Below are 41,022 nucleotides of genomic sequence, written 5' to 3'. Positions count from 1 at the left end.
GACGACGCATAGTGGGCCCCCCGCCGCACTGAGTCGTTTTCCATAAAGAATCTAAACTCATGTTCGACCACGTCCAAAGGTTTTTGCGAGTACAACGCATGAAAGCCATTATATGTCACCGAGTTCCCACAGTGGATTAGTGGTGGATTACCCTCGCCGCAGCGTGGCCGATTAGTAGGCATTTGACCAAAAAATCGAGGCAAGACAGGATTCCGCATCGATGGACATGCAATCGACCGACACCAAAAACGAAACCGACAAAGTGTGCATAATCGGCGCGGGATCGTCTGGATTGGCGGCGGCCAAGACATTCGCCGAGCGCGGTATCCCGTTTGACTGCCTCGAGCGGGAGGACGACATCGGAGGACTTTGGAACGAGACGACCGGTACCGGTGTCGTCTACGACACTACCTACCTCGTCTCATCCCGCAAATACACGGGGTTCGAGGATTACCCGATGCCGGAGGAGTATCCGACTTACCCCTCGCATCGGGAAGCGCTCGCCTACTTGCGCGACTACGCCCAAAATTTCGGCATCCTCGATCGGATCGAGTTCAACACCACCGTCGAGCGCGTCGCGCGGACCGATGAGGGTTGGCTTGTCACCATCGCCGGCAAGTCGAGGCCCCGCCTCTACCGGGCTCTGGTGATCGCGACCGGCCATCACGACGTCCCGCGCTTTCCGAAAATCCCGGGCAACTTCACTGGCGAAGTCATGCATTCGCGCGACTATCGCAGTGTCAAGCAGCTCATCGACAAGCGAGTCGTGGTGGTTGGCGCCGGCAATTCGGCCTGCGACATCGTCGTCGATGCCACGAGCCTGGCGCGCGCAGTGTATCAAAGCATGCGCCGCGGTACCTACTTCGTGCCGAAATTCATGCTGGGGCGCCCGACCGACGGCATCGTTAATTTCTGCGAGAAGATGCCGATGCCGCGCGGGCTTCGCAACCGCATCTATACGATCTGGCACATGCTCATGGTCGGCTCCAATGCCCGCTATGGCCTGCCCGAGCCTGAGCATCGCATCATGGATACTCACCCCACGATGAACACGGTGCTGCCGCAGCTCGCCGCCCACGGCCGCATCGGCATCAAGCCCGAGATCACCGAGCTTAAGGGCCGCATGGTCCGCTTTGCCGACGGGACCGAGGTCGAGGCCGATCTCCTCGTCTATGCCACGGGCTACGAGATGGCTCTTCCGCTCATCGACAATGACTTGATCTTCGATGCCGACGGGCGCCTGCGGCTCTATTTGAACGTCTTCCATCCAGAGCTTGACGATCTCTTCGCCATCGGCCTCATCCAAGCCAATGGCAGCATCTGGCGCCTCGCCGAGGACCAGGCGAAGCTTGTGGCGAGCTTCCTCATCGCCGGGGCGGAAAGCCATGAGCGCGCGGCTTGGTTCCGTTCGCTCAAGGCGCAAGGGCACGACCACTTTGCGCAAGCACCCTACGTGCAAAGCGAGCGGCACCGGCTTGAGGCCAATTACTACGCTTACCGCCGGCAGGCGCGCCGCCTGTTGCGGCGCTTCGGCGAGATGGCCAAGGCCGAGTTGAAATCCTGGCGTAAGAGCAAAACAGCAGGCCGTACCGGGTCGGCTGGAGCACGCGAGAAGGCGCTGTCAACGACCTCGAGCTAGGCTGCCGCCATCACGACCTCATTGCGCCCTTCCACTCGAGCACGCGCTGCCGTAATTTGGGCGGGACGGTGGAAGACCATGCCGTCCATCCTTTCAGGGGACGCCGCATAGGGGCTGGCAGGGACCTTGGCCTGTCACCTTTCGCGTTCATGGAGGCCTCCATGCTCAAGCACTTCGCCGCCTGTCTCGTTGGCCTTGCGGCGCTTCTCGTCGCATTGGCGCCGGCCGCCGCCGAGAAGCGCGTGGCTCTCGTCATCGGCAACGCCGCCTATGAGAATGTTCCGCGGCTCCAAAATCCGAGCAATGACGCCTCCGACATCGCGGCCAAGCTGCGCGGCCTCGGCTTCGACGTGGTCGAGGGGGTCGACCTCGGCAAGCGCGACATGGAAAAGCGCATCCGCGCCTTCGCCGAGCAGCTGAGCGGCGCCGATGTCGGCCTCTTCTACTATGCTGGGCACGGTTTGCAGGTCGACCAGCGGAACTTCCTCGCTCCGGTCGACGCACAGCTTAAATCCGAAACAGATCTCGATTTTGAGGCGGTTCAGCTCGACCTCGTTCTGAAGCAGATGGTGCGCAACGCGAGAACCAGCATCGTGTTTCTCGATGCTTGCCGCGACAACCCGCTTGCCACCAATCTCGCTCAGGTGAGCCGGTCGCTCGATATCGGGCGCGGCCTCGCCCGCGTCGAAGCGGCTGCCAGCATGATGATCGTTTACTCGACCGAGCCCGGCAAGGTGGCGCTCGACGGCACAGGCCGCAATAGCCCGTTCACCGCCGCCCTGCTCCGCCATATCGATAGCGAAGGCGAGAGCATCAGCGACGTGATGATCGACGTGCGCAACGACGTGCTGAACGCGACTGGCGGCAAGCAGCGGCCCTTCGAGAGCGCTTCGCTCACCGGTCAGTTCTTCTTCAAGCCAGCTTTCGCCAAATCCGCCGACACCTCCCCGACGACCGCCGAGATCGGTGTGCTGCGCGATGAGATAGCCAAGCTCCAGGCCGATCAGGGCGCCTTGCTCAAATCACAACAGGAGCAGTTGGCACTTTTGCAGAAGAAGCTTGCCGAGGAGACCAAGCCGTCCGAAGCCGCCGCGCCGCAGCCGAGCGTGCCGGCCCCCGGCACCGACAGTCGCGTCATCGCGGTTGAGCCCGCCGGCGGCGGCACGAATTCCGCGCCGGCAACGACGTCCGCATCGGATCCTTCGCAGGCGGCAAACGCCGCAGCCCCTGAGGAAGCCACCAAGCTTGCCACCGCCGAAACCACAGGTGCCGAAGAGGCAACGCCCGAAGCTGCCAAGGCGACCGAAGCGCCGTTGCCGCAAGGCGCCTCGCGCCAGGAGCTCGCGCAAGACATGCTGGTCGAGCTCAAGCGGATCGGCTGCTATTTCGGCAGCATCAACGGCAATTGGGGTGCACGCTCCCAGCTCGCACTCGAACGCTTCAACCGGCAGGCCGTCCTCGAGCTTCCGCTCGATGAGCCGCAACAGGCAAGCCTCGATACCTTGAAGGCCTGGAAGGGCCCCCGCTGTGCGATCGAACAGGCCGTGCCGCCGCGGTTCAAACAGCGTCCGGTGGTCGTCGCTCCGAAGAAGAACGTGCCGCCGCCACGCAAGGCGGTGCGGGCGCCCCCGCGCACGGCTCCTCCCGTGCAAGCCCTGCGGCCACCCCCGCGGCCCCAAGATCATGGGAGCGACGAGCAGCGCGAGCTACAGCGCGCCTTCCCGTCGACCGCCTGGCCGGGCCAATAGGCCTAGCGCCCAATGCCCGTATAGCGGAACCCTGCGGCGCGCGCCTGCGCCGGCAAATAGATATTGCGGAGGTCGACAAGAACGTCGCCGCGCATGCGCTTCTTCAGCGTGTCGAGGTCGAGCGCGCGGAACTCGTTCCATTCGGTGACCACCACGGCGATGTCTGCCTTCTCGGCGGCCTCGAGCGCGCTGCCGCACCAGGTCACCCCCGGCAGAAGCTCCTCGGCATTCTCCCTGGCGTGCGGATCGTAGACCCGGACCGACGCTCCCTTTTCCTGCAACATGGGAATGAGGGTGAGGCTCGGCGCATCGCGCACGTCGTCGGTATCAGGTTTGAAGGTCACGCCAAGCACCGCAACCGATTTGCCGGCGAGCTTGCCGCCCGCCGCGCGCTCGATGCGGCTTGCCATGGCAATTTTCCGCTCGCTGTTCACAGTTTGCACTTGCTCGATCAACGACAGCGGCGACCGCGCCTCCCGCGCCGTGCGGATCAAGGCGGCCACGTCCTTGGGGAAGCATGAGCCGCCATAACCCGGGCCCGGATGCAGGAACTTGTCGCCGATGCGCCGATCGGCGCCGATGGCCGTCGCCACCTCCTGCACATTGGCGCCAGCGGCCTCGCACAGATCGGCGATCTCGTTGATGAAGCTGATCTTCATGGCGAGGAAGGCGTTGGCGGCATATTTGGCAAGCTCCGCCGACTCCCGGCTCACGAACATCACCGGCGCGTTGCGCAAGGCGAGCGGCTTGTACAGGCGCTCCATGAGGTCCTGCGCCCGGTCATTGTCGCAGCCGACAAGCACGCGGTCGGGATGCATGAAATCATAGATCGCCGAGCCTTCGCGCAGGAATTCGGGATTGGAGCAAACCGCGAAGTCGGCGTCGGGCCGGATCGCCTTGAGGCGGCGTTCGATCTCGCGGCTGGTTCCCACCGGCACGGTCGACTTGGTTGCGATCACCGTGAAATCATTGAGATGGGGAGCAAGCTCTTCGACCGCCTGAAACACGAAGCTCAAATCGGCATGGCCGTCGCCTCGCCGCATCGGCGTGCCGACCGCGAGAAACACGAGGTCGGCATCGCCGACCGAGGGTGCGAGATCCGACGAAAATGCGATACGCCCCATGCGCAAATTACGATGCAGGAGCTCGTCGAGGCGCGGCTCGTAGATCGGCACGCCGCCCTGACGGAGGTGCTCGATCTTGCTCGGATCCTTATCGATGCAAGTCACCGTCCAGCCGAATTCCGAAAAGCAAGCGGCGGAGACCAGGCCGACATAGCCTGCCCCAATCATCGAAATGTTCACGAAACGAGGCTCCCGGATTGACGTTTTGAGCTTGAGAATGTCAGGGCTTCCTAGTTCATTCTGCCGTTCCGTTCAATGCTGCCTTGCCCTGCAAGAACCGCGCTGTTTCCGCTCCTCCAATGCGCAGTTGACATTGAAGCGGGTGGACGCCATCGACTAGGCTCAGCCGCCGCGCCGGGACCGGCGCATTCCGGCGTATGCAAGTGCCGCGGGGTTTATTGGCAGAGATGGGTCCTCGTCTCCTCTACGCCCTCATCGTCGGGGCCGTGATTGCAGGCGCGCTCGCCTTGCGGATCTGGGACCCGAGCCCGGTGGCGCGATTGCGCGCGGTGGTGTTCGACACCTATCAGCAAATCAATCCGCGCCACTTCGATCCCGGGCTACCTTTGCGCATCGTCGACATCGACGAGGAGTCGCTGAAGCGGATCGGGCAATGGCCGTGGCCGCGCACGGTTCTCGCCGACCTTGTGAAGAAGCTCTCCGCCAACGGCGCCGCGGCGGTCGGCTTCGACATGGTCTTCCCCGAGCCCGACCGCATGTCGCCGGCAAATGCCTTGCGCTTCTGGCCGCAGTCCGATGCGCTTGCAGGCTTGCGTGCGGAGGTCGAGAAGCTTCCCTCCAACGATCACGTGCTGGCCGAGGCCATCGCACAAGGCCCTGTCGTGCTCGGCTTCATCGCCACGCCACAAGGCGGTTCCGCGCCGCAATCGAAGGCAGGTTTTGCCCATGGCGGCGACGATCCGAGACTGTTCGCGCCGTCTTATCCGGGCGCCGCCGCCAGCCTGCCTGAGCTCCAAGACAAGGCGTCCGGCACCGGCTCGCTCAATTGGCTGCCGGAGCACGATCAGATCATTCGCCGCGTGCCTATGGTGGTGCAGGTCGGCGACAAGCTCTACCCGTCCTTCGCCGCCGACATGCTGCGGCTTGCACAAGGCGCCTCGACCTATGTCGTCAAATCGTCGGGCGCGAGCAGCGAGAAGGCGTTCGGCGAGAACACCGGCATCGTGAAGATCCGCATCGGCGACTACGAGGTTCCAACCGAGGCCGACGGCCAGATGTGGATCCGCTTCACCCGCCAGGCCAAGGAGCGCTATTTGCCGGCGTGGAAAGTGCTGAACGGGGACATCGGCAAGGAGGATATCGAAGGCCGTCTCGCCATTATCGGCACGAGCGCCGCCGGCCTGCTCGATCTTCGCGCCACGCCGCTTGAGGCCTCGGTGCCAGGCGTCGAGCTGCACGCCCAAGCCATCGAGCAGATCCTGCAAGGCTCCTTCCTGCAGCGGCCCGACTTCGCCACGCCGGCGGAGCTGCTCTATATCCTGGTACTCGGCCTCCTCATCGCCCTGCTGATTTATCGCCTGGGCGCGGCCGGCAGCGCCGTGCTCGGCGGCATCGCCGTCGCCACGGTCATCGGCGTGTCCTGGTACACCTTCGATGCGTTTGGCTGGTTGGTTGATCCGATTTACCCGGCGATCGCGCTCACCGCGATCTACCTCGCCGGGACTCTCTTCGTATTCCTGCGCACCGAGCGCGAGCGAAACCGCGTCCGCAACGCCTTTGGCCACTACATGGCGCCGGCACTGGTCGAGCGGCTCGCCGACGATCCCTCCCGTCTCAAGCTCGGCGGGGAAACGCGCGACATGACTCTCCTGTTCAGCGACGTGCGCGGCTTTACCACGATTTCCGAGGGGCTTGATGCCGAAGAGCTCACGCATTTTCTCAACAGTCTATTCACGCCGCTAAGCAAGATTATCCTCGAAGAGCAAGGCACCATCGACAAGTTCATGGGTGACGCCGTGATGGCGTTCTGGAATGCGCCACTCGACGATTCCGAGCATGCAAGCCACGGCTGCCAGGCGGCGCTGCGCATCATGAAAGAGATGCCGGAGCTCAACGAGCATTGGCGCAGCGAGGCGGCGGTCAAGGGCCGCGCCTTCAACCAGGTGAAAATCGGCATCGGCCTGAACACCGGCGTCTGCTGCGTGGGCAATCTCGGCTCGGAAACGCGCTTCGACTATTCGGTGATCGGCGACAACGTCAACGTCGCCTCGCGGCTTGAGGGTCAGTCGAAGATGTATGACGTCGTCACCATCGTCGGCGAATCGACCACGGCGCGGGCACCTGACTTTGCCTTTCTCGAGCTTGATTTATTGAAGGTGAAGGGCAAGACGGAGGCCACGCGCATCTTCGCGCTGCTCGGTGACAATGCCCTCAAGCAGACCCGTGGCTTCATCGATCTTACGGCGTGTCACGACGAATTCCTGAGAAAATACCGAGCCAAAGACTGGGATGCTGCCGATCAGCTCCGCCGCGAATGCGACAGAATGAACGGCGCTGGCCTCCATCAGCTTTACGGGATCTACCGCGAGCGCATCGCCTTCTTTAAGCAAAATCCTCCCCCGCCCCATTGGGACGGCAGCATGGATGCCCTCAGCAAATAGCCCATGCCCCAGCTCGTACTGATTGCTCTCGCCGCCGTCGCGGTCCTCATGTGCAAGCATGCGGTCGCCGATTTCTATCTGCAGAGCGCCTATCAATATTTGAACAAGGGAACCTACGGACATCCCGGCGGCATCGAACACAGCGCCATCCACGTCGCCCTGACGCCGCTCGTCTATTTTGTGATCGCGCCTGCCTCTCTCCTGCTCGCGCTCATTATCGCCATCAGCGAGTTTCTGCTCCACTACCATATCGACTGGCTGAAGGAGCAGGTGACCCAGCGGAACGGTTGGACCGCGAAGGACCGGGGCTTCTGGTACGCGCTCGGCACCGATCAGCTCCTGCACGGCCTCACTTATCTTGCGATCGTCGGCGCGCTCATCGCTTACGCCATGTGACGTCGCCCGTACCGTCATTCCGACGAAAGTCGGAATCCAGCGCGCGAAGCGCAAAAACAAAGAACTGGATACCGGCTTGCGCCGGTATGACGCCTGTGGTTGGTGGAGACAAACCCTAGAGCAGCGCCGAGATCTCGCGATTGGCGAATTCCAGCCGGTCGGAGAGCAGGCGGATAATCAGCTTGTGAAACACCGAAGCCGCGGTCGGGTCCTGCGCCTGCATCCTGTCGAAGGACTCCCGGGTCAGCCGGTAGACGACGCTCGGCTCCTCGGCGATCACCGTCGCGGTGCGCGGAACCTGCCGGTAAAAGCCCATCTCGCCGACGACCGTATAGCCCATCATGCGGCGAAGCCTGATCGGACGGCCCTGCTGGTCCTCGATGGTGATGGCGACACAGCCGGAGGCGAGGAGCTCGACCGAGTCGGGGGGCTCGCCTTGCCGGAACAGCGCCTCCCCCACTTTCACCTCGTGGCGCTCGAGGTAGGGCGCGATGCGCGACATATCGGCGGCGCCGCCGAATTCTTTGGTGAGCCAGCTTTCGAAGCTGTGCGCCGAGGCTTCGCCGACCTCGTGATACATGAGCAGCACGTCCTCGCACCACTCGACAGCCTCGTTGCGCGTGGCAAAGACCTGATGCGGCTGACCGCTGGCGAAGAAGCCCGCCTTCTGGAAGCTCCCGCGCATCACCTCGCTAAGGCCGGAAAAGACCAGGGTGACGTCGTGCTCGTTGCAATAGTTGCGAAGCTTGATGAGGCTTAACACCGCCGAGGTGTCGAGCCCCGGCACCGCACCGAAATCGAGCACGACATAGCCAATCGGCTTCTCGACCTGAGCGTCGATCGCCCGCCTGACCCGTTCGAACAGCCCATTGGACGAGCCGAAGAAGATGAATCCAGAAAGCCAGAACACATGCAACCGCTGGCCCTCTTCCCGCAACAGCCGTGACTGCTCTGGAGCGCGCTCCACATTGCTGGAAAATTCGCCGCGGGTGAGATGACGGCGGACCACGCCGATGCGGCTGTAGCTCAGCGCGAACATGAGGCAAGCGCCGATCACGCCGAGCACCACGCCCATGAGGTAGCCGAAATTGACGATCACTAGCATGATGGCGCCGGCCAAGATCCAATCGGCCCACGAGCTTTGCGCCGGCGAGTGCAACGTCTCGGCGAGGATGGTCACGCCGAGATAAGCGAGCATCCCCATCAGGATCGCCTTCGGCACCATGCTGCCGATATCGGCCCCTGCGAACAGCACCAAGGCGCAGACAAGCGCTCCGAAGACGCCCGCGAGCCGCCCGGCAGCTCCTGACTCCTCAAGCAGAATGGCGCCGTTGAGCGAAAGGTTGCCGCCGGCGCCGCCTAACACCGCCGCGAGGATGTTGGCAAAGCCGTTGGTGCGGAATTCCTTGTCGAGATCGGCGGACTTTTGCCGCGCTACCTCCAGGCTCGACACGTCGAGCAGCATGGAGATGGCGGTGATGCCGCACACCGCGCCAATTTCCGCGCTGCTCGCGGCAAGCACGCTCCAATCCACCTCGTGCTGCATCACTGCCGAGATCGGCCACCACAGGGTGAGCTTGCCGAGACTCGGCAGGAACCAGGCGTTGCGCACCGCCTCGTCATGAACGAAGCCGAACAAGACGATGTTCACGATCACGAGGAAGCCGATAAAGGCGACCGGCAACGCAAGATAAGCTGGCACCAATCGCCGCAACAATACGATCGCCACGGCGAAGACCAGACCGACAAGGACTTGCGGCCCGTAGACCGACGAATAGAGCGGGATCCAGCTTGACGGGGCGAGCGTGAGATTTGACTGGGTGACGACCTCGACGCCTCCGGTGATCAAGAGCCAGCCCGAGGCGGCAAGAAAGCCGGCAATCACCGGATAGGGGATGAAGCGCACCCATTGGCCGAGCTTGAGCGCGCCGAGTCCGAACAGCAGGAAACCGGTGAACAGCGTGCTGACCGAAATGGCGACCAACACGTTGAGGATGATGGCTTGTGTGGCTACGCCCTTGGCCGCGAGCGCCGCGGCGATGGAGCCTGCGAGCACGCTCATGACGGCGACGGCCGGCGTATCGGGCCCGGCATCCGCCGGAGACAGCGTCGAGGTCAAGGCCACCACGAGGCCCGTCACCACGGTACCCATGATGAGCGCGGCAAGACCAAGCGAGAAGCCGGAGGCGATCGCGCCCTGGAAGATCAGCGCGCTGAAGGAGATGCAATACGCAATCTGCACGATCGCCGAGATGACGCCCGCCAAAGCGTCGCGCCCAAGGGTCGGCAAATCCATGTTGCGCGGGCGCCGCAGCGCCAGATTAGCGAGCGATTCCAAGGACAGCGTTCGGAATGTTCACAGGTTGAGGCTCCGGCCGATCATGGCCGGGGGGCGCAGCAATTAAAAGGCCAAAAATGCCGCGTGCGCGATCGGAGCTAACGGCTAGGGCTCGTTCATGTGCCGCAGCCGCCCGGCGAGCGCGCGCATCACGGCAATCGCGAAATAGGGCGTCTCGTGGACGAGGAAGAGGAAGGTCTTCTCGTTGATCGGGGCCACCTCGCAATCGGTCTTGGCGCGGACCGTGGCGCTTCGTACCGATCCATCGATCAAGGCCATCTCGCCGAAGATGCCGCCGCCGCCAAGCGTTTCCATGACGCGGCCACCGTGCTCGATGGCGACCTCGCCATTGCGGATGACGTACATGGCGTCGCCTCTATCGCCTTCGGCAAAGATCACATCGCCGGCCGCATAGCGCGCCGGAGGAAATCCTGCATTGGCCAACATTTGGAAATCGATTGATGCAATTGCCATCGTCGCCGTCCCTACTCCTGGTAAGAGCCTTTGAGAATACACTTATGACGATCATGTGACGATTCGATAAAGGCCGCGAAAAGCTAACAAGCTGCGATGCCAGCCCTGTGAATTCTGGCCTTAGCGGGAGGGGCTCAGACCTTCGATCTCACCTTGGCGATCGCATCGAGCCAGCCGGCATAGCGCGCCTCCCTCTCATCGACGCTCATGGCAGGCTCGAAGGCGCGCGACGGCACCCAGGCGCGTCGCAGTTCGTCCTGACTGCCGTAGAAGCCGCTCGCTTGGCCGGCGAGGAAGGCCGCCCCGAGCGCCGTGGTTTCCGGATGGCGCGCGACCTCGATCCGTTCACCCAGGATGTCGGCGAGGCGTTGCAGAAACCAGCCATTGGCAGTCATGCCGCCATCGACGCGCAAGCTCTCGGAAGCGGGGATGCCGCTTTGCGCCATGTCCCTGCGCGTGGCGTCGAGCAGGTCGCGGGTCTGGAAGGCGACGGCTTCGAGGCCCGCAGCCACGATGTCGGCGGCAGAGGCGGCGCGCGTCAGGCCAAGGATCGCGGCCCGTGCCTCGGCGTCCCAATGCGGCGCGCCAAGTCCCTGAAAGGCCGGAACGAGATAGACGTGGGATTTCGGATCGGCGCGCTGAGCGAGCGCTTCGCTTTCGGCAGCCTCGGCGATCAAGCCGAGGCTGTCGCGCAGCCATTGCACCGTGGCTCCGGCCATGAAAATCGATCCCTCCAACGCGAAAGTGCGCCGGCCTTCGAGCTGATGGAAGATCGTCGCGAGCATGCGCGCGGTCGAAGCCACCTTGGCATTTCCCGTATTGGCGAGCAGGAAGCAGCCGGTGCCGTATGTCGCCTTCAGCATGCCTGGCGCAAAACAGGCCTGACCATAGGCTGCGGCCTGCTGGTCGCCGGCGACGCCCCTGATCGGAATAGCCACGCCGAAATGCTCGCTGTCCGTCGCGCCGAAGTCGTCCTGGCTATCGCGCAGCTCCGGAAGAAGCTCGCGAGGAATGCCGAGACGGTCAAGCAGCCGTTCGTTCCAGCGCCCGGACCTGATGTCGTAGAGCATGGTGCGGGCGGCGTTGCTCGCTTCGATCACGTGGGTCTTGCCACCGGTCAGCTTGAACAAGAGAAAGCTGTCGACCGTGCCGAAGCAGACCTCGCCGGCGCGCGCCCGCTCGGAAAGGCCGGGGACATTGGCAAGCAGCCAGGCAAGCTTGGTCGCCGAGAAGTAAGGATCGATGACGAGGCCGGTGGTCTCCGCCACATGCGCGTCCCAGCCCTCCCTCTTAAGCTGATCGCAATGCTTGGCCGTGCGCCGGTCCTGCCAGACGATGGCGTTGGCGAGCGGCTTGCCAGTGGCGCGGTCCCACGCGAGCGTCGTTTCACGCTGATTGGTAATGCCGATCGCTAAGATCGATTGCGCGCCGACCTCCTTGAGCACGGCCCGTGCCGCCGTGAGCACCGATTGCCAGATCTCTTCCGGATCGTGCTCGACCTCACCAGGCGCGGGATAGATCTGGGTAAGTGGCACCTGTGCTGCGGCGCAAACGCGCGCCTCTTCGTCGAAGGCGATAGCGCGGGTGCTCGTCGTGCCCTGATCGATGGCGAGCACGAAGCGGCGCTCGCTCATGGGGCGCGTCCGGTCTGGCTCAGGATCCAGCCGCAATATTCCTCGCTGCCCCCTTCCGTCGGCAGCACGAGGAGCGCCGGCAGCTCGTAAGGGTGGAGGCGTTTGGTCTCGGCCAGCACAGAGTCGGAAAGCGACGCCCTCGTCTTGATGATCATGGCGACCTCATCGGCGAGTTGGCATGCGCCCTTCCACTCGAAGATCGAGATCATGCCGGGGAAGATGTTGACGCAAGCCGCAAGACGCGCGGCAACGAGGGCGTCTCCGACCCGCTTGGCTTCGTCGAGGCTTGCAAAGGTCGTGTAAACCAGAACCGGACGGTCGTCCTTGGCCATGGATTCACCCTCTTCGAAGCGTGCGAGAGACTTGCAATAGGGCAAAGCCCCAGCCTTTATAGTGCCCGCTCTCTAGGCCCGCTCCAAGTCCATCGAAGCGACCATGTCCAAGTTTCGCAACATCGCCTTTGTCGCCAGCGAGATGAAGGAAGCGCAGGCGGCGCGGCAGGAGCTTGTCGCCCGCTACGGCGATACGGCGCCCGAGCGGGCCGACGTCATTGTCGCCCTGGGCGGCGACGGGCAGATGCTGCAGACCATGCACCGCTATATGAACAATCGCATCCCGATTTATGGGATGAACCGGGGCTCCGTAGGGTTCCTGCTCAACGACTACCGGGAAGACGAGCTGCTTGAGCGCCTGGAAAAGGCGGAGATCAACGTCATCCACCCCTTACGCATGACGGCTTACGACCGCGCCAATGCCGAGCACAAGGCGCTCGCCATCAACGAGGTGTCGCTGTTCCGGCAAATTTACCAGGCGGCAAAGCTCCGCATCTCGGTCGACGGCCGGGTGCGGCTCGATGAGCTCATCTGCGACGGCGTGCTTCTTTCAACCCCTGCCGGCAGCACCGCCTACAACCTGTCTGCACACGGACCGATCCTGCCCATCAATGCGCCGCTGATGGTGTTGACCCCCATCAGCCCGTTCCGGCCGCGACGCTGGCGCGGCGCGATCCTGCCCAACGAGGCGACCGTGCGGATCGAGGTGCTCGAGCCGGACAAGCGGCCGGTCAGTGCTGTGGCCGACAACACCGAATTTCGCGATGTGATTGCCGTCGAGATCAGGGAGGCAAGCGACGTCGACATTTTCATGATGTTCGACCCTGGCCACAGCCTCGCCGAGCGCATCCTGCGGGAACAGTTCGACTACTGAGGTCAGCCGCTAGCGGCGCCAGGCTCGCGCAATGTCGGCGAGCGACGGCCGCTCTCGCTCCTCGGGCTTCTCCTTGGCGGTACCGATATAGACGAAGCCTGCCACCCGCTCGTTGTCGGCAAGCTTGAGCGCGGCCCGCACGCCATGGCTGTAGCCATACCACTCGGTGATCCACCGCGCGCCGTAACCAAGCGCGGTGGCGGCGATGAGGAGGTTCTGGCACGCGGCCCCGGCGGAGAGCACTTGTTCCCATTCCGGCGCCGCAGGATTGTTCACCACGCGCGAGATCACTGCGATCACGAGCGGAGCGCGCATGAACCGGTTGGCCTCGGTCTCCAGCCGAAATTGGCTCGGGTCCTTCTCCTCGCGCTTGCATATCTCCGCAAGGACCTCGCCGAACTCTGTACGGGCCTCCCCCTGAAAGAGAAGAAAACGCCAGGGGACGAGCTTCTTATGGTCCGGCACCCGCGTGGCCGCCGTCAGGATCTGCTCGATCTCGTCCTGGCTCGGCCCAGGCTCTCCGAGGCTGTTGGCAGAGACCGAGCGGCGGGTGAGCAAATGTTCGATGGTGGGATTGGTCATGGCTTTGGCATGGCGGAGGGCGCGTTCCCCTATCGCGAAAAGCAAGGTGAAACAACGACTCATTGGGAATTGGGAGCGGGCGCGCGACCCCAAATCGGCCTTAGTCATGGCCGAATTTCGCTTACGTTGTGGGGGTGATCGAACGGGGTATAAGGTCCGGCCGAGGCCGGGGGGCCTGACGGGAGCGAACGCCATGGGAGGGAAGCGTTGCGCAGGGCTTGGGCTTTTGCTCGCGCCCATCCTTCTCCTTTCTGCGCTCCACGCGAGCGCCGAGGAGCAGCAAGCTCCCCAGGCGCAGCAAGCGCTTGTGCCGACAATCATTTTGCTCGACGGCTCTATCAGCATGTGGGCGAGGCTCGGCGGCCAGAGCAAGGTCACCATCGTACGCTCGACCCTTACTCAGGCGTTCACAGACTACGAAAATCGCATCGCGTTCGGTCTCGTGGCGTTCGGCCACCGTGGGGGCGGAGCATGCACCGAGGCTGAGCTTTTGGCGAAGCCTGGCGAGCTCAGCGCGAAATCGCCCGGCAAGCTCTCGTTCGGTGCGGGCTTCAAGCCAAAGTCCACGAAGCCGGTCGCAGCCGCGCTGGTCGAGGCTGCGAAGCAAACGCCGGCCACGGGTCTCGATGTCGTGCTCATCACCGACGGGCCCGACACCTGCAAGGCCAATGTCTGCGCCACGGTGAAATCGCTGAAGCAAGCGGCACCGGGCTTGCGCATTCATGTCATCGGCTTCGATCCCAAGGCGAAGCAAACCGTCAAGGGTCTTGTTTGCGTGGCGAAGACCACCGGGGGCCAGTTCCTGACCGCTGCCAACGCCAACGACCTGAAGCAAGACCTTACCGCCGTGCTCGACGCCGCAAGCAAATCCGCGCCGCAACCGGTGCCGGTGGCCAGCAAGAGCCCTGCGACTCCACCTGCCTCGCCCGCAGCGGCGCCTCCGCCTCCACCCGCTGCGGCAACTCCGGGCCCCACGAGCGCCCCGTCGCAGGCCAACGCCGCGCCGAGCGGGGCTCAGGCCAACCCGCCGGCACAATCTGCGCCGCCTGCGCCTGCCACACAAAACTCCGCGTCCGCCCCGACGGCGCCAGCGGAAACCGCCCAGGCGAAAAGCGCGCAACCGAAGAGTCCGCAAGCCGCTCAATCATCCGCAGTGATTGGACCGAAGGCTCCAGCCCAAACCGACATGCCGAAGCTCGCCGCCATTCCGCCTAAGGAAAGCGCTGCTCCCGCGCGGACGCCTGCCGCCCCTGCCCCACCGGGCGCCGGGCAAACAGCACCCGTCCCTGTGACCTTCAAGGCCCTGCTCACCGAAGCCGGACCTCAGGTCAAGACCGGGCTGATCTGGCGGGTATTCACGCCGCAGCCTGGCGTCAACGGCGCCCGCAAGCTGGTCAGCACGCATCATGAAGCCATGCCGACTGCGGCGTTGGTTCCAGGAGACTATTTGGTCAACGCCGCCTACGGGCTTTCCAACCTCACCAAGAAGATCAAGGTCGAGAGCGGCCGATCTCTCGAGGAGACGTTTGTTCTCAACACCGGAGGGTTGAAGCTTGCGGCCGTTCTTGCCGGAGGTTCGGCGCTGCCGCCCTCAAGCGTTCATTTCGACCTCCTCTCCGACGAGGAGGATCAGTTCGGCAATCGGCACAAGATCCTGGACGACGCCAAGCCTGGCGTTGTCATTAGATTGAATGCCGGCGCCTATCACCTGGTCAGCACCTATGGTGACGCCAATGCGACGGTGCGAGCCGACGTGACCGTCGAGCCCGGCAAGATCACCGAAGCGACGGTCAAACTCGCCGCCGCCGCGGTCACCTTCAAATTGGTGCAGAGTCCGGGGGGCGAAGCTTTGGCCGACACGAAATGGAGCATCCTCACCACCACCGGAGATGTGGTGAAGGAAAATACCGGCGCATTGCCGACTCATATTCTCGCCGTCGGCGACTATGCCGTCGTGGCAAACCACAACGCTGCAAGCTATACGAGCAGGTTCAGCGTCACGTCCGGTCAGACCAAGCAGATCGAGGTCGTGATGGAGTCGGGGCCCGCCTCGCCGGAGGCCCTGAAGGCAATCACCGAACCGCCGCCCCCGCCTCCCGCGCCTCCTCCGGGCCAGTCCGTGGCGTCGCCGGCTTCGCCCGACGCCATGCCTGGAACGCCCAGCATGGCCGGTGCTCCGCCCTCGCCGGACGCCGGCGTGGCCTTCGGCAACAGCGATGGTGCTGCTACGCCGCGCGAGCCTGGGCTTCTGCCAAATCCGGGGGCACTGCTTCGGCCGCGATTCCCTTGATCGCGGCGTCGAGCGGCAAGACCTGCTGCTGTTGCGACCCGAGCCGCCGCACCGAGACCGTTCCCTCCTCAGTCTCGCGCTTCCCGACCACGAACATCACGGGCACCTTGGCGAGCGAGTGCTCGCGCACTTTGTAATTGATCTTCTCGTTGCGGAGGTCAGCCTCGGCCCTGAGACCAGCGCGCTTCAGCGCATCGAGCACCTTCGTGGCGTAGGCATCCGCGTCTGACACGATAGGCGCGACCATCACCTGAACCGGCGCCAGCCACAGCGGCAGGTGCCCGGCATGGTGCTCGATGAGGATGGCGGTGAAGCGCTCGAGCGACCCGAACATGGCGCGGTGGATCATCACCGGCACGGTCTTCTCGCCGTCCGGCCCGATATAGAAGGCGCCGAGCCGCATCGGCATGTTGAGATCGACCTGGATAGTGCCGCATTGCCAATCGCGGCCAATGGCGTCGCGCAACACATATTCAAGCTTGGGACCGTAAAAGGCGCCTTCGCCGGGGTTGAACTGATAGTGCAACCCGGCTGCCTCAACCGCTCGCTTCAATGCGGCCTCCGCCTTGTCCCAGACCTCGTCCGATCCGACGCGCTTCGTCGGGCGGTCGGCGAACTTGATGACCACGTCCTCGAAACCGAAGTCGCGATAGATCGACAGCATCTGCTCGTTGAGCCGCACGCATTCTTCCGTGATCTGATCCTCGGTGCAGAAGATATGCGCGTCGTCCTGGGTGAAATGGCGCACACGCAACAGGCCATGCAGCGCGCCTGACGGCTCGTAGCGATGCACCTTGCCGAACTCGGCGAGGCGCAAGGGAAGATCGCGGTAGCTTTTCAGGCCGTGCTTGAAGATCTGCACATGGCCAGGGCAGTTCATGGGCTTGCAGGCATAGACGCGTTCGTCCGGCGTCTCGGCGATGTACATGTTCTCGGCAAACTTCTCCCAATGGCCGGATTGCTCCCACAGCGCGCGGTCGAGCATGTCCGGGGAGTTGACCTCGACATAGCCGGAAGCCTGCTGACGCCGCCGCATATAGCCGATCAGCGCCTGAAACAGCGTCCAGCCCTTGGGGTGCCAGAACACCGCGCCGGGCGCCTCTTCCTGGAAATGGAACAAGTCCATCTCGCGACCCAAGCGGCGATGGTCGCGCTTCTCAGCTTCTTCGAGCTGATGCAGATAGGCGGCGAGCTCCTCTTCGCTCGCCCAGGCGGTGCCGTAGATGCGCTGGAGCATCGGGTTGTTTGAGTCGCCGCGCCAATAGGCGCCGGCGATTTTGAGCAGCTTGAAGCCCTTGCCGACCTTGCCCGTGGAGGTCATATGCGGCCCGCGGCAGAGGTCGAGCCATTCGCGTTGCGAATAGATCCTGATCTCGTCGCCTTGCGGGATGGCGTCGATCAATTCGAGCTTGAAGGTCTCGCCCTTGCCGGCGAACAGCTTCTTCGCCTCGGCGCGGTCCATCACCTCGCAGGTGAACGGCGAGTCGCGCGCGATGATCTCGCGCATCTTGGCTTCGATGACAGGCAGATCTTCCGGCGTGAACGGCTCATCGCGGGCAAAGTCGTAATAGAAGCCGTTGTCGATGATGGGGCCGATGGTCACCTGTGTGCCGGGGTAAAGCTCCTGGACGGCCTCGGCCATGACATGTGCGGCATCGTGGCGAATGAGTTCGAGCGCTTCGGGGTCCTCGCGGGTGAGAATGCGGACGGATGCATCCGCCTTGATCGGCTCGGAGAGGTCTTTGACCTTGCCGTCAAGCGTCATCGCCACGGCCTTCTTGCCGAGCGACTTTGAGATCTGTTCGGCAACATCGCGCCCCGTGACTCCGGGTTTGAAGTCGCGCTTGGAACCGTCAGGAAAAGTTAGGGAAATCATCTTGCTCTCCTCTCACTCCTGCGTACGAGCGCAGGTAAGAGATTGGTGGGTTGTGCGGTCGCGTTTTAACCGGATTTATGAGCCAAGTCATCCGGAGACAAGCGCCACCTTCCATAGCGCCACGGCGCGAAGGGGTGGTGCTCGACCCGCAGATCAGGCACTGGGTCGAATCCGTGGCTACCCCAAGGGTGGCAGCGGCAGAGGCGGGAGAGCGCGAGCCAGCCGCCCTTCCAGGCTCCATTCTTGTCGATCGCCTCGCTCGCATAGTCAGAGCAGGACGGCAGATGCCGGCAATTGACCCCAAGCAGAGGCGAGACCGTCCAGCGATAGAGCGCAATAGCGCCAAGTAGCGGGCCTTTGGCGGCGCGATGCAACAGGCTCATGGATATGGCTCGCCGGTCTTGCGCATGAACACGAAGCGGCCGTTCTCCTTCCGCGCCATCATGTCGATGTCGCTGTATTGGGCCTCTTCACGTTCCGCACGGGTCCCGGCCTCGAGATAGAGCGCTGGCGCATCGCCCCGGTTGATCAGATGATGACCATCGGCTTTGCCGGCGGGAAAGCCTGCCGCCATGCCAGGTCTAAGGACTTTCTCCCCCGCATCGGTGACGAGCGTGACCGCTCCCTCCAGCACATAGATGAACTCGTCCTCATGCACGTGCCAATGCCGCTGCGAGGACCAGGCTCCGGGCGCGAGCGTGACGAGATTGACGCCAAACTGGGTGAGACCGAGAGCGTCGCCGAGCGCCCGCTTCTCGCGCCCGGCGAGCGGATCGGCGAACGGCGCGGGATAGATGCTGCCGCGCCGCGGCGCCACGCTCATGGGATCGAGCCAGGAATGGCTCTTCTCTTTAGACTTTTCCATGGAAGCTCCTGGTCCCCACGATCGCAAGACCGGGCCGCTCAAGCCGGTGCCGCATGCGCCGGGCCGGTCTGCTCGCGACGCTTGGCCTCGATTTGGGCAATGGCGTCCTCCACCGCGTCGAACACGAGCAGCGTCGAGGCATGGCGTGCCTTGTAATCCTTGACCGGCTCGAGCGCGGCGAGATCGGCCCAACGGCCGTTCGGGGCCGCCCCGTCGGCCTTCAGCATCTTGCGCATGGCGGCGCCGACGGCGCGAAGCTCGGCAGCGGTCGAGCCTACGATCTCCCGCCCCATCACGGCGGCCGAGGATTGGCCAAGCAAGCAGGCCTTCACGCTTTGCCCGTAGTCCGTCACCACATCGCCTTGCATGGAGAGATCGACCGTGACACGGCTGCCACAGAGCTTGGAATGGGCCGTCGCCGTAGCCTCCGGCTGCGGCAGCCTTTCCGCCCGCGGCAGGTTCGCCGCAAGCTCCAGGATGCGCTGGCTATAGATGTCCTCGGGCAAGCTCATTGGCGTCTCAAATGAGTGTCAACTATCGCCGCCTTGCGGGCGATACTCCCGCATTATATATGCAGCCTGGCGGGGATCAGGCAGACCGACGGTCCCAAAGTGACAAAAAGCGTTGACGGACCGGTTATACTATCCCCGGTAGACGATAGGGAAACTGGCCCATTACTACGCGCTGAGTGAGGCAAGGGAAGCTTGATGGACGCAACGATAAAGAAATTGCCCATTAGACCTCAGGTCGAGATCGCCCGCGGCCCGAGCATCGCGCGGCCTTCGCGGGAGGAGGCCGAGGAGGCCGTCCGCACCCTTATCGCCTATGCCGGCGACGATCCGGCGCGCGAGGGCTTGCGTGAGACGCCCAAGCGCGTGATCAGCGCCTATGACGAGTTTTTCGCGGGCTACCATGAGTGCCCGCTCGACGTGCTGTCGCGCACCTTCGACGAGGTGGCCGGCTATGACGATATCGTCATGCTGCGCGACATCGAGCTGCACTCTCATTGCGAGCACCACATGATTCCCTTCGTCGGCAAGGCGCATGTCGCCTATTTCCCGACCGATCGCGTCGTCGGCATCTCCAAGCTCGCCCGTGTGGTCGAAGTGTTCGCCCGCCGCCTGCAAACCCAGGAGACGATGACCGCGCAGATCGCCGAGACCATCGACAAGGCCCTGAAGCCGAAGGGTGTCGCGGTGATGATCGAGGCCGTGCATCAATGCATGTCGATCCGCGGCGTGAAGAAGCCTGACGTCGTCACCATCACCACGCAGTTCACCGGCATCTTCAAGGAAGACCCGGCGCAGCAGGCACGCTTCATGATGCTTGCCACGGAACGCGGCCGCCTGTGACCCTCGCGGCCGCGAGGATTAGATCGCGGTGACCAAGTCCAAGGCCTCCCCTGCCAAAGCCAAGACGGCCGACATCGAGGAGGGGACGGTATTCACGCCGAAATTAGACGCTGACGGCCTTCTTGCGGTGGTCGTGACCTCGGCTGAAACTGGCGAGGTGCTGATGCTCGCCCACATGAACAGCGAGGCCCTCGCCCGCACGCTTCAGACCGGCGAAGCGCAATTCTGGTCGCGATCGCGAAAGCGCCTGTGGCGCAAGGGCGAGGAGAGCGGCAACACCATGCGCGTGGTCGAGATGCGCACGGATTGCGACCAGGATGCGCTCTGGCTGAAAGTGGAGATGGGCGGCGCCGGGGCATGCTGTCACACCGGCCGCAAATCCTGCTTCTACCGCACCGTTCCCATCGGCAAGGGTGGCGCCGGCGTCTCGCTCAACTTTGTCGATGCGGAGAAGCTGTTCGACCCACAAAAGGTGTACGGACACTCTGGCGCCGCAAAGGGAACCTTAAAGACTCAAGACTAGTGTGGTAACGCAAAGTCAGGCGATTCCTTCGGCGATAAGCCTTGTGGATGCTTGACTGAGGGCGCTCTTTGGCGGCTTTTTGCCCGCGACATCGCGGCATCGAACGTCAGGCATGAGCGTGGGCTAGGTTGAGATGGCGAGACCGATCATAGGCATCGCCCTTGGTGGCGGAGCGGCCCGCGGTTGGGCCCATATCGGGGTGCTCAAGACCCTGATCGACGCCGGACTAGAGCCAGACATCGTCGCCGGGACGTCCATCGGTGCAGTCGCCGGCGCCTGCTACGTGACGGGCAGGCTGCAGGCTCTGGAGGACTTCGCCGCGGCCCTGACCCGGCGCCGGGTCTTCGGCTTTATGGACTTCAATTTCGCCGGTTCCGGTCTGCTCACCGGTCAGCGACTGAGTAGCCGGCTCGAGAACCATTTGCAGGACGTCACCATCGAGCGGCTGGAACGGAAATTCGTGGCCGTGGCCACCGAGCTTGGCACCGGCCATGAGGTCTGGCTCAATAAAGGGAGCCTGGTGAACGCGCTTCAGGCGTCGTTCGCGCTGCCTGGCATCTTCCGCCCGGTCAAGATCAACGGCCGCTGGCTGATCGACGGCGCCCTCGTCAACCCTGTGCCGGTTTCGGTCTGCCGGGCGCTCGGTGCCCGCATCGTGATTGCGGTGACCTTGAGCAGCGACTCGGTCAACAGGGGCAGCGTCATCCATGACCAGGAAGTCCTCGCCGATCTCCCGATGCCGCCGGACGAAGCGCTTCCCGGCAAGAATGGCCGCGCCGCCATTCATTTGCTCCACCGGCAGATCTTCGGGAAGAGCGACGGCGCGCCCGGCATATCCGCGGTGATGATGGACGCGATCAACATCACCCAGGATCGCATCGCCCGCTCGCGGCTCGCCGGCGACCCCCCTGACGTCACCATCGCACCAAAGGTGGGCAGCATCGGCCTGTTCGATTTCCATCGCGGCGCCGAGGCCATGGAGCAAGGCGCCAAGGCCACCGAAAGGCAGCTCGACGAGCTTAAGGCGTTGATCGGCGGCTTTGTCGCCTAGCCGGTCGCAATGTATTCCCGCATGGCGGCTGCTTCCATCTCGGCCTCAGCGATGCGCATCTTGACCACATCTCCGATGGACACGAGGCCAATCAACCGGCCCCGTTCGACCACGGGCATGTGCCGAAACCGGTGTGTGGTCATCTCCGACATGAGCCGGTCGATGGTGTCCGCCTCGCGCGCCGTGACCACCGTCTTGGTCATGTAGCCCGATACCGGATCCTTCAGGACCTTCGGACCTGATTGACCGATCGCCCGCACGATGTCGCGCTCGGACACGATGCCCACGACCTTGCCTTCCTCGCCTTCGATGACAATGCAGCCGATGCCATGCTGCTCAAGAAGCTTTGCAGTCTCGAGCAAGGATGTGTCCGCAGAGGCGGTGAAGACGCCCTTGCCCTTCAGCTTAAGAATTGCTGCGACGTTCATGCTCGTTTCCTCCAGCCCGAGAACTTCCGTCTCGGTCGCCTGCGACATTCTGTCCCTGAGTGGCGGGACGTGCAAGAGAGGCCGATTTGAAAAGTTCGAATTGATTCGAAAAGTTCCGGGCGTGGAGGTCAGGACTGCTGCGGAACCGGCTGTTTGCTGCCGGTGTCGAAGAAACCGAAGCCGAGAAGTCCAAATAGAAAACCGCCGATATGAGCCTCCCAGGCGATATTGCCCTCGGTGCCGGCGACTGAGACGACGCCAAGGCCGAAAACGACATTGAGCACCACCCAGAACACCAAGACCGTCAGGATGCGCCGGTCGGTAAGTGTTTTCGACAGGCTTTCCAGCGGGACCTGGGCAAGGTCCGCCTCGCCCCGCGGCCGCGCTCCGAAAACGAACCTCATCGCCGCTGCCATCTGCCCCGAAATGGCCGCCGAAGCTCCCACCACCGGCGTCATCTCGCCAAAGTGAAAGGCGAGATGGGTAAGCGCCCCGGCAATTCCGCAAAGCGCGGAAAAGGAGAGAAACCTCCAATCGCCGAGACGCTGTGCCACCGGACTGCCAAAGGCCGCCATCCACAGCAGATTAACGAGGAGATGCACCCAGCCAGCATGCACGAGCATGTAAGTGACGAAGGATGTGATCGCCGTGAGATAGCCGCCTGGAAGCTCTGCCGCGGCGCCGCTATAGCGGGCCGGAATGAACGCAAGGGCGAGCAGAAATTGAAGGCTCTCCTCGTCGGGCAGAAGCGCCCGAATGAGCTGCATCCCGATCATGACAGCGGCCGTGAGGACCACCACCCGCGGCAGATTGAACATCGGTTCTGACGCGCCCATCGTCGGAGTTTGCATCGCAGGCCTTGGATTGAGGTGGATGTTGGTGAAATCCGCAAGGGACGGTGGCCGCATCCCGTGGGCGATCGACCTTAAACAGTAAGACGTGCACCGGCACGAGCTTTCCGCGGGGCCGCGGCCGCGGCCGTCCACCAAGGGTGACCGGCGCCAGTCGACACAAAGATTTCTGATCAGCCTTACCGCTTCCTAAATATAAATCTACTGTTTACCATTTATGTAAAGTAAACAATCGCGACAAATCACGACGAGGTTCGCTTGTGAGCCAGATTGTAGCCGTCATCATAGCATACAAGGAATTAACTCGCCTGGGCTTGTTCAATCTTGCGTAATGCTCCCTAAGGACAGCTTATCAATACTACAGAAAAGTAGGCTGTTGCTTTATCAAAATCTCAAAACCTTTTTGGGATAGTGCCCCCAACAAAAATGGGGGGTGCAATGAAAGAGTTCGTGTTGGGTTCGGCCTTCTTGATGTTCATCTCGTCCCTGCCTGCCGGGGTGAGCAATGGGCACACGGTTCGATTGGAGCCCGAGCTCGCGCCGCAAAAGGCTGCCTTCTTGCAGTCCTTCGGCAACAGCCTGCCGCCGATCGGCTACGTGACCTTCTGCCGGGAGCATGAGGCCGAGTGCCGGCCTTCAGGTCCGATCGTCGACCGCATGCAGCTGACTGCGCAGAGGCGCAATGAGCTCGAGCGGGTGAACCGCTACGTCAATCAGTCTGTCAGCCCGGTGACCGACCTCGATCTCTACGGCAAGGTCGAGGTCTGGACCTACCCGTCGGGCAAAGGCGATTGCGAGGACTACGTGCTGCTCAAGCGCCGCATGCTGATCGAGCGCGGCTGGCCGGAGAGCACGTTGCTCATCACCGTGGTCCGCGACGAGAACAATGAAGGGCACGCCGTGCTCACGGCGCGCACCGACATTGGCGACCTCGTCCTCGACAACAAGCGCCAGCAGATCGTGCGCTGGACCGACACGCCTTACACCTTCGTCAAGCAGCAGTCGGAGCGCAATCCGTTGGTGTGGAGCTCGCTCATGCCGCCGAGTGGCGATTCCTCGCAGACCACGGCCTCGCACAGCCGCTAGCCACAAGGAGCCTCGATTTTCTGGAGATAAGTTTCAGGCCCGGTGAGCATCCCCCACCATCCCCGACCCAACCGGGCCTCACCTAGAGCCGGCCTCGCTTCGAGCGCCGGCTCCTTTTTTATTCTGCGCAAAGCATGAAAGATGGGGCGCGCGCCCGGCTAACCGCCGAGGTCGAAGTCGAGAATCGCCATCTGAAACTGATAAGCGGTCTCGCCCTCGTCGTCGTCGCGGAACAGGACGCCGATGAACTCGTCGCCGACATAGACCTCGGCGGAGTCTTCCTTGCGCGGCCGCTGCTTCACCTGAAGGGCAGGCAGGCGGAATACCCGCTGCAGGTACCGCTCAAGCTTGATGATTTCGTCTCGCGTCACCCACACCTCCGATTGATGGCAGAACCTTGAGAATGCCTCAGCCGCATGGGCTCGCGCTTTCGTCCGTCCCGTCGTCCCGCACGAGCTGGTCCATGCTGAGCGCCGGCTCCTCGCAGCCTGCCGGGCCGATGTCGCGGGCAGGCACCCCTGCCACGGTCCGCCGCGGCGGCACGTCCTGCACCACCACGCTTCCGGCCGCGACCCGCACGCAATCGCCGATTTTGATGTTGCCGAGGATCTTGGCGCCGGATCCCATCATCACGCCACAACCGATCTTGGGATGGCGGTCGTCGCGTTCGTTGCCGGTGCCGCCGAGCGTCACGCCATGCAGCATCGAGCAATTGTCGCCAACCACCGCCGTCTCGCCGATGACGATTTCAGTCGCGTGGTCGAGCATGATGCCCTTGCCCATGCGCGCCGCCGGATGAATGTCGACCGCAAAGACGCGGCTCGACTGGCTCTGGAGATAGAGCGCAAAGTCCTTCCGCCCCGACTGCCAAAGCCGGTGAGAAAAGCGATAGGTCTCAAGCGCCACGAACCCCTTGAAGTAGAATAGAGGTTCCAAGAAGCGCCGGCAGGCCGGATCGCGCTTGGCCACGGCCATGATGTCGGCGCGGAAACTCTCGCTAAGACCCGGCTCCTCTGCCAGAACCTCGCGGAACGTTTTGAACAGGAGCCCGGTATCGACCGACGGCTGCAACCGATGCGCCACGGTGTGGCAGATGGCATCCTCGAGCGTCGGCTCGCTCAAAATCGTGGCGTAGATCAGGCTGGCAAGCACCGGCTCGTTGGCGCTCGTCTCCTCCGCCTCGCGGCGCACCTGCTCCCATATCGGGTCGTAGCTCTTGATCTGCGGCTTTGCCGCGGTGAAGGCCTTGTTCATGACAACCACCTCTCGGAAGCTCCCTTCATTCGAGGGTTCATTTTCCTGTTTCACTAGCATGGGACTTAGGGCCGCTGGGTTAAAAAGTCGAGCACAGCCTGCTTGAAGCTGGCATCGCCGACCGCCTTCATATGATCGCGGCCCTTGATATCGAACAGCTTGGCGCTCGGAATGAGTGCCGCAAGCTCGGCTCCTGAGCCGCCGATCACGTCTTCCGTGCCGACTGCCACGAGGACCGGAACCCTAATGCCGGCAAGAAGCTCAGGCGTGATCTTTTCGCGCGGCCCGCGCATGCACGCGGCAAGCGCTCTAAGGTCGCCCTTGGTGTGCTCGGCGAACGCCCGGAAGCTGCGCGCCGTGTCATTGGCGACCTCGTCGATGCTCCGCGCCTCGAGAGCCTTGGCGAGCGGCCCCGTCCCCACCATGCCCCGCACCATGTTGATGCCGAGCCCGGCAAGGATGACGCTGCGCACGCGCTCCGGATGATTGAACACCAGGAAGGCCGAGATGCGCGACCCCATGGAGTAGCCCATGACGTCGGCCTGCTCGATGCCGAGGTGATCGAGCAGGCGGCGCGCATCCTCGGCCATCGTCGGGGCGCCGTAGCGCTCGGGCTGGTAAAGTTTCTCGCTGTGCCCATGCCCCCGATTGTCGAAGGCGACGACGCGACGGCCGCTTGCCGTCAGCGTGCCGACCCAGCCTGGGTCGACCCAGTTGGTCGCAACGTTGGAGGCAAAGCCGTGGATGAGCAGGATCGGCTCCCCCTCCCCCTCATCGGAATAGGCGATGCGCACGCCATCGGATTGGAAGCTCGGCATTCCTCTATCGCTCCGGACTTTCGCCGACTATGCTCACGCGCGACCTACTCGGGAAACATGTGACGCTGCTGCCATGGCTCAAACGCTGGTGCCTCATTTCGTGAATGACAAGGGCGTCGACCGCATCGCGATCGGCGTCAAGGAATTCCAATGCATGGGGGCGACGCCGCCTTTCGACCATCCCCATGTCTATCTCGATATGGGGGACGAGGCGCAACTCGTCTGCCCCTATTGTTCGACGCTGTTCCGCTACAACCCAGCCCTCAAAGCCACCGAGAGCGACCCGCCAAGTTGTGTGTTCGTGGCGACCGCGCCGCCCGGCGCACCGGAGGCTTGAGCGCTCCGGCAATGACGAAGCCCGGGCCGCACAGCCGCGCGCTCATCGTTGGCGGCGGCATTGGCGGACTCACCACGGCCCTTGCGTTCGCGCGAAACGGCATGAGCTCCACGGTTCTCGAGCGCTCCGCTTTCGCCGAGGAGACCGGGGCCGGCATCCAGCTCGGGCCGAATGCAACGCACGCCTTGGCTGAGCTCGGCGTGCTCGATGCAATTGCAGCGGCGGCCTTCACACCCGATGTGCTCCGGCTGTTCGACGGCCTGTCGGGGGCAAGTCTCGCCTCGGTGCCGCTCGGGCGCGTCGCCGAGGAGCGCTATGGCGCCCCCTACCTCACGCTTCACCGCGCCGATCTCCATGCAGGCCTGCTTGCCGCCTGCCGAGGCGACGGCGCGATCGAACTCAGGACCGGCTTCGAGGTCACGGAGGCCGAGACCCTCGCAGAGCCCGTATTCGTCCGTGGCGCGGATGGAACGCGAATCGAAGGCTCCGCTTTGGTTGCCGCCGACGGTCTCTGGTCGCGGCTGCGCGACCGCATCGCTCCCGACGCAGGTTTGCGCTTTTCCGGTGCCACCGCCTGGCGTGCCTTGTTGCCGCGCCGTGAGGCGCAGGCGCCGTTCGACGCCCCGGAGGTCGGACTGTGGCTCGGGCCGCGCGCTCATCTGGTCCACTATCCCGTACGCGGCGGCAAGGACTTGAACATCGTCGCCGTGGTGGAGGGCGGCAGCGCCAAGCAAGGCTGGAGCCGGCGCGCCGAAGCGGATGTCCTGCTGCGAAGCTTCCAGCGCTGGGCTCAACCGGCCAAAGACTTGTTGGAGATGGTCGAGACCTGGCGCTGCTGGTCGCTCATTCGGCTGAAGCCGTTGCCCCGCTGGACGGACGGGCGCATGGCGCTTCTCGGCGATGCCGCCCATCCCGTGCTGCCCTATCTCGCCCAAGGCGCTGCTCTCGCCATCGAGGACGCCGTTGTGCTGGCGGCAAGCCTCAAGGCTGCCGGCGGCGACGCATTGGCTGCGTTTCCTCGCTACCAGTCGCTGCGCATGGAGCGTGCCGCCCGCGTCCAAGCCCAGGCCGCGCGTTTCGGACGCATCTACCATCTCCGCGGACCGCTGGCGTTCGCGCGTAATTTTCTGCTTGGGCGAAGGCGCCCAGAGTCTCTGCTGCAAAGCTTCGACTGGCTCTACGGAAATTGGGATACCTAGCTGGCGGGGGTCGTCTTTTTCGGCCCCGCCGTCAACAAGACAAGCGTCCCGGCGAGCGCCGACAGCAGCGACCCTGCCAGCACGGCAAGCTTGAGCACCACTTCCTTTTCCGGATCAGTAAAGGCGAGCAAGCCTATGAAAAGACTCATGGTGAAGCCAATGCCGCAGAGTAGCGAGACCCCGTAAATGTGGCGCCAACTGGCGCCGGCCGGAAGCGCGGCAATACGCGCCCTCTTGGCCAGATACACCGCAGAAAGAATTCCGATCTGCTTGCCAAGGAAGAGACCGCCGACGATCCCCAGTCCAAGCGGCGACAGCACCAACATCTGGCCGGCCGAGTCGATCGACAGGCCGGCATTGGCGAAGGCGAAGATCGGCAACACGACGAACGCCACCCACGGCGAGAGCGCGCGTTCCATGCTGTGCAGCAGCGAGTGCCCGTTGTCGTCGGTGCCGTTGATGGGAATCATCATGGCCAGTACCACGCCGGCGAGCGTCGCATGGATGCCTGAGAACAGCATCGCAATCCACAGCAGCACGCCGAGCAGGACGTAGGGGAGAAGCCGTGTCTCCCCGCGCCGGTTGAGCCAATAGAGCACGGCCGCGAACACCGCGGCGACGGCAAGCGCCGCGATGGAAAGACCGGAAGCGTAGAAGGTTGCGATGATGAGGATCGCGCCGAGATCGTCGATGATGGCGAGCGAAGTGAGGAAGACCTTGAGCGAGCCCGGTACCCGCGAGCCGACCAGGGCGAGCACGCCAAGCGCAAAGGCGATGTCGGTCGCGGTAGGAACCGCCCAGCCGCGCCAATTCTCCGGATGAGGGAAATTGACGGCCATGAAGATCACCGCCGGCACGAACATGCCGCCGAAAGCCGCGACCAGCGGAAGCGTGCGGCGCCGCCAGGTGTCGAGCTGGCCCTCCACCATCTCCCGCTTGATCTCGAGCCCGACCAAGAGAAAGAAAAAGGCCATCAGCCCATCATTGATCCAATGCAGGAGGTCGAGCCCCCCGATTGGCGCGTGCAAAACGTCCTTGTAGCTCTGGGCAAGCGGAGAATTTGCTGCGACGAGACCGAGCGCGGCGCTTGCCATCAACACAAGGCCGCCCAACGCCTCGGACTCGATGAAGCGTTGGAACGTCGTTCTCGTGCGGCGCGATGAGGACATGAGCGGACCCCGGCGATCTACGCTGCCCTATAACCGGGGGGCTACAGTCGGCCAACCCAATTCACACGCGGGGTTGAAGGCTCACGTCCGGGTGTGGGAAGCGGCCGCACCCTTTACGAATGCACCCGCTTTCCAAGCCGTCGAATCTAAAAGCTCTTGGCCTAATGCCCCGGAGCGCCCCGGCGGGCCGTCTCATACAGGAACCACACGCGCCGTTCGGCCTGGTCGATCCAATTCTCGATGAGACTCGCGGTCGCCACGTCGTTCTCCTCGTCGCAAAGCGCGTGGGTCTCGCGCAAGGCGGTGATCACCGCCTGGTTGTCGGAGCGGAGCTCGGCCAGCATGTCGAGCGGATCGACATAGTCTGCGTCGTTGTCTGGGATGCGCTTGAGACGGGCGACCTCACCGATGGAATGGACTGTGAGGCCTCCGACCTTGCGCACCCGCTCGGCAATATCGTCGGTGGTGGCGAAGATCTGGTCGGCCTGCTCGTCGAACATCAGGTGATAGTCGCGGAAATGCGGTCCGCTGACGTGCCAGTGGAAGTTCTTGGTCTTCAAATAGAGCGCGAACATATCGGCGAGTAGCGTGTTGAGCGCGGCGGTGATATCGCGACTGGCATTGCTGCCGAGATCGGTCGGGGTCTGGAGTGGCGCCTTGCGGCGCTCCTTTACGTCCTTATCCATGTGCATGTCTCCTTGGCGGGAATGGTGCGATAACGCATCTATGTGGCAGCAAGTTGCAAATGCGCTTGTTGCCGCTTGCTGAATTCGTTGCAAAATAATGGCAATTGCGGTTCATGTCCGCACCCGGAAAGAACCAAGGTTTGCCCCGGGAATTGAGGCCCAAGGCGGGCTTCGCTATGCTTTGGGCGTCCGCGCAAAGGAGTATGGCATGTTTATCGCTATGAACCGGTTCAAGGTCCACAAAGGATCTGAGCACGACTTCGAGCAAGTCTGGCTGACGCGCAAGACGCATCTCGAGCAGGTGCCGGGATTCATGGTCTTCCACCTGCTCAAAGGCCCGGAAAAAGACGACCACGTGCTCTACGCTTCTCACAGCGTTTGGCGCTCGCAGAAGCACTTCGAGGCATGGACCCGGTCGGAAGCTTTCCGCAAAGCCCATTCCAGCGCCGGTGCCGGCAAGCCGCTCTATCTCGGTCATCCCGAATTCGAGGGCTTCACCGTCCTGCAGGAAGTAAAGACCGACGCCGGAGCAGGCGTCGCCGCCGAGTGACGATCAGTTGACCCGGGTGACCTGCACCAGATTGTCCGAGAAGGTCGGCGCCCGGCCAAGGCTGCAAAAGGCGTCGGAGGAGATCGAATTCACCGACCCGTCCGAGCGGTTCATGCTCCGCCAATAGCCGAGCGTGGCGACGATCACGCCTTCCTGCACGTCGTCGGTGACGCGGGCGAATCCCTCGAAGTCGCCGCGATCGTTGAACACCCGCACCGGATCGCCCTCGCGGATCGAGCGCTCTTGCGCATCCTTCGGGCTCAGCATGACGAACTGCTCCCCCTGGCCTTTGATCTTGTGCGGCTCGTTGGCGTAGCAGGAATTGAGGAAGCCGTGGCTCTTCGGCGAGATGATGTTGAGCGGATAGTCCGCAGCGCGTGCGGCATTGCTGTCAGGGCTCTCGCGCGGCGGCACATAGCCAGGCAGCGGATCGACGTCCTCTCCCGACTGCATCGCCTCGTACATCATGCGGAACGGGGGCGCGACGAAGTTCTTGGCGTCCCTGACCATGAACTCGACCTTGCCTGAGGGCGTCGGGAAATTTCCGTTGGCGTGCGGCAGCCGGTCGTCTGGCGTGCCGACGGCAAGATGGAAATAACCGTGCTTGCGGAAATGTTCCATGCCGACGCCGGCCATCTGCGGCGCGTCCCATTTCACATAGTGCTCGGCGAGCTCCATATCGCCCATCTTGAACTGGTCGTCGTCGTAGCCCATGCCCGCCGCAAGCAGTCGGAAAATCTCGGCGTTGGACTTCGCCTCGCCGCAAGGCTCGATCGCCTTCTCGTTGATGGTGAGATAGAAATGCCCCCAGGAAAACATCATGTCGTCGTGCTCTCCGGCCATGGTCGCCGGCAGCACGATATCGGCGTAGGCCGCGGTGTCGGTGACGAAATGCTCGGCCGTCACGAAGAACAGATCCTCGCGCGACAGCCCCTTCACGATCTTGTTCGTCTGCGGCGCCTGGCTCACCGGGTTGGTGTTGTAGACGTAAAGGCCCATGATCGGCGGATCGAGCTTCATCTCGCCGGTCAGCGCCTGGCCAAGCTGGAGGTTGTTGACCACCCGCGTGCCTGACCTGATGAAATCCGGACGCGAGACGCGCGCCCAATCGACCGGAAACTCCCAAAGCGGCATCTGCAACAATCCGCCGCCGACATGGCGCCATGAGCCGGCGAGCGCTGGGATGGCGCACACGGCGCGGATGGTCTGACCGCCGCCCGCGTGCCGCTCGAGCGCCACACCCATGCGGATCACGGAAGGCTGGGCTTTGGCGAAGTCCTGAGCAAAGCGGGCGACATCGGCCGCAGGCACGCCGGTGACGCGCTCGACGTAAGCCGGGGTGAACTCCTTGGCGCGCTCGGCAAGCTCCTCGAAGCCGACCGTGTGCTTCTCCACCCACTCGCGGTCGACAAGGCCATTCTCGATCAGCGCGGCGATCACCCCCATGGCGAAGGCGCCGTCGGTGCCGGGTTTCGGCATGATGTGCCAATCGGCCTGCTTGGCGGTGCGCGAGCGGTAGGAATCGATCACCACGACCTTGGCGCCGCGTTTCCGCGCTTCGAGCACGAAGGGCCAATGGTGCAGGTTGGTCGAGATCGAGTTACACGCCCAGATCACGATATATTTCGAATGGACGAAACTCTCCGGATCGACGCCGCCGGTCGGGCCGACCGTGAGCAGCCATGCGGTGGAAGAGCCTGAGGCGCAGAACGTCTTCTCGTTCACCGTCGAGCCGAGCTTGTTGAAGAAGGCATCTCCCGCCGTGAGCCCCTGCACCAGGCCCTCATTGCCGAGATAGGAGTACGGCATGATCGCCTGGCTGCCGTATTTCGCCATGATGTCCTTCCAGCGCGAGCTGATCTCGGCGATCGCCTCGCCCCAGGAGATGCGGGTGAATTGGCGCGAGCCCTTCGGCCCCGAACGGCGCAAAGGATAGAGCACGCGGTCGGGATTGTAGTGATGGTCGTGGTAGTCCTTCAGCTTCACGCAAAGAGTGCCGCGCGTCATCGGGTGATCCTTGTTGCCGCGCACCTCCACCAGCTTGCCGTCCTCCACCTCGTAAACCATGGCGCAGGTGTCGGGGCAGTCATGGGGACACCCGCCGAAGAACGTTTTGCGTGCAGGCTGATCGTTCATGCCTTGAGCCCTCCTTAGAAACTTGCACGCCGGCTTCTGCTGGCCGGCAATCGCATCAGCCTAAGGACGCGCCGCGCGCTTGTCGATCAGCAAGAAGGAGAAGATCCAAGACCTTGGCGGGGGCTCCGCGAAGCCTAGGCGACGCGGACAAAAGGGGACTGGACGAAAGCGCCCGAGCCTTTCATATATTTGTCTTGCGGGCGACGGCCTCCGCGCTCAAATGGCCGAAATCAGCCCCCTTCGTAACGATTAGGCGGCCCGGCATTGCTTAAGCACAATGCACATTGAGCCCGTATACCGCTGCCTCCGGAGGCGCCGTTGAACCAGGCAAAATCCCTCGACCAGGCGCTCGCGGAGGCGTTTCTGAAGGCGGACCATCTCCCGGCGCCCTTGGATCAACGGCTCAAGGTCTACCTCGGGGAGTCGCGCGCTCTGCTTCCCGAGCTTGAGGCGACCTACGATCAGCTCGTTGCCCGCATCGCCGACAATGTCCATTCAAGCAACCAAGTGCCCGCGGTCGGCGAGATCTTGCCTGATTTCTGCCTGACCGACAGCGAAGGGAAGCTTGTCGACCTTGCCGCACTGCTGGACAAGTGCCCGCTCGTGATCAGCTTCAATCGCGGGCCCTGGTGCGACTATTGCGGGCTCGAGCTTCATTCGCTCGCCCGGGCCTATCCCGAAATCGTCGCTGCCGGCGGCGACGTGGTCTCCATCGTGCCTGAGACCGCCAAATATGCGCGCAACCTTCAGGCAACGCGCGGGGTGCCGTTCCGCGTGCTCACCGACATGGATCTCGGCTATGCCCTCAGTCTGGGGCTTGCGTTCTGGGTCGGGCAAAAGATCATGGACATGTACCGGGGCTTTGGCATCGACCTTGCCCAGTTCCAGGGAAATGGCGGCTGGTTCCTGCCCATCCCGGCCACCCTCGTGGTCGGGAGCGACGGCCGGGTCAAAACCCGCTTCGTCGACCCCGACTTCCGCCACCGCATGCGGACCGAGGACATCGTGAAAGCGGTGCGCGAAGCCGCCCAGGACTGAGCCTATGCCGCGATCAGCTTCGTTCAGGCGCTTGCCAGGCAAGGCTAAACAAGCGGGACAAAAGCCGCGGCGGCTAAAGTTTTCCTACCGGCCCCCCTCGCTGAGGCTCTAAACTCAGCCGTCGCAATTGGGGGGAATGCTCATGTCACTCGGCACAATTCTTGTCATCGTTCTGATTCTGATCCTGCTCGGCGTCATTCCGACCTGGGGCCACAGCCGGGCTTGGGGCTATGGACCGTCCGGCATCGTCGGCCTGATCCTGATTATCCTCTTGATCCTACTGTTGCTTGGGAAGCTCTAGCCCGGCCACGACGTCAGGGGATCGCGGGTTGGCTATGCAGACTCGCGATTCTCGTTTGACAAGAACCCTGTCGGCTGGCGGACACCGATTTCAAGACTCGCCCTGAGCAGCAGGAATAGCGCCAGCGCATTCAACAGATGCCAGGCGAAGTGCGTGCCGATTTTGCGCCCTTGGAACTGGTAGGCGTCGCACAACGCAAGATCGAGGGAGCGGAACGTCACCGAGATGGCGAAGATCAACGCCGCCCAGAGAATGAAGGGGGCGGCCGGATGTTTCCGTTCGGCGAGCAATCCTCCGACGATCGCCATGGCGAGCAGCGCCGGCAGATAGACGAGGCTGCCGTTCAGGCACTCAGAGGCGCCGGTGACCTCTGAACCTGGGAAGCCGATGCCGCCGCCCCAGCATTTGAGCTGCATGGTCAAAAACACAATTGCCGCAAAGCCGATCAGCGTGAGCACGGTCCAGCCCGGTGCCACGCCCAAGAAGCGGTTCAGCGCAAAGCCGAGATAGACCAGCATGAAAAGGTCGATGGGGATGACGTCGGCGAGCAAGGACGCCCGGTCGGCCAAGAGATGGAAGGCGAGGCTGCCGAGCCCGATCACGAACACAAGAGCGATGAGCAGGAAATGGTCGGCGCTCCGCATCTCCCTCGGCCGGCGCAACAACAGCAGGAGCGCGACGAGCGCCGCCAGCAAAAAGGCGGCATTGCTTGCGGCGTTGAACGGCTCGGCTAAGAGCGCGTCGCTGCTGCCCCGCTCGCAATAAAGGAACACGTGCTCGCTCAGGCCCATGGCGCTCCTCCTCCCAGCGCTAGGAAGGCTCGTTGGCCTGCGAAAGTTCCATGCTAGCCGCCTTTCAATTCCCCCCTTCGCGTCCTATGCTCGACTTTGAAAGGCCGGAGCTTGGGGGACTTATTGTGAAGCCCGCAAACACTGTCGCGATTGTCGTCGGCGTGGTCGTGCTCGGCGTGGGCGTCCGCGCCGGACCTGCCGACGCGGAACGATGGCGGCAGCCGGTTACCGACCCCGCTCATCCCCACATCACCGTTCAGAGCGACCTATATCCTTCCGAGACCATCTCGGCGCCGGTCCGCAGCGGCCCGCGCGGCGATGAGGTGCGGCTGCCAGGAGGGACCTGGGTTCCTTGCGGCTTCAATTGCTATTTCACGCTGAGAAATGCGACGATCGATTTCTGGCGGCGCTACGACGTGTTTCCTCAATAGGACATCCATCCTCATGCCGAGGAGCGCATCGAGATGCGCGTCTTGAAGCATGGGCCTTATCCTTCGCGACGGCTGCCCTCATCCTGAGCTGGCCATCCTCTTCTTAGAGTCGCTCGCTCAGCTCGCCCTCAGGATGAGGATGGCCTGTCGAAGGACGGCCCTCCTCTATTCGTCCTGCGGGATGTCTTCCTCGTTGATGGGAGGACCTTCTTCGTCGTTGTCGTCGCTCTGCGGCATGCCGAGGCTCGTTTTGCACTCGTCCTCGAATCCTTCGTTTTTCGCCATCAGCTCTTCGAGGGTGGGATAGTTCGCCGCGTCCTCGTCGGTGATCTCGTCCTTGTGCATCTTGGTCATCATGTCGACGTCGGACTGGCTGATCTTCTTATCTTTGAACTTTCCGGCGATACACTCGCAATAGAGTTGCGGCGTGGCCTTGCCGCCGCTCGCCGCAAAGCCAGGCTCGTCGGTGACCACGGGATCGGCGACACAAGCAGCAAGAAAGGCGTCGGTGTTAAGCGCGCCGGCCGGTGCAGCCTCGGCACCCCCTGCCGCGAGAAGGAGAAGCGCTGCAACGATAGGGCCGCGCATCAGACCATCGACCATACTACCCTCCAATGGCGTGCAGCGCGGCTCTGGCAAGAGGGGCTTAACTGCCGCGCCCAAGCATAAGAAAGGAATCGGCCTACCGGCAACTGTCCAAAGTGGCCATCACCGCGGCGATCTCGGTTTTTGGTTGAGAGACTTTCTTACTGCTTCTTGGGCTCCAGGGCGAGCCGAATATGCAGTTCTTTCAACTGTTTAGCGCTCACTTCGGAAGGTGCGCCCATAAGCAAATCTTCCGCCTGCTGATTCATGGGGAACATGACGACCTGCCGCAGATTCTCCTCGCCGCAAAGCAGCATGACGATGCGGTCGATGCCGGGCGCGATGCCGCCATGGGGCGGCGCTCCATATTGCAACGCGCGCAACATGCCGCCGAAGCGCTGCTCGAGATCGTCTTTGGAATAGCCGGCAAGGGCGAAGGCCTTCTCCATGATCTCGGGCTTATGGTTGCGGATGGCGCCGGAGGACAGCTCCACGCCGTTGCAGACGAGATCGTATTGCAAAGCGAGGATGTCTTCAGGCTCCATGCTCTCGAGCGCTTCGAAGCCGCCTTGCGGCATGGAGAACGGATTGTGTGAGAAGTCGATCTTCTTCTCCTCCTCGTTCCACTCATACATGGGGAAATCGACCACCCAGCAGAACTCGAAGCGATCGTGAGCGATAAGGCCGAGCTCCGAGCCGAGCTTCGTGCGCGCGCGGCCGGCGAAATCGACGAACTCCTTAGGCAGACCCGCGATGAAGAACACGGCGTCGCCGCCCCTCAGGCCAAGCTGCTCGCGGATTGCTTGGGTGCGCACAGGGCCGAGGTTGTTGGCGATGGGCCCCTTGCCGGGAGGATCGGCCTCTGCGGCGGCGCCGCTCGCCGCCTTCTCGAAGCTGATATAGCCCATGCCCCTTTGGCCCTCGGCGATCGCCCAGGCGTTCATGCGGTCGCAGAAGGCGCGTGAGCCGCCGCCCGGCGCGGGGATCGCCCAAATGCGCGTGTTCTCGTCCATCTCGATCATGCCGGCGAACAGCTTGAAGCCGGAGCCGCGGAAATGCTCGGTCACGTCCTGCATCTCGATCGGGTTGCGCAGATCGGGCTTGTCGGTGCCGTATTGCCGCATCGCCTCGGCATAAGGGATGCGCGGGAATTTCGGCGTCACCGCCTTGTGGCCGCCGAATTCCTCGAACAACCCGCGCATGATCGGCTCGACCGTGTCGAACACGTCCTCCTGCGTGACGAAGCTCATTTCGAGATCGAGCTGATAGAACTCCCCAGGCGAGCGGTCGGCCCGGGCGTCCTCGTCGCGGAAGCAGGCCGCGATCTGGAAATAGCGATCGAAGCCGGCGATCATGATCAGCTGCTTGAACTGCTGCGGCGCCTGGGGCAGCGCGTAGAATTTCCCCGGATGCACGCGGCTCGGCACGAGATAGTCGCGCGCGCCTTCAGGCGAGGAGGCCGTGAGGATCGGGGTCTGAAACTCGAAGAAGCCAGCCTCCCGCATGCGGTTCCGCAGCGACCAGATGATCGCCTGCCGCTTCATGATGTTGGCGTGCAGGCTCTCGCGGCGGAGGTCGAGGAAGCGATATTTGAGCCGCGTCTCCTCCGGATAGTCAGGCTCGCCGAACACCGGCAACGGCAGCTCCTTCGCCTCCGACAGCACCTCGAACGCCTTGGCCCTGACCTCAATCTCTCCGGTTGGCAGACTTGGATTGATGGTTTCGGCGGAGCGCGCGACGACCTCGCCATCGACGCGCACGACCCATTCCGGTTTCAGCTTTTCCGCCTCGGCGAAGGCCGGCGAAGCCGGATCGACCACGCATTGGGTGATGCCGTAATGGTCGCGAAGATCGATGAACAGCAACCCGCCATGGTCGCGCACGCGGTGCACCCAGCCGGAGAGCCTGACGGTTTGGCCGACATTCTCTTTCCGCAACTCGCCACAGGTTTTGGTGCGATAGGGGTGCATGACAGGAGGACAAAGTTGATGGGAGGATCGCGCCGGAACAGCGCATGGGACGACCCGCCTTGTCAAGGCAAGCGGCGGTTCTGGAACAAAGCGAGCGCGCCCGAGTTTATTGGCCATGCGGCACATTGAGGGAGAATTTCAATGTTTAGGATTGTTGAGAGCCTTCCCATAAGAACGCGTTTGCCCATTGAGGCCTGGGCACTCGCGGGGCTCGTGGCACTCTTCTCGTTGGTGTCCTCGCTCGTGCACATGTCGGACGCCGACCACACGCGGCCGAGCCTTGAGCAAGCGACCGATCAGGTAAAGTCAGCGCAACAAGCGCGTGTTTGAGCGATCGGCTTAACCACGAGCCATGAGCCCTGCGGCCCATCGCCGCCTCTGCCAGTAACCGAGTCAGAGAACCATCGCCCCGGCTTCCTGCGGTCGGTGCTACCGGCGGGCGCTGGGCCCCCGGCGATCAAAGTACGGGGTAAGTCGATTGACGTCGATCGGCGCACTTGGCCTTGAGCCGCGGCTTAAGCTATATCCGCACCCGATGCCTCTCGTTACCCGCACCGAGGACCTGGCCGAGGCTTGCGCACGGCTTGGCGCTGCCCCTTTTGTGGCGGTGGACACCGAGTTCATGCGCGAGCAGACCTTTTGGCCCCGGCTCTGCCTCATTCAGATGGCGGCGAACGGCACTGAGATCCTGGTGGACAGTCTCGCGCCGGGTCTAGACCTTCAGCCCTTTTTCGATCTGATGGTCAACGAGCAGGTACTGAAGGTCTTTCATTCGGCGCGCCAAGACGTTGAAATTGTCCATCATTTGGCGCGGGTGATCCCGCGTCCGATCTTCGACACGCAAGTTGCCGCCATGGTCTGCGGCTTCGGCGAGGCGGTGAGCTACTCGATGCTGGTGAAGCGGTTGCTGAACCGCAACCTGGACAAGACCTCGCGCTTCACCGACTGGAGCCGCCGGCCCCTCTCCGAGCGCCAGTTCACCTATGCGCTCGGCGACGTTGAGCATCTTCGCGATCTCTACCCCAAGCTCCGCAGCCAGCTCGACCGGTCGGAGCGCGCAAGCTGGCTCAACGAGGAGATGGCGGTGCTCACCGACCCTGCGACCTACGAGCTTCATCCCGAGCACGCCTGGAAGCGACTCAAGATGAGGATCAAGACGCCGAAGTCTCTGGCCGTGCTCATGGAACTTGCCGCCTGGCGCGAACGCGAGGCTCAGAGCCAGGACGTGCCGCGCGCCCGCATCCTGAAGGATGAGGCGCTTTACGACATTGCGAGCCAAGCGCCGCGGACAACCGAGGATCTCGGCTCGCTCAGGACCCTGCATAACGGCTTCGCCCGCTCCATGCGCGGCCGCGCCGTGCTCGAGGCGGTGTCCAAGGGGCTCGAGCGCGATCCAAAGACAATCCCGCCGATCGAGCGCGGCGAACCGATGCCGCCGGAGGCGCAAGCCGTAGTCGACCTCCTGCGGGTGCTGCTCAAGGCAACCGCCGGCAAACATGGGGTGGCGCCGAAGCTGATCGCGACCAGCGATGAGCTGGAAGAGATCGCCCGCTCCGATGACATCGACGTGCCGGTTCTGCGCGGCTGGCGGCGGAAGCTGTTCGGCGACGATGCGCTTGCCTTGAAGCGGGGCGAGCTCGCCCTCGTCATCAAAGGGAGCGAGGTCACGGTGCTACCGGCGGGCGAGCCAAAGAACAAGCGAGACCAGCAGGCTCGCGAGGATTGAGGTGGTAATCGGCAGGTAGAGCACGAAGCTGGGCAGCCTGCCGAGACCGAAGCGGATGCTGGGAACTCCCCAATATGCGCCGTTACTCCTCGGGCAGCCAAGGATCGCACACACGCAGTAACTCGAACCGAATTTCTGATGCGGTACCTGTTAGATCTACAGTGGCAAACCGAATTGCGTGTCCTTGGATCACTGCCGTCTCGTCAACCTTCTGCTCGACGGTTGGATGCAGGAACAAGCCCTGAGCTCGATCAGCGAGCACATCGAGACCTGCTTGTGAGCGTAGGTATGAGTACATTTGGTACAGGTATCCGCTTCGCAAGCTCTCTTCTCGATACCAACCCTTGGTCAAAACGGTATTGAATTTCGTATCGATGACAATACGTCGGCACGCGTGAGCATCCTCCAAAATCACGTCCGTGCGCATCATCGGTAGAACTTTGTCGATCTGCGACGTCTTCTTCTCGATCTGCCACGCAAGCCTTTTGCCGCATGTGACTTGCCATTTCTTGGGGTTCAACACGACCTCGTAAAATCCGCCGACCGCTCTTTCGTAGAGATGACGGACCCAGCGCTCCTCCTTATCAGGCAGGGGCAGGAAATTAGATCCTACGGCTTCATTAGGTAGCGTAAGGTCAAAGGCCAATTTGGCCGCAGCAACCATGATCCGATCATCGGCATCATGGCGGCCGAAACGATCTTTGCTCAGCTGCATACGCGTAGGTGGATTGCCTGACACTCCCAGCGATTTCATATCGTTTGCAAGTTTTCGGCAGTAATGAGCCAATTCACTCCGTTGCACCACACGGGAGATCGCCTCCAAGGCCGCACGGACAAAACGGTTGCGTGGTGTGTCGATTGTTAGTGTTTCAAATCTGCAGGCGACCCGACCACGCAAAAGAAGATGATTGCACTCGGTCTTCAGGACGTCGATCCGCCCACGAACTCGCCCAAGGATGCCTTCCGAAGATTGGTAGCTCATACTGAGATTGCGGCGCTGGCGCTTTTCAACGGCGTCGGCCAGGATTTCTGCCACTAGGTCGGGCAATTCATCGACACTGTCCTCTAGCCCCACACGACCACTTTTTCGTGTGCGAAACAAATCCGATGCATACAACATGAGAAGCCAGAGATTACGGACGGGAATGCGTCCGACATAGCCAATCCCAATGCTAGTGCGGGTCATCGATATCGATCACCACTCTCGAATGAGCTGATCGAGCGCCTCTTCGGCGCGCTTCGGTGCATCGAACCAGTATTCTTCCAGAAGCGGACCGATTTCCGTTTCGGCCACCTGCCGGAACCATTCTTTGGTAGTTCCGCTTTCGAGGCGATGCGGTGGCGTGACGTAACTGTGGCCAATGCGAAATTGATTGCCGAGTTCGTCGGCGATTTGTTGATTGAGTGCAGTTATCCGGCGTTCAATGTCTCCGACGAGTGTTGGATCAACCCCGCATTCTTTGACTACCCAGTGTCGCCAAGCGTCACCGAGCTTTGGTTCGAGCGTCACGAATGCGAAGCGCCTACGAAAAGCGAGATCTACTAGCGCCAGTGAGCGGTCAGCAATATTCATGGTGCCGATCACGTAGAGATTTTCTGGAATGTGCACAGGCAGTCGCCTGCCGTCAGCATCCGGATAAGCGAGCTCTAACGCTTCGCTCGGTGTCCGCTTTCCTGCCTCCAAAAGTGTTATCAGTTCCCCGAAAATCTGCGCCGGGTTGCCTCTGTTGATCTCCTCGATCACGACGACATACTGAGATGAGAAGTCTTTGGAGGCGGCCTTGATCGCCTCCATGAAAATTCCCTCTGCTATGTTGAGCTTTCCGTCGCCGGTCGGCCGCCACCCTCGTACGAAGTCTTCATATGATAGATTGGGGTGAAACTGGACTGCGCGGAGCTTGTTCTCATCCTTCTGCCCCATGAGTAAGAATCCCAATCGCTTCGCAG

The 41,022-nt window shown here is 62.7% G+C and carries 40 protein-coding genes; 17 read left to right on the top strand and 23 right to left on the bottom strand.

The genetic code is table 11. From position 1 onward, the window contains the following. The first annotated feature begins 220 nt into the window (after positions 1–220). Together ACREC7_RS04980 and ACREC7_RS04975 are read left to right on the top strand one after the other, a co-directional pair. Positions 221–1,639, top strand: a complete 1,419-nt coding sequence (locus ACREC7_RS04980) for a flavin-containing monooxygenase (protein ID WP_431554591.1) — start codon at positions 221–223, stop codon at positions 1,637–1,639. Positions 1,640–1,800: 161 nt separating this feature from the next. Beyond that, the gene (locus tag ACREC7_RS04975; protein ID WP_431554590.1) at positions 1,801–3,387 is read left to right on the top strand and encodes a caspase family protein; all 1,587 of its coding nucleotides are present in this window, start codon (positions 1,801–1,803) and stop codon (positions 3,385–3,387) included. 2 nt (positions 3,388–3,389) lie between these two features. On the opposite strand, the gene ACREC7_RS04970 is transcribed toward ACREC7_RS04975, so the two are convergent. Further along, positions 3,390–4,691, bottom strand: a complete 1,302-nt coding sequence (locus tag ACREC7_RS04970; protein ID WP_431554589.1) for a UDP-glucose dehydrogenase family protein — start codon at positions 4,689–4,691, stop codon at positions 3,390–3,392. A gap of 227 nt (positions 4,692–4,918) precedes the next feature. On the opposite strand from ACREC7_RS04970, the gene ACREC7_RS04965 reads away from it, so the two are divergent. Both ACREC7_RS04965 and ACREC7_RS04960 read left to right on the top strand, forming a co-directional pair. Further along, positions 4,919–7,132 carry a CHASE2 domain-containing protein gene (locus ACREC7_RS04965; protein WP_431554588.1) on the top strand — a complete coding sequence of 738 codons (2,214 nt, stop codon included), beginning with the start codon at positions 4,919–4,921 and terminating at the stop codon, positions 7,130–7,132. 3 nt (positions 7,133–7,135) lie between these two features. After that, a complete protein-coding gene (locus ACREC7_RS04960) occupies positions 7,136–7,528 on the top strand; it encodes a DUF3307 domain-containing protein (protein WP_431554587.1) in 393 nt (130 codons plus the stop codon). Positions 7,529–7,643: 115 nt separating this feature from the next. Here the strand turns inward: ACREC7_RS04960 and ACREC7_RS04955 are convergent, their stop codons facing one another. The 4 genes from ACREC7_RS04955 to cutA form a co-directional block, all read right to left on the bottom strand. After that, complete coding sequence (locus ACREC7_RS04955) at positions 7,644–9,824, bottom strand: SulP family inorganic anion transporter (protein WP_431554586.1); 2,181 nt, start codon at positions 9,822–9,824, stop codon at positions 7,644–7,646. A gap of 147 nt (positions 9,825–9,971) precedes the next feature. Beyond that, positions 9,972–10,340: a cyclic nucleotide-binding domain-containing protein gene (locus ACREC7_RS04950; protein ID WP_431554585.1), complete on the bottom strand. Its 369-nt coding sequence runs from the start codon at positions 10,338–10,340 to the stop codon at positions 9,972–9,974. Positions 10,341–10,474: 134 nt separating this feature from the next. Then, positions 10,475–11,974 carry a glycerol kinase GlpK gene (gene glpK / locus ACREC7_RS04945; RefSeq protein WP_431554584.1) on the bottom strand — a complete coding sequence of 500 codons (1,500 nt, stop codon included), beginning with the start codon at positions 11,972–11,974 and terminating at the stop codon, positions 10,475–10,477. Beyond that, entirely contained in the window at positions 11,971–12,306 is a 336-nt protein-coding gene (gene cutA, locus ACREC7_RS04940) for a divalent-cation tolerance protein CutA (RefSeq protein WP_431554583.1), read from the bottom strand. The genes glpK and cutA overlap by 4 nt, the downstream gene beginning before the upstream one ends. 103 nt (positions 12,307–12,409) lie before the next feature. Here cutA and ACREC7_RS04935 point away from each other — a divergent pair, with 103 nt between their 5' ends. Continuing rightward, positions 12,410–13,180 (top strand): NAD kinase, encoded by a 771-nt coding sequence (locus ACREC7_RS04935; protein ID WP_431554582.1) that lies wholly within the window; start codon positions 12,410–12,412, stop codon positions 13,178–13,180. A 9-nt stretch (positions 13,181–13,189) separates the two neighbouring features. Here the strand turns inward: ACREC7_RS04935 and ACREC7_RS04930 are convergent, their stop codons facing one another. Beyond that, positions 13,190–13,762 carry a nitroreductase family protein gene (locus ACREC7_RS04930; RefSeq protein ID WP_431554581.1) on the bottom strand — a complete coding sequence of 191 codons (573 nt, stop codon included), beginning with the start codon at positions 13,760–13,762 and terminating at the stop codon, positions 13,190–13,192. Positions 13,763–13,955: 193 nt separating this feature from the next. Between ACREC7_RS04930 and ACREC7_RS04925 the strand changes: the two genes are divergently transcribed. Then, entirely contained in the window at positions 13,956–16,052 is a 2,097-nt protein-coding gene (locus ACREC7_RS04925; RefSeq protein ID WP_431554580.1) for a hypothetical protein, read from the top strand. Here the strand turns inward: ACREC7_RS04925 and thrS are convergent. The 4 genes from thrS to ACREC7_RS04905 all read right to left on the bottom strand — a co-directional run bounded on the left by thrS (position 15,988) and on the right by ACREC7_RS04905 (position 19,305). Continuing rightward, positions 15,988–17,928 (bottom strand): threonine--tRNA ligase, encoded by a 1,941-nt coding sequence (gene thrS, locus ACREC7_RS04920; protein ID WP_431554579.1) that lies wholly within the window; start codon positions 17,926–17,928, stop codon positions 15,988–15,990. The two genes, ACREC7_RS04925 and thrS, sit on opposite strands and share 65 nt — an antisense overlap. A gap of 65 nt (positions 17,929–17,993) precedes the next feature. Further along, the gene (gene yidD / locus ACREC7_RS04915; protein WP_431554578.1) at positions 17,994–18,311 is read right to left on the bottom strand and encodes a membrane protein insertion efficiency factor YidD; all 318 of its coding nucleotides are present in this window, start codon (positions 18,309–18,311) and stop codon (positions 17,994–17,996) included. Continuing rightward, the gene (locus ACREC7_RS04910) at positions 18,308–18,793 is read right to left on the bottom strand and encodes a cupin domain-containing protein (RefSeq protein WP_431554577.1); all 486 of its coding nucleotides are present in this window, start codon (positions 18,791–18,793) and stop codon (positions 18,308–18,310) included. The genes yidD and ACREC7_RS04910 overlap by 4 nt, the downstream gene beginning before the upstream one ends. 38 nt (positions 18,794–18,831) lie before the next feature. Continuing rightward, a complete protein-coding gene (locus tag ACREC7_RS04905) occupies positions 18,832–19,305 on the bottom strand; it encodes an iron-sulfur cluster assembly scaffold protein (RefSeq protein ID WP_431554576.1) in 474 nt (157 codons plus the stop codon). A gap of 195 nt (positions 19,306–19,500) precedes the next feature. On the opposite strand from ACREC7_RS04905, the gene folE reads away from it, so the two are divergent. The 3 genes from folE (at position 19,501) to ACREC7_RS04890 (ending at position 21,719) form a co-directional block, all read left to right on the top strand. Continuing rightward, positions 19,501–20,145 (top strand): GTP cyclohydrolase I FolE, encoded by a 645-nt coding sequence (gene folE / locus ACREC7_RS04900; RefSeq protein WP_431554575.1) that lies wholly within the window; start codon positions 19,501–19,503, stop codon positions 20,143–20,145. A gap of 28 nt (positions 20,146–20,173) precedes the next feature. Beyond that, complete coding sequence (hisI, locus tag ACREC7_RS04895) at positions 20,174–20,668, top strand: phosphoribosyl-AMP cyclohydrolase (RefSeq protein WP_431554574.1); 495 nt, start codon at positions 20,174–20,176, stop codon at positions 20,666–20,668. Between the two features lie 133 nt (positions 20,669–20,801). Then, complete coding sequence (locus ACREC7_RS04890; protein ID WP_431554573.1) at positions 20,802–21,719, top strand: patatin-like phospholipase family protein; 918 nt, start codon at positions 20,802–20,804, stop codon at positions 21,717–21,719. Here the strand turns inward: ACREC7_RS04890 and ACREC7_RS04885 are convergent. Together ACREC7_RS04885 and ACREC7_RS04880 are read right to left on the bottom strand one after the other, a co-directional pair. Beyond that, the gene (locus tag ACREC7_RS04885) at positions 21,716–22,147 is read right to left on the bottom strand and encodes a CBS domain-containing protein (protein ID WP_431554572.1); all 432 of its coding nucleotides are present in this window, start codon (positions 22,145–22,147) and stop codon (positions 21,716–21,718) included. The two genes, ACREC7_RS04890 and ACREC7_RS04885, sit on opposite strands and share 4 nt — an antisense overlap. A gap of 128 nt (positions 22,148–22,275) precedes the next feature. After that, positions 22,276–22,983 (bottom strand): rhomboid family intramembrane serine protease, encoded by a 708-nt coding sequence (locus ACREC7_RS04880; RefSeq protein ID WP_431554571.1) that lies wholly within the window; start codon positions 22,981–22,983, stop codon positions 22,276–22,278. A gap of 453 nt (positions 22,984–23,436) precedes the next feature. On the opposite strand from ACREC7_RS04880, the gene ACREC7_RS04875 reads away from it, so the two are divergent. Beyond that, positions 23,437–24,084 carry a transglutaminase-like cysteine peptidase gene (locus tag ACREC7_RS04875; RefSeq protein WP_431554570.1) on the top strand — a complete coding sequence of 216 codons (648 nt, stop codon included), beginning with the start codon at positions 23,437–23,439 and terminating at the stop codon, positions 24,082–24,084. Positions 24,085–24,242: 158 nt separating this feature from the next. Here the strand turns inward: ACREC7_RS04875 and ACREC7_RS04870 are convergent, their stop codons facing one another. The 3 genes from ACREC7_RS04870 to ACREC7_RS04860 form a co-directional block, all read right to left on the bottom strand. Next, a complete protein-coding gene (locus tag ACREC7_RS04870) occupies positions 24,243–24,455 on the bottom strand; it encodes a DUF3126 family protein (RefSeq protein ID WP_431554569.1) in 213 nt (70 codons plus the stop codon). A 37-nt stretch (positions 24,456–24,492) separates the two neighbouring features. Beyond that, entirely contained in the window at positions 24,493–25,338 is an 846-nt protein-coding gene (cysE, locus tag ACREC7_RS04865; RefSeq protein ID WP_431554568.1) for a serine O-acetyltransferase, read from the bottom strand. Positions 25,339–25,403: 65 nt separating this feature from the next. Continuing rightward, positions 25,404–26,156 (bottom strand): alpha/beta fold hydrolase, encoded by a 753-nt coding sequence (locus ACREC7_RS04860; protein ID WP_431554567.1) that lies wholly within the window; start codon positions 26,154–26,156, stop codon positions 25,404–25,406. A 73-nt stretch (positions 26,157–26,229) separates the two neighbouring features. On the opposite strand from ACREC7_RS04860, the gene ACREC7_RS04855 reads away from it, so the two are divergent. After that, positions 26,230–26,493, top strand: coding sequence for a zinc-finger domain-containing protein (locus tag ACREC7_RS04855; protein ID WP_431554566.1), 264 nt, complete (start codon positions 26,230–26,232; stop codon positions 26,491–26,493). A gap of 11 nt (positions 26,494–26,504) precedes the next feature. Continuing rightward, positions 26,505–27,692 (top strand): FAD-dependent monooxygenase, encoded by a 1,188-nt coding sequence (locus ACREC7_RS04850; protein ID WP_431554565.1) that lies wholly within the window; start codon positions 26,505–26,507, stop codon positions 27,690–27,692. On the opposite strand, the gene nhaA is transcribed toward ACREC7_RS04850, so the two are convergent. Both nhaA and ACREC7_RS04840 read right to left on the bottom strand, forming a co-directional pair. Next, the gene (gene nhaA / locus ACREC7_RS04845; RefSeq protein ID WP_431554564.1) at positions 27,689–28,861 is read right to left on the bottom strand and encodes a Na+/H+ antiporter NhaA; all 1,173 of its coding nucleotides are present in this window, start codon (positions 28,859–28,861) and stop codon (positions 27,689–27,691) included. The genes ACREC7_RS04850 and nhaA overlap by 4 nt on opposite strands. 161 nt (positions 28,862–29,022) lie before the next feature. Beyond that, on the bottom strand, positions 29,023–29,547 hold the full coding sequence (locus tag ACREC7_RS04840) for a Dps family protein (RefSeq protein WP_431554563.1): 525 nt from the start codon (positions 29,545–29,547) through the stop codon (positions 29,023–29,025). 208 nt (positions 29,548–29,755) lie between these two features. Here ACREC7_RS04840 and ACREC7_RS04835 point away from each other — a divergent pair, with 208 nt between their 5' ends. After that, complete coding sequence (locus ACREC7_RS04835) at positions 29,756–30,097, top strand: antibiotic biosynthesis monooxygenase family protein (protein ID WP_431554562.1); 342 nt, start codon at positions 29,756–29,758, stop codon at positions 30,095–30,097. A gap of 3 nt (positions 30,098–30,100) precedes the next feature. On the opposite strand, the gene ACREC7_RS04830 is transcribed toward ACREC7_RS04835, so the two are convergent. Then, positions 30,101–32,233 (bottom strand): molybdopterin-containing oxidoreductase family protein, encoded by a 2,133-nt coding sequence (locus ACREC7_RS04830; protein ID WP_431554561.1) that lies wholly within the window; start codon positions 32,231–32,233, stop codon positions 30,101–30,103. Between the two features lie 318 nt (positions 32,234–32,551). Between ACREC7_RS04830 and ACREC7_RS04825 the strand changes: the two genes are divergently transcribed. Then, complete coding sequence (locus ACREC7_RS04825; RefSeq protein ID WP_431554560.1) at positions 32,552–33,271, top strand: peroxiredoxin-like family protein; 720 nt, start codon at positions 32,552–32,554, stop codon at positions 33,269–33,271. A gap of 142 nt (positions 33,272–33,413) precedes the next feature. Further along, positions 33,414–33,572, top strand: a complete 159-nt coding sequence (locus ACREC7_RS04820) for a DUF3309 family protein (protein WP_431554559.1) — start codon at positions 33,414–33,416, stop codon at positions 33,570–33,572. A gap of 32 nt (positions 33,573–33,604) precedes the next feature. On the opposite strand, the gene ACREC7_RS04815 is transcribed toward ACREC7_RS04820, so the two are convergent. Continuing rightward, positions 33,605–34,363, bottom strand: coding sequence for a ceramidase domain-containing protein (locus tag ACREC7_RS04815; protein WP_431554558.1), 759 nt, complete (start codon positions 34,361–34,363; stop codon positions 33,605–33,607). Between the two features lie 125 nt (positions 34,364–34,488). Between ACREC7_RS04815 and ACREC7_RS04810 the strand changes: the two genes are divergently transcribed. Continuing rightward, positions 34,489–34,794: a hypothetical protein gene (locus tag ACREC7_RS04810; protein ID WP_431554557.1), complete on the top strand. Its 306-nt coding sequence runs from the start codon at positions 34,489–34,491 to the stop codon at positions 34,792–34,794. Between the two features lie 165 nt (positions 34,795–34,959). Here the strand turns inward: ACREC7_RS04810 and ACREC7_RS04805 are convergent, their stop codons facing one another. Together ACREC7_RS04805 and aspS are read right to left on the bottom strand one after the other, a co-directional pair. Beyond that, positions 34,960–35,397: a hypothetical protein gene (locus ACREC7_RS04805; protein WP_431554556.1), complete on the bottom strand. Its 438-nt coding sequence runs from the start codon at positions 35,395–35,397 to the stop codon at positions 34,960–34,962. A gap of 143 nt (positions 35,398–35,540) precedes the next feature. After that, positions 35,541–37,349, bottom strand: a complete 1,809-nt coding sequence (gene aspS / locus ACREC7_RS04800) for an aspartate--tRNA ligase (RefSeq protein WP_431554555.1) — start codon at positions 37,347–37,349, stop codon at positions 35,541–35,543. 478 nt (positions 37,350–37,827) lie between these two features. On the opposite strand from aspS, the gene rnd reads away from it, so the two are divergent. Continuing rightward, complete coding sequence (gene rnd / locus ACREC7_RS04795) at positions 37,828–39,075, top strand: ribonuclease D (protein WP_431554554.1); 1,248 nt, start codon at positions 37,828–37,830, stop codon at positions 39,073–39,075. Between the two features lie 82 nt (positions 39,076–39,157). Here the strand turns inward: rnd and mcrC are convergent, their stop codons facing one another. After that, positions 39,158–40,261, bottom strand: a complete 1,104-nt coding sequence (mcrC, locus tag ACREC7_RS04790; RefSeq protein ID WP_431554553.1) for a 5-methylcytosine-specific restriction endonuclease system specificity protein McrC — start codon at positions 40,259–40,261, stop codon at positions 39,158–39,160. Between the two features lie 9 nt (positions 40,262–40,270). Continuing rightward, positions 40,271–41,022: AAA family ATPase (locus ACREC7_RS04785; protein WP_431554552.1), on the bottom strand; the 752-nt coding region annotated here is incomplete at its 5' end.

The organism is Methyloceanibacter sp. (assembly GCF_050728395.1).
Classification (GTDB): Bacteria; Pseudomonadota; Alphaproteobacteria; order Rhizobiales; family Methyloligellaceae; genus Methyloceanibacter.
The sequence above is the reverse complement of the archived record's forward strand: the minus strand, read 5'-3'. Positions and strand labels throughout refer to the sequence as shown.

Coding starts and splice junctions, on each gene's coding strand:
- ACREC7_RS04980 (WP_431554591.1), top strand. CDS start 221: ATGGACATGCAATCGACCGACACCAAAAACGAAACCGACAAAGTGTGC.
- cutA (WP_431554583.1), bottom strand. CDS start 12,306: ATGGCCAAGGACGACCGTCCGGTTCTGGTTTACACGACCTTTGCAAGC.
- ACREC7_RS04960 (WP_431554587.1), top strand. CDS start 7,136: ATGCCCCAGCTCGTACTGATTGCTCTCGCCGCCGTCGCGGTCCTCATG.
- yidD (WP_431554578.1), bottom strand. CDS start 18,311: ATGAGCCTGTTGCATCGCGCCGCCAAAGGCCCGCTACTTGGCGCTATT.
- ACREC7_RS04885 (WP_431554572.1), bottom strand. CDS start 22,147: ATGAACGTCGCAGCAATTCTTAAGCTGAAGGGCAAGGGCGTCTTCACC.
- cysE (WP_431554568.1), bottom strand. CDS start 25,338: ATGAACAAGGCCTTCACCGCGGCAAAGCCGCAGATCAAGAGCTACGAC.
- ACREC7_RS04880 (WP_431554571.1), bottom strand. CDS start 22,983: ATGGGCGCGTCAGAACCGATGTTCAATCTGCCGCGGGTGGTGGTCCTC.
- nhaA (WP_431554564.1), bottom strand. CDS start 28,861: ATGTCCTCATCGCGCCGCACGAGAACGACGTTCCAACGCTTCATCGAG.
- aspS (WP_431554555.1), bottom strand. CDS start 37,349: ATGCACCCCTATCGCACCAAAACCTGTGGCGAGTTGCGGAAAGAGAAT.
- ACREC7_RS04975 (WP_431554590.1), top strand. CDS start 1,801: ATGCTCAAGCACTTCGCCGCCTGTCTCGTTGGCCTTGCGGCGCTTCTC.
- ACREC7_RS04830 (WP_431554561.1), bottom strand. CDS start 32,233: ATGAACGATCAGCCTGCACGCAAAACGTTCTTCGGCGGGTGTCCCCAT.
- ACREC7_RS04815 (WP_431554558.1), bottom strand. CDS start 34,363: ATGGGCCTGAGCGAGCACGTGTTCCTTTATTGCGAGCGGGGCAGCAGC.
- mcrC (WP_431554553.1), bottom strand. CDS start 40,261: ATGACCCGCACTAGCATTGGGATTGGCTATGTCGGACGCATTCCCGTC.
- ACREC7_RS04925 (WP_431554580.1), top strand. CDS start 13,956: ATGGGAGGGAAGCGTTGCGCAGGGCTTGGGCTTTTGCTCGCGCCCATC.
- ACREC7_RS04935 (WP_431554582.1), top strand. CDS start 12,410: ATGTCCAAGTTTCGCAACATCGCCTTTGTCGCCAGCGAGATGAAGGAA.
- ACREC7_RS04965 (WP_431554588.1), top strand. CDS start 4,919: ATGGGTCCTCGTCTCCTCTACGCCCTCATCGTCGGGGCCGTGATTGCA.
- ACREC7_RS04910 (WP_431554577.1), bottom strand. CDS start 18,793: ATGGAAAAGTCTAAAGAGAAGAGCCATTCCTGGCTCGATCCCATGAGC.
- ACREC7_RS04860 (WP_431554567.1), bottom strand. CDS start 26,156: ATGCCGAGCTTCCAATCCGATGGCGTGCGCATCGCCTATTCCGATGAG.
- ACREC7_RS04805 (WP_431554556.1), bottom strand. CDS start 35,397: ATGGTCGATGGTCTGATGCGCGGCCCTATCGTTGCAGCGCTTCTCCTT.
- glpK (WP_431554584.1), bottom strand. CDS start 11,974: ATGAGCGAGCGCCGCTTCGTGCTCGCCATCGATCAGGGCACGACGAGC.
- ACREC7_RS04820 (WP_431554559.1), top strand. CDS start 33,414: ATGTCACTCGGCACAATTCTTGTCATCGTTCTGATTCTGATCCTGCTC.
- thrS (WP_431554579.1), bottom strand. CDS start 17,928: ATGATTTCCCTAACTTTTCCTGACGGTTCCAAGCGCGACTTCAAACCC.
- ACREC7_RS04840 (WP_431554563.1), bottom strand. CDS start 29,547: ATGGATAAGGACGTAAAGGAGCGCCGCAAGGCGCCACTCCAGACCCCG.
- ACREC7_RS04905 (WP_431554576.1), bottom strand. CDS start 19,305: ATGAGCTTGCCCGAGGACATCTATAGCCAGCGCATCCTGGAGCTTGCG.
- ACREC7_RS04855 (WP_431554566.1), top strand. CDS start 26,230: ATGGCTCAAACGCTGGTGCCTCATTTCGTGAATGACAAGGGCGTCGAC.
- ACREC7_RS04955 (WP_431554586.1), bottom strand. CDS start 9,824: ATGGATTTGCCGACCCTTGGGCGCGACGCTTTGGCGGGCGTCATCTCG.
- ACREC7_RS04930 (WP_431554581.1), bottom strand. CDS start 13,762: ATGACCAATCCCACCATCGAACATTTGCTCACCCGCCGCTCGGTCTCT.
- ACREC7_RS04850 (WP_431554565.1), top strand. CDS start 26,505: ATGACGAAGCCCGGGCCGCACAGCCGCGCGCTCATCGTTGGCGGCGGC.
- ACREC7_RS04875 (WP_431554570.1), top strand. CDS start 23,437: ATGAAAGAGTTCGTGTTGGGTTCGGCCTTCTTGATGTTCATCTCGTCC.
- ACREC7_RS04950 (WP_431554585.1), bottom strand. CDS start 10,340: ATGGCAATTGCATCAATCGATTTCCAAATGTTGGCCAATGCAGGATTT.
- ACREC7_RS04890 (WP_431554573.1), top strand. CDS start 20,802: ATGGCGAGACCGATCATAGGCATCGCCCTTGGTGGCGGAGCGGCCCGC.
- ACREC7_RS04835 (WP_431554562.1), top strand. CDS start 29,756: ATGTTTATCGCTATGAACCGGTTCAAGGTCCACAAAGGATCTGAGCAC.
- folE (WP_431554575.1), top strand. CDS start 19,501: ATGGACGCAACGATAAAGAAATTGCCCATTAGACCTCAGGTCGAGATC.